The organism is Solibacillus sp. FSL W8-0474, from assembly GCF_038004065.1.
Taxonomy (GTDB): Bacteria; Bacillota; Bacilli; order Bacillales_A; family Planococcaceae; genus Solibacillus; species Solibacillus faecavium.
The window spans coordinates 2,764,016-2,821,686 of sequence record NZ_JBBOQJ010000001.1 but is presented as its reverse complement, the minus strand read 5'-3'; the positions used below and the strand labels follow the sequence as shown (position 1 = coordinate 2,821,686).

Here is a 57,671-nt window from a genome sequence, read left to right as displayed (position 1 = left end):
TTAGCGCAATCACAACGTGGTGATATCGAAGTCGTAAAGGCTGCTCGTATTATGGAACGAATTAAAGCTGTGACAATTCCGGTTGCGATGGATGGAGTCAATCGCCGAGAATAAAAAATAACAGAAAAATTTACTTTTTACCAGTTGCAATTGTTATAAATCGAGCGTATACTTTGTACGTAATTAAACAAAAAATGCATTGAAAAGGACAACAAGTTTAACGAACTGCTTTTAGAGAGGGGAGCCACGGCTGCAAGCTTCCTAGCACAAGCGTTTCACTTTACTACCTTTGAGCAGTGACGGGGCCAATCCGTCAACGTTTCTCAGTACGTTAACTGACCGAGAGCTTCTAATTCGTATTGACGAAGAAGGAAGAAGGGTGGCACCACGAGCATACAGCATCGTCCCTTTTATAGGGACGGTGCTTTTTATTTTGCCTTAATATGCAAATATTTTGACTGATAAAAAATATTGGGAGCAAATTAATTTATAGCTATAGATTAGTTGATTGTAGTGTAGGGCGGCGACTCCAGCGGGAAAAGCGTGACGCCTGAGACTACAGGCTCAGGCCACGCCCGCGGAAAGCGTCCGCCCGAAACGGAAATCAACGGATTGGGATGACGACACTTTGCTACTCTCTATTAAATGAAAACCTTATAAGGAGGACAATAACATGTCAGAAGTGATCAAATTAACTTTTCCGGATGGCGCAGTAAAGGAATTTGCCAAAGGAACATCTACATTAGACGTTGCAGGCTCTATTAGCCCAGGTCTAAAAAAATCAACATTAGCCGGTAAAATCAACGGTACACTTATCGATGCAAAAACAGGAATCGAACAAGATGGTGCAATCGAAATCATTACTAACAAATCAGATGAAGCGTTAGAAATTCTTCGTCACTCAACTGCTCACTTAACAGCGCAAGCAGTAAAACGTCTGTACCCAGATGCAAAATTAGGTATTGGTCCAGTAATTGATTCTGGCTTCTACTATGATATCGATTCACCAACTCCGATTACTGCTGAAGATTTACCAGCAATCGAAAAAGAAATGAAAAAAATCATTTCTGAAAACATCGAAATCGAGCGCAAAAATGTTTCTCGTGATGAAGCACAAAAAATTTACGAAGAAGTTGGCGACGAGTATAAATTAGAATTACTTGAAGCAATTCCTGCAGATGATCAAGTATCAATCTACTACCAAGGTGATTTCTTTGACCTTTGCCGTGGTGTACACGTACCATCTACAGGCAAATTAAAAGAGTTCAAACTATTATCATTAGCTGGTGCTTACTGGCGCGGTAACTCAGACAACAAAATGTTACAACGTATTTACGGTACTGCATTCTTCACAAAAGACGAGCTGAAACATCACCTTCAAATGCTTGAAGAGGCAAAAGAACGTGATCACCGTAAAATCGGTAAAGAATTGGATTTATTCATGACTAGCCAAACAGTTGGTCAAGGTTTACCGCTTTGGTTACCAAACGGTGCGACAATCCGCAGAACTATTGAACGCTACATCGTAGACAAAGAATTATCTTTAGGCTACAAGCACGTATATACACCAGTGCTTGGCTCGAAAAAGTTATATGAAACATCAGGACACTGGGAGCACTATCAAGACGGCATGTTCCCGCCAATGGAGATGGACAATGAAACACTTGTTTTACGTCCGATGAACTGTCCTCACCATATGATGGTATTCAAAAACGGTCTGCACTCTTACCGTCACTTACCAATCCGTATCGCGGAACTTGGTACAATGCACCGTTACGAAATGTCAGGTGCCGTATCTGGTTTACAACGTGTACGCGGAATGACTTTAAACGATGCGCACATTTTCGTACGCCCGGATCAAATTAAAGCTGAATTTAAAAAAGTAGTTGAATTAATCCTTGAAGTATACAAAGACTTCGAATTGAAAGATTTCTCATTCCGTCTTTCATACCGGGATCCGAACAACACAGAGAAGTATTTTGATGACGATCAAATGTGGGAAACTGCACAAGCAATGTTAAAAGAGGCAATGGATGAGCTAGGTTATGATTACTTCATCGCAGAAGATGAAGCAGCCTTCTATGGTCCGAAATTAGACGTTCAAGTAAAAACAGCAATTGGTAAAGAGGAAACTTTATCAACTGCACAACTTGACTTCTTATTGCCACAACGCTTCGACCTTTCTTACATTGGTGAAGACGGTCAGCCACAACGTCCAGTAGTTATTCACCGTGGTGTTGTATCGACAATGGAACGTTTTGTAGCATTCTTAATTGAAGAGTACAAAGGGGCATTCCCAACTTGGTTAGCACCAGTTCAGGCAACAATTATTCCTGTATCAAACAGTGTACATTATGACTACGCCCGTGAAGTTCAAGAAAAACTAGCTGCTGCTGGCGTACGTGTTGAAATGGATGATCGAGAAGAGAAATTAGGCTACAAAATCCGTGAATCTCAAATGAAGAAGATTCCTTATATGCTCGTACTTGGAGATAAGGAAGTAGAAGATAGTGCAGTAAACATTCGCCGCTACGGTTCGAAGGATTCTGAGACTATTAGCTTTGAGCAATTCCTTGCAGATATTACTGAAGAAATAAAAAAATAAGATAGCAAATTGGAGCTTGGAACAAAGGCTGTCTCCATAATAAAAGCAGTTCAAATTTTACCTGAGTAAATTTGAACTGCTTTATTTTTGTGCCTAGAGATTATCATTAGACACAGTCGATTTTTCAAAGTGGATTATAATTTTTTCTCAAAATCAATGTCATGATGCAATGATGTCGGTGGAACAACCGGGTTAGGGATTTTCCCCATTGGTGCAGGGTTATCTAAATAGACGAAATCTCCTGTCCCATCTGGTGATTTACCTTGAGCCCAAGGACCGTTTTTAGATTCAGTGCCTTCAGATAAATTCCATAGCTCATATGCATGTGGCTGTGCTTCCAATTCGCCTTCGGGTCTGAATGAAGCAGGTACGACCACGCCATTCTTTTCTTCCAACTCTTTAATAGCAGCCATCCATTGGTATTGATGGTAACGGTCACGTGCCAGCATTTTTCTAAATACAGTACGGACTCCCTCATCTTTCGTCATATGATACAATCTTGCTACTTGGAGTCGACCTTGCGATTCAGCATTTAAGTTTGCACGGAAATCAGCAAGTAAGTTTCCGCTTGCAATGATGTATCCAGCATTCCATGGTACGCCGTTTGAATCCTTTGGTGTAGCGCCTAATCCGCTGACAATTAAGTGCTGTGGGTTAATTCCACCCATAATTGCATCCATCATCGGGTCCTGTGCAACTTTTTGCTGATCCTCGGGTGTTGCCCCGTCCAGTAATTGACTAATCAAAGAACAAAGCATTTCAACATGGCCGATTTCCTCTGTACCAATATCCATTAATAAATCTTTATATTTTTCTTCACCACGACAGTTCCATCCTTGGAATAAATACTGCATCATAACACTCATTTCCCCAAACTGACCACCGAGCACTTCCTGAATCTGACGTGCTAGTACAGGATCGGGTCTTTCAACTTTTACCTCAAATTGTAATTCCTTTTGATGTCTAAACATTATATAGATTCCTCCTATCGGTAAATTTTGAATCTCTAACTAGATACCACGGAGAAAAAAAACAAAACACTAAAAATTAAAAAAATTTATAAACTTAAAAGATTATATTATAAAGCGTATTAAAAAGCTTGACGTTATTTTTAAAGCATGCTAAGATTGTTTAAGTTATGAATACAAAAGTTTGCAAGTAGAGGCTGCCCGCTTCTCACCTGATTAAGTGCTTTTATAAGTTACGAGCAGGTATTGGACACGTTGAATTGTTTTGCGCAGGACTGCGTATGCACATATAGCGGGCGGACATCTCAAATGTCCGTCCTTTTTGTTTGAATAAAACGAAAAGTACATATGGACATAACGCAGAGGTGTACCGTTCGACCGGGTTATACTTTACACCAACTCATGTATTCCGACAAACATTTGGAGGTGGATTAATATTAGCAAAGACATGTATGTAAACGAAGGCATTCGCGCACGCGAACTTCGTCTAATCGACCACAACGGTGATCAACTAGGTCTAAAAACGCGTACAGAAGCGATGGAGATTGCTGCTCGTGCTAACTTGGATCTTGTCCTTGTAGCCCCTCAAGCCAAACCACCAGTCGCTCGTGTTATGGACTATGGTAAATTTAAGTTTGATCAGCAAAAGAAAGACCGTGAAATTCGTAAAAATTCTAAAGTAATCGTTATGAAAGAGGTTCGCTTGAGCCCAACAATCGATGAACATGATTTTCAAACGAAATTACGTAATGCGATTAAGTTCCTTGAAAAAGGTGACAAAGTTAAAGCATCAATTCGCTTTAAAGGTCGTGCAATTACACACAAAGAAATCGGTCAACGTGTGTTAGATCGCTTTGCTGAAGCGTGTGCTGAAGTATCTACGGTTGAACAAAAACCGAAGATGGAAGGCCGCAGCATGTTCTTAGTTCTTCAACCAAAGAATGAGAAATAATACTTACTTATGTATAAACAAGTTTAGGAGGAAATCGACATGCCAAAAATGAAAACTCACCGTGGAGCTGCGAAACGTTTCAAAAAAACAGGTACTGGTAAATTAAAATTTGACCGTGCTTATGGCTCTCACTTATTCGCTAACAAATCAACTAAAGCAAAACGTCACTTACGTAAAGCGAAAGTTGCATCTTCAGGCGATTTCAAACGTATCCGTACATTATTAACTTACATGAAGTAATCTTTGACCGTTTTAAAGATTATTAAAAAAACTAAAAAACAACTACATTCGAAAGAATTAGCAGGAGGTAATTACTATGCCACGCGTTAAAGGCGGAACAGTAACACGCGCTCGTCGCAAAAAAGTTTTAAAATTAGCTAAAGGTTACTACGGTTCAAAACATACATTATACAAAGTAGCTAACCAAGCAGTAATGAAATCAGGTCAATATGCATACCGTGACCGTCGTCAAAAGAAACGTAATTTCCGTAAATTATGGATCACTCGTATCAATGCAGCTGCTCGCATGAACGGTTTATCTTACTCTCGTTTAATGCACGGCTTAAAAGTAGCAGGTATCGAAGTTAACCGTAAAATGTTAGCTGACTTAGCTGTAACTGATAGCGCAGCATTCACTCAATTAGCTGACGCAGCTAAAAAAGCAGTAGCTAAATAATTTTTGACCTTGTCAAAAATTATTTCTGCACCGAAAGCGTAAGCGATAGGTGCAAGATAATTAGCAATTACTTTTATAATTAGACTGGTAGGGAACTTTCCTTATCAGTCTTTTTTCAAATTGAGGAGGAACATGTTTATGGCATTGGCAGCACTTTCATATATAGTAGTCGTTTCACTCATTTTGTGCATCTATATGTATATTGATAAAGAACGTGCAAAGAAACAGGAATGGCGCATTTCAGAAAAAACATTGCTGACACTTGGATTATTAGGTGGAGCATGCGGTGGTGTGTTAGGAATGTATTTATTCCGGCACAAAACAAAGCATAATACATTCGCATTCGGCTTTCCATTAATGGCTGCAGTACATATTTTTCTACTAGTACAGCTATATAGTAGTATTTAATGAAACACAATAAGGAAATATTTTCCTTATTGTGTTTTTTGTTTTGGGGCATTTATTGTTTCTCATTATTCCTACATAATTGGTTTGTATTATAAATAGCTGTAATTTATAATATATTCAGAAAACTATTTTAAGGGGGTTTTTTTATGATAGTCTCAACAAATTTCATACAGTCACCAGTATTTGTAATTATGGTAGATGGGGAATAAATGAATGAGCAAATACAATGAACAGCTGTCGCATTTACAAGTGCCTAATGAAAAGGAAATTCCACTGGAGCTACAGGAAATTTTCGATGGTCATGTAGAAAAGCAATTAGAGCAAAATGGCTTCGTGAATAACTTATTTAAAGTACTTCCTTTAAACGCTGCGCAATATAAAGGATTTTTAGATTTTAAATATTCCTTGTTTAATGAAGAAACATGCTATTTATCAACAGCAGATAAAGAAATGATTGGACTTGTTGTGTCTTCAACAAACAATTGTAGCTACTGCTTAACAACGCATAGCGATATATTGCGTGGGCTGACTAAAAATCCAGGTTGGGTAGACCAGCTTACATATAATTATCGTTCTACAAAGCTGACGGATAAACAGCGAGCTTTATGTGATTATGCATACCGTACTACACGTTATCCGAATGAAATTACTACAAAAGAAGTAGATTTATTGCGTGAAGCTGGATTTAATGATCATGAAGTTTTAGAAGCGGCATTTACAGTAGGCTTCTTCAATTATACAAACCGCTGGGTAAGTACAATAGGTGCAATTGCAAATGAAGGTCATTACGGACATAATCGATAAAAAATGGGTGCTACAGTTTAATGTAGCACCCTGATTCGTTCAAAGTATTCAATCTTGCATTAATTGTTCAATTGGGTTTTTCCAGTTAATTTTCGCGTTAGGATAATTCATTAAAATTTCTTTTTCTAAATATAAAAAATCCTCTTTCGTGAAGCCTTGAAGTTTCATCGAATCATGGACGAAGACGAAAATGCTGACGACATCAAATGCATTTTCAGTCGTACCTAAATATTTTTCACCTTCAAATAATGCTCCTTTATACGTAATGAAAAAGTTTTTCCGAATGTTCTTTACATCATCATAAAAATAATAGTGTCCATTTTCATAGGCCTCATCTAATTTACGCTTCGGGTCAGTTAAATAGCGTACCCCTTTGTAAAATATGTAAATGATGAGAAGGATAATGGCAAACCGTATTAATATAGCCATAAAACTTCCTCCTTGCTAGCGGTGTTTCTCTGCTATACGATTAAGTAGTAGAAAAAGTTTCAATATTTTTAGCAAAAGAGGGATTTTATTATGGAATTTAGTCAATTATTTGAAATGCAGAAGCAACTTGACCGGTATATTGAAGAAACACAAAATATACAACATGACGTTTTTGATGAAAAAGGACTCGCGCTATTGGTTGAGCTTGGAGAGTTGGCAAATGAGACGCGCTGTTTTAAATTTTGGTCTACAAAAGGTCCGTCGGAGCGAAATGTTATTTTGGAGGAGTTTGTAGATTCAATTCATTTCATGCTATCACTTGGGTATATGCGTGATTTTAAACTGGATGAATGGCCCGTTGTAATGGAGAAAGCGGATTTAACAAAGTGCTTTATTACCGCAACACAAACGGTTCTTACCTTCCTGCAGCACCAAACAGAGGAAAACTATAAAGACATTTGGACGCAGTATAGCTTAATTGCCTACAATTTAGGTTTCACGGTAGAGGATATTATAGAGGCATATAAACTAAAAAATGAAAAAAACTATGAACGTCAACGTAATGGCTATTAAAACAGTTTTAATTAGTCAGCAATAAACTATTTCACATTTCGAAATATTGGCGCTATAATAGGTAAGAGTAACTATTAGGGGGATATCCACATGACAAAGCTAGATGCTACATTACAAATGTTTAAAGATTTAACAGATGCAAACGGAATTCCAGGAAACGAACGCGCTCCACGTGAAGTAATGAAAAAGTATATTGAGCCATTTGCAGATGAGATAGAAACTGATAACTTAGGTAGCTTAATTGCAAAAAAAGTGGGCGATGAAAATGGTCCAAAAATTATGGTTGCTGGCCACTTAGATGAAGTTGGCTTTATGGTAACTCGCATTGATGACAAAGGTTTTGTATTTTTCCAAACAGTGGGCGGCTGGTGGAGTCAAGTTATGCTTGCTCAACGTGTTACAATTACAACACGTAAAGGGGAAGAAATTATTGGGGTTATCGGTTCAAAACCACCACATATTTTACCGGCAGATGTCCGCAACAAAGTAGTGGATATTAAATCGATGTTCGTAGATATCGGTGCTACTTCCAAAGAAGAAGCGATGGAGTGGGGAGTACGTCCAGGGGATATGATTACGCCGTACTTTGAATTCCATGTCATGAAAAATGAAAAGCATCTTTTGGCTAAAGCATGGGACAACCGTATTGGCTGTGCCATTGCAATCGATGTTTTAAAAGCATTAAAAGACGAAAATCATCCAAACATCGTATACGGTGTAGGGAATGTACAAGAAGAAATCGGCTTGCGCGGTGCAAAAACATCAACATTTAAAGTACAGCCAGATATCGGTTTTTCAGTAGATGTAGGTGTTGCTGGAGATACGCCAGGTGTGACGTCAAAAGAATCTACTTCAAAAATGGGTGAAGGTCCACAAATTGTTGTATTTGATGCATCGATGGTTTCTCATACAGGATTACGCGGATTTGTACTTGATGTGGCAGAAGAAACGGGCATTCCATATCAATTCGAGGCAATGGCAGGCGGAGGCACGGATGCGGGCAGTATTCATATTACAGCAAACGGTGTTCCATCATTAGCAATCGGTGTTGCTACACGCTATATTCACTCGCATGCAGGTATTTTACATCGTGATGACTATGATAATGCCGTAAAACTAATCGTAGAAGTAATCAAGCGATTAGATCGTGAGACAGTAAATAAAATTACGTTTGAGTAGTAAAAGGGTGTATTCAGGAAGGGTTCAACCTTTCCTGAATACACCAATTTTTTTATTTTATATATAACTTATAATTATCCCTACCACTATTTTTAGCTTCGTATAATGCAATATCTGCGTTTTTAATTAAATCGGATTTAGTGATTTTTTGAGAAAAAGTCGCCATTGCAATCCCCATACTTGTAGTAACCGTTAATTTTTGTCCTTTGATTTTCCATGGTTGCTGCATTTTATGTTTAATTCTTTTCGCAATTTCAACGGCATTTTCGATATTCTGTATGTTGGGTAAAAGAATAACAAATTCATCACCACCCATTCTTGCCACAGTATCATGACTTCTAATAGATTGTTGGATTCGAGCTCCAAACTCCTTAATAACTGCATCGCCTATATCATGGCCGTAAGTATCATTAATTACTTTAAAATGATCTATGTCTAAAATAACTATTGCTAAACCATTGTTTTTGTTTAAAAACTGTTTTTTAGCTGATGCAAATCGTTTATTGAATAGAAGACGATTCGGAAGTTCCGTTAAAGCATCGTGATAAGCAAAATGTTTAAGTTTAGATTCGTACTCTTTCCTTAAAGTAATATCTCTTGTAAGTATGACTAAATGCTGCAACTCATTTTTATGATTAAAAACTGGTTTCCCAATGGATTCGCACCAGAGCATTTCTTCATTCGCATTTTTCTGTTTGAATTCAATAGTGAAGGCTTCCCCTGATTGTATTGATTTCTTAGCTACATCTTTTATGCGTTCCTGATCAGTAGGATGAATATTATGTACAAAATCTTTCCCGAGAAATTCGTTACTTTGATAGCCTAATACATTTTGATAGGAAGGGGAGACATAAATAATTTCACCATCCTTATTAACGAGTGTTATTAAATCATTGGCGTTTTCTGCAATAATTCGAAATCGATTTTCACTTTCCTCTAACTTTTCAATATTTTTCATCAAGTCTGTTACATCTTTTAAGATTCCGTAAAGTCCAATGACGACACCTTCCACGATAAGCGGTACAATTTTATAAAGGATATTTACATAGTCACCACTTTTATTTTTAATAATTATGTTGTAGCTTTTAGTTGTTCCTTTAATTGCATCATCAATAATTCTGTTTAATTCTATGTCTTGTAATTGTACTAGCATATTAAAGGATTTCCCGACTACTTCTTCAATTTTATAGCCAGTAATTTTCTCGCTTGCCTCATTTCCATCTGTAATATAACCCATATTATTTAGAATAAAAATGCCATCTGTATTATGAAAAAATAATGAATGGAAACGTTCATTGTTTTCTATAGCATTACTTGCCATTTCCTTCACAGAAGAAAGAGTTTCTTTTTCTTTTGTAATATCTCGTACAACTGCAACAATTCGATCGACTAAACCTTGTTTGTTTAATAGCGGTGTTAAAACCGTTTCAAAATAGTGCTTTTTTTGTCGTTCTTCGATAATTTCATAAGTATCTTCATACGTAAAACTTGTCCGACTTATAACAACTTTTCTAAGTTGTTTACATAAAAAATCTGCTTTATCTAATCGCTTCTCAACTTCCTTAAGACTTAAACCAATAATATCTTTTGTTAGACCAACACGTTCCTTCGCGGCTTTATTAATAAACTGAAACTGAAAATCATCATTATTAACGACTTCAAGAACAAAAATCATATCAGTGATACCGTCCATTAGAACTTCCTTAAAGAAATTATTCAAAATATAACATCTCCTAACTTATTAGCACCAATTTAATATTATTCTTTTCTAAAATAAGTCTGGACATCTTCATAGACAAATTCTGTACCTGGAATTTTTTCATTGTTTCTACGTAAAGTACTTAACTTGTTTATAACAGATGCTAATCGATCTTCTGCTAAGCGGTTTAAGGTAGTAGCTACTCCGTAAGAAAACAAACCGTTATCCTCTTCATTCACCCACTTCAAATCTCCGCTTAATTCAAATTCTTCATATAAAAGAGTAAATCTGATATGAAATTTCATATTAGTGTTGATTGGCAATTTTAAATTAGAGTGTATTTTTAGGCCACCCAAGCTGATATTATCAATAATAATAGGAGTATTACCTAATTGAACTTTATTTCCGTTCACTTCACCGATAGTCATTTGCCCCAGTAGCGGAACTGAAAATTCGAATCGGAAAAAACGTCTTCGTTCATTAATAAGTGGCTTTCGATTAGTTTTTTTAGGCTTTAAATAACCAATTGTTAAAAGTTTTTCGAATTCATTAATTTGAACAGGTTTAGAAAAAAGGTATCCTTGTATAACGTCACATTCTAATTGTTTGAGAAAACTAAGTTGATCAAATTCTTCGACACCTTCTGCGACTACCTTCATATCTAACAGTTTACTCAAATGTAAAGTAGCAGAGATAATCCCCCTATCAACACCATTTTCATGTGTAATATTTTGAATAAATAATTTATCGATTTTTAATGTGTCAGGTTTAAATTGACGTATAGATGCTAATGAAGCATAACCTGTACCATAATCATCTACTGCAAAACGTATACCCAGTTCTTTTAAACTTTGAATTATAGAATAGATTCCTATTTCATTATTTAATATCGTACTTTCGGTTATTTCAAACTCAAGAAAAGAAGGATCTATTTGATATTGTTCGATTTGTTCTTTAACAAATTGCAATAAGTCCGTTTTCAGAAACCGTGCTGGTGGTATATTAATTGCAATAGGTTTTATCGGTAAACCTTTTGCTTTCCATTCATAAAGATGAGAACACACTTTTTGAATAACCCAATCTGTGATGGGATTAATCATATGATTTTCTTCTGCAAGCGGGATAAACTCACCTGGAGAAATCATTCCCCACTCTTTATGATTCCAGCGAATCAATGCTTCAGCACCACAAATAAACTCTTGCTTTGAATCAACTTGAGGTTGGAAGTATAATTCAAATTCCTGATTTGAAATCGCTTTTCGCATATCTCGGTCTAAAACATATTTTTTATATGATGAAATATCAGCTAGGTGGGAAGAGAGTTGATATTTATTCTTTCCTTCCCGTTTTGCCTGATAGAGAGCTGTATGGGCATTTTCCAATAAAATATGCTTTTCTCGTCCTTCCTCAGGAAAAAAGGTGATGCCGATACTAGTAGAGACGTATAATTCGTAGTCTTGAATTATAAATGGCTCGCTAATTCTTTTTATAATTGTTCTTGCAAGGTTATATACGTCTTCTTTATCATGGAAATTTTTATAAATCATAATAAAATCGTTACTACTTAAACGAGCTAAATAACCATCTTTTGGAGTCAATTCTACAAACCGGTTAGCAATAAATTTTAATGCTTCATCGCCAATCGAATAGCCTAGTGAGTCATTAATGATATTAAACCGGTCTAGGTCTAATGAGAAAATAGCGAACGGTGTATCATCTTTACAAATGAGATCCATTTGTTGGAAAAGACTTTTTTGATAGGGGAGACCAGTGAGATCATCAAAATTTGCTAAATAAATTAACTTTTCTTTAATTTCCATTTCATTTGTAACATCAGTAACTAAGCCAAATATATTAGTGACTTGTCCGTGTTCATCTATCTTAGGAACAACTTCTTCTAGCAACCATTTTATTTTCCCGTTATTACTTTGAAATTGATAAATAGTTTTAAAGCCTTCTCCTACTTCTAGCTTCTTCATACACCTTTCTATTTTAGGTATGGAATTTGGATGAATCATGTCATACCAAGATTTTGGATTGATATACAATTCTGAAACTGGAATATCCAAAATTTTCTCCAATCCTTTCGAAACAAACAAAAATTTCCCACCTATTGTTTCACGCATCCATATCCCGGAGGATAAATTGTTATAAATATTTCTATAATTTTCATTTTGGTCAACTAATTGATTTTCGAGTTGTGTTTCATAGGTTACATCTTTAATTACACCGATGATTTTAGAAGGTTTACGATCTTCATAAAAAACTTCTGCTTGAACTTTTATATACATTAACTCTAATGTTTTGCCATGTACAATACGGAACTGATTTGTATAGTTTTTGCCATAAATCATAGCATCTCTAACTTTTTCATATGCATCTTCTTTATCGTGTGGATGAACTAATTTAAATGGATTTTCCATACTTATATAATTGTCAGGCTCTAGTCCGAAAATGTTGTAAAAATTTTCTGAGCAAAATAGTTTGTCCTCATTAATTTGATATTCCCAACTACCGACTGTTGCAATTTGCTGTGCATAATTCAAATGTTTTTCATTTAATGTTAATTGCTGCTTTAATCGGACTTTATCGGTAATGTTAGTAACAATTAAATAAACACCTTCAACTTCTTCTTTATTAATAATGGGTATAAAGGTAAGAGCAAGAAACATGCTCTTATCTTTTTTATTTTTCACCTCAATACTGCACTTTTCCGATTTTCCATTCAGAGTTTTGAGGAAAATAGAGGATAAAAGATCGTAGTTTTGTTCAGATAAAAAATCTTTAAGCTTATTTTTATGATTGATCGTTATTCCAAATAAAGAAGAAGCTTTTTTACTATCTAAAGTAACAATATCGGCATCTCTTGAAAATATAACAATTAAGTCGGGATGATAAATGGCAAGAGACGAATAATAATTTAGGAGATCATTTATACTATGGTTCTGGTTAAAACTAGTGTTAGGTATGCTATCCTTTTTAGTGAATATTTTCTTCAGTTTATTAACTTTTTTATTATTCCTCATAAAATCTCCTTAGTTCTTAATTTTTAGAATCATCAGAATATCATAACTATTAATAATTTGATATAAAAATCAAAGGTTACTTTACCTAATAAATTTCTATGTTATATTTACCCGTAGACATTATAAAATAACCATTTATATTGAATCATTTTTTTAGTTTTTATATAAATATAGTAATAAAATAAAAATTTATTAGGTATTTTGTATTATTTATTGGATATTCTTAAAAATAAAAACATTAAAAATAGACTATGTTTACTCGTGAGGTGGTAATTTAAATGATATAGAAATAACATTTTTTAGCCGAAAGAAATTTGGGCAATTGAATTAATTAAAGGGCGGTTATCTAATGTTGCCGTTCTAAAAGATTTAAATAGGTAACCTTATATATCTCTAATAGATTGGTCACATAAAGATGATACGTTAATCTATATAATTCGCGAGAAAGGTGCATGGCTGGATTTTGCATAAAGATGAAAACAAAAAGTAAAAGAAGGAACAGCATTTTCTGAGATTTGGACGAGGAAAGAGGTCACTCAAAATGTGCAGGAGAAGGAATTTATGAAAACATGAGTGATTGCAGTAGTTACCAGAAGATGAAACTCACTGTAAAGACAGTATTTATAAATAATCTATGTGTTATTATATACAGTGAATTTGATGAGGAAATTAAATTTTTAATGTATTACCCTAACACGTAGTAATTGAAGCAAAAGTAAAAAAACATTAATTTCTCCGAAAGGAAAAATTAATGTTTTTCTTTTGAACTCACTTTACAGTTACTTTACACTATGCAACTCCGTGAGTTTTGTTTCAATGGAATTGATTAAATCTTTAGTTGCTTGGGGTACGAAGGTTTCTAATACAGAATTAATCATTATGCCCATAAATCCACCTGCAGATAAATCTAAACTGCCAGTCACTTGCACAGAATCATTACTGTTTTCAGAAATCTTAAAGTAGCCACTGCCTTCAAAGTTATCAGAAAGCCCTTTTAAGTCGAAGTTTACTTCAGACAGCTCAGTAAATTCTTTCATATCAACCTGTAACTTAATCGTCTTTTTCGTAAAGCCTAAATCCGCTAAATAAATCCACGTAAACTGTGATTCATTTTGTACTTCATGGGCTATATAACCGGGCATTAATGGTGCCCAATTATTATAATCCTTTAAAAAGTCCCATGTAACTTGATTAGATATTGGTAAATCAACTGTATGTGTAGCATTTGGCATAATGATTCCTCCTTATTTTGTTTTAAGTGAATTTTCACAAAAAACAGTTCTTTAAAATATTATGCTTAAAAGTGAATGGGAATTCAATGGTAAATTAATAATTTTCTATCTGTGAACTAAAAATTGTCGTTCAAGTAATTTTTTTATCATAACTGTCTAACTACTGAATATGTATAATTATTGAATAATTTAATTAATTATAAAAATTTATATTAATTCGCTTGATTTTATATTTATGCATATGTATAATGAAAATCAATATAAAGCTTACAGAGGTGTGTTATATGAAATTATTGGAAGAGGTTCAATTAAAGCCTGTTGAAAGTCTGAAGGGAAAAGACTTATTAACGCTACTTGACTATACAAGTGAGGAAGTAAAGCAATTGCTTGAACTCGCTACACAACTAAAAATAATCACTAAAGCGGGAAAATGTCCACGTCTACTGGAAGGTAAGACGCTCGGTATGATTTTTGAAAAAAGCTCAACTCGTACTCGTGTATCCTTCGAAGTTGGTATGCAACAATTAGGTGGCTATGGGATGTATATGAATGCCCGGGATATGCAAATTGGACGCGGAGAGCCAATATCAGATACTGGAAAAGTTTTGTCCGGCTATTTGGATGGTATTATGATTCGCGCTAATTCCCATGCAATGGTTGAAGAGTTAGCCGAGTATGCTACTGTGCCAGTTATTAACGGTTTAACAGATATCGATCATCCTTGCCAAGCATTGGCGGACCTTGAAACAATCGCCGAAAATAAAGGTGAACTAAAAGGATTGAAAATAGCATACATTGGGGATGGCAATAATGTGGCGCATGCACTTATCGTTGCTGCTGCACATGTAGGAATGCATGTATCCGTTGCTACTCCTGTAGGATATGAATGTAATGAGAATATTATTGAAAAAGTGCAATACATTGCTTCCCAAAATGGTGGGACAGTATTTGTAACGCATGACCCAGTAGAAGCTGTAACTAATGCAGATGCCATATACACTGATGTATGGACTTCGATGGGGCAAGAAGAAGAAACGGAAAAACGATTAAAAGATTTTACTGGTTATCAAATTAATGACGCACTCGTTGCGCATGCTAAGCCAGATTATATGTTCTTGCATTGTTTACCGGCACATCGTGAGGAAGAAGTTGCGACATCAGTTATTGATGGACCAAATTCCTATATATTTGAGCAGGCGGAAAATCGTTTGCATGCTCAAAAAGCAGTTTTAGTATCTTTATTAGCATAAAGATCTAGGAGATGGTGTCCTGCGGGTTGCAGGCACATCTGCTTTCGTACAGATTTGCAAGCAGGTAGGGCGAGCAAATTATGTAGTAGTCCAATATGAATAACAACGGGAGACGCTGTGACGATTTATAGCAGGATTACAAGTGATGTTTGTATTCAAGATGGAATGCTTCATCGCTACATAGTAAAAGCAATCTGGGAGACGCCAGATTGCTTTTTGTTTTTTATTTAAAAATCACTGTATATACTAATAATGGGTCATACTAATTTTAATTAACAAATTGTTGGGCCAATTTTTGGGTGAATTCATTGCGCTCATTTTCATTTGCGCTTTTCCACCATGTTTCTAAAAATACTCCGAGTCCAGGTAACAAATGTTCCTCACCTCGTGCAATTGCATCATTAACAATATCCTGAAATTCTGCTGCATCTGAACCCATTACGTTTGCAGTGATAGCTTGCCGAATTTGAAAATCCATATAAATATGAAACCTCCTTTTCCCATACTTTGTACCAATTTATCAACTTTATACATTGCATTGCGGTATAGATTACGAAAAATTTATGATAGAATGTAACTTCGAGTACTGAAAAAGGACGGGAAATTATGAAAAGAATAGAATCTACACAAAACAGTCTAGTGAAGCATTGGAAGAAGCTTGTTACTCAGCGTAAAGAGCGGGAGAAAACAGAAGAATATATAGTAGAAGGCTTCCATTTAGTAGAGGAAGCTTTAAAGCACAAAGAGCAAATTGTTCAAATTATTGTTCGAGAAGGCGTTGATTTACCTTTATTATGGGCAATTGATGATGTGACAATAGTATACGTTAACGAAGCAGTTGCAAAGGAAATTGCAGAAACAGAAAAATCACAAGGTGTATTTGCACATTGTAAACAGCGCTCAATTTCAGAGGATGAACAATATGATTGGCGTAAAGTTCTCTTAGTCGATGCCGTTCAAGATCCAGGCAATATCGGGACAATGATCCGCACTGCTGATGCAGCAGGAATAGATGCTGTCATTTTGGGAAAAGGTTGTGTCGATCCATTTAATCCGAAATCATTGCGTTCTGCACAGGGTTCACATTTTCATATTCCTGTTATCCGAGGAGATTTAATGGAATGGATTGAAAATTTACAAGCAGATGGAGTTCGTGTATACGGTACTTCATTGGAAGAATCAATATCCTATAGAGATATTGAAAAAAGTGATGCATTTGCACTAATAGTAGGGAATGAAGGCAGCGGTATAAATCCGCAAATTTTGGCAAAGACAGACCAAAATGTTATTATTCCGATTCTAGGTGGTGCAGAATCATTGAACGTAGCAGTAGCTACTGGAATTTTATTATATGCATTTGTTAAATAATACAATAAAAAACACAGGGGTTCATAGTATTTCTGAACTGCACCCCAATTGTTAGACACATCTAACAATTGGAGGTGCAGTTTTTATATGGCGAAATATTCAGCAGAGGACAAACTGAAAGCCGTTTTACGATACCTAGAGGGGAAAGAGAGTTCTATCGAAATCGCCCGATCGATAGGAACAGACCATGCGGCAATTATAAAATGGACGAAACAATATAAATATAACGGAGCAGAAGCCTTTATAAAACGATATACAAATTACTCGGCGCAGTTTAAACTAGACGTACTAAATTACATGATTGAATACGGTACGTCCTTAAATGAAACAGCGGCTATCTTTGGTATAGCAGCACCATCAACCATACTTCAATGGCGAAAACAGTTTGAAACAAAAGGATTCGATGCCCTTCAATCAAAGAAAAAGGGGCGTCCATCCATGAAAAAAGAAACGAACAAACAATCAAAAATAGCACCAGTAGAAGGCTCACCTGAAGCGCTTCAAGCGGAAATCAATCGTCTACGTATGGAAAACGAGTATTTAAAAAAGTTGAACGCCTTAGTTCAAGCCAAGAAAAAATCACCAAAGAAGACAAAGTAAAGGTCATCTATGAATTAAGGCATAAATACTCGGTGAAGGCGCTTGTGGTATTCGCAGGAATCAAACGTAGCACATACTACAATTTAGTGAAGAAGATGAATCGACCAGACCCAGACGCTGATTTAAAGGCTGAAATTCAAGCGATTTATGACGAACATGAGGGTCGTTACGGCTACCGTCGCATTCGGGACGAGCTCGCGAATCGTGGGCAAAAAGTGAATCATAAGAAGGTTCAACGCATCATGAAGGTTCTAGGTTTGAAGTGCATCGTTCGCATGAAAAAATATAAATCGTATAAAGGCACAGTTGGTAAAATTGCGGATAATATTCTGGATCGCAACTTTAAAGCCGACGCCCCTAATGAGAAATGGGTAACGGATATTACAGAGTTTAAATTGTTTGGTGAGAAGCTGTATTTATCGCCTGTTTTAGACTTGTTTAACGGAGAAATTATTACATATACGATTGGCTCAAGACCAACGTATTCATTGGTTTCAGAGATGTTAGAGAAAGCTTTAGAAAGATTACCAAAGGAACACCAGCTATTGATGCATTCCGATCAAGGTTGGCATTATCAAATGAAACAATATCGCCATGCCCTAAAAGCAAAAGGCGTTGTGCAAAGCATGTCACGTAAAGGGAATTGTCATGATAACGCAGTGATGGAGAATTTCTTTGGGATTATGAAATCTGAATTCCTTTACTTAAAGGAATTCAAAAGTGTCGAGCATTTTAAAGTAGAACTAGAAAAATACATGAAATATTACAACACGAAACGAATCAAGGCAAAATTAAAACTGAGTCCGGTGCAATACCGAACTCAGTTCACCCAAGCTGCCTAGATGAAATAACCGTGTCTAACTTTTAGGGGTCACTTCATTCACCTATGAAACCCTTGTGTTTTTGGCATTTAAAGGCATTATTATGTAAATAAATCCAGTGAAATAGGGCAAATGTATTTTTCTGATTAGTCCCAAAAGAATTACTTCATTATGTTCATAGAAATGTCATTTTTGAAATCGAGCTGTTTATTCGCTCGCAATTGCGCGGTTTTACTGTATTTTTCGTTATTATTTTAAAATACCAATAAATAAAAGCGCGAAAATAGTAAGAATTAAGGGTTTTTTCCAATTTGATGTTTTGACACTTATTTGTTGTTTAACTAAAATCTAAGTAGGTTAGACAAGCGCTTGAAGTTGCCGCACGAAAAAATAAAATAATGCTTTCGAAAAAATTGTGCAAACTGTTAATTATGGACTTCAATCTAAATTTCCTACTTGGTAATGATGGATTGGGGGATTATCCATTATATTTAACACTATATGCATAGTGTTAAAAGTTGTAAGTGAATTTATTCAATTGAATTGCACTATTTTCACTATTTTATTTTCGCTCTCAGATGAAAGCGCTTAAGCAAGATCTAACAAGCTTTATTTAATTGGAAAGGAGTCCAACTATGAAAGTAAATATGAAGGGAACATTAATCTCTTTCATGGGACTAGGAGCTATTTTATTAGCAGGCTGTAACGACAAGTTAGCAGTACTTGATCCTAAAGGTCCTCAAGCTCAAAGACAAGCCGACGACACAATGTTATTAATTTATCTAATGTCAGGGATTGTTCTAGCAGTATTAGCAATTATGGTGTTTATGTTAGTTAAGTACCGCGCTTCAAAACAAAGTCCAGATTATGAGCCACCGCACATTCACGGTCACTGGCTTGTAGAGTCAATTATGATTGGTATTCCTGTAATTATCGTTATTTTCTTATCGTTCGTATCTGTAAAGAGTAACTATATTGTAGAAAATGTTCCTCAAGCATACGAAGATCAGGAGCCATTAGTAATTTATGCTTCATCATCCAACTGGAAATGGCATTTCAGCTACCCAGAGCAAGGAATTGAAACAGTAAACTACTTATACATTCCTGCTGGACGAGCAATTGAATTTAAACTTTATTCTTACGGTCCAATTACAAGTTTCTGGATTCCACAACTTGGTGGTCAGAAATACGCGATGGCAGACATGGTAACAACTTTACATTTAGCTGCTGATAACCCAGGCGAATTCTGGGGACGTAACGCGAACTTCTCAGGTCGTGGTACAGCAGAAAATATATTTGATGTAACGGCCTTAACGCAAGCAGAATTTGACGAGTGGGTAACAGAAGTTCATGAAACAGCTGCACCTCTAACAGAAGAAAAGTTTGAAGAATTATTGGAGCCAGGTCATCTTGGTAAGTCAACTTATACAGGTACTCATTTAGAGTTCTCACCAGCTCCTGAACACAACCACGATTCTTCAGATGAAGATGATGAAAAAGAAGAAGAGGATCACTCTTCACATTAATTTTGAAAGTAAGCACTTTTGAAAGGAGTAACTACTATGTCGGAATTTTTTGCACAGTTTGCAGTTCCACACCCAAGTACCTTGATTTATATCGCAATGGCTTCAATAGTTTTAGGAAGTATCGCGTTAGTAGCTGTTGTTACTTACTTTAAATTATGGGGTTACTTATGGCGTGAATGGATTACAACTGTTGACCATAAAAAAATCGGTATCATGTATTTAATCGTCGCTTTAGTAATGCTATTCCGCGGCGGTGTTGATGCTGTAATGATGCGTTTACAGTTAGCTGTTCCAGAAAACAGCTTCTTAGATGCACAACACTATAACGAAGTATTTACAACTCACGGGGTAGTAATGATTTTATTCATGGCAATGCCATTCATTACTTTCTTCTTTAACTATTTAGTACCATTACAAATCGGGGCACGTGACGTTGCGTTCCCACGTTTAAACAACTTAGCGTTCTGGTTATTCTTCATGGGTATGGGATTATTTAATATCTCATTCATTATCGGTGGATCACCTGATTCAGGATGGACTTCTTATTTCCCATTAGCGGGTAATGAGTTCAGTACATCCGTTGGTACAAACTACTACATGCTCTCGCTGCAAATCGCGGGTCTTGGTACGTTATTGACAGGTATTAACTTCATAACGACAATCTTTAAAATGCGTGCGCCTGGTATGACATTATTCAAAATGCCAATGTTCACTTGGTCAGCGCTTATCTCAAACTTAATTATCGTATTTGCATTCCCTGTACTAACTGTAGCTTTAGCTATGGGTACGATGGATCGTCTATTTGATACTAAGTTCTTTACTATCGGTGATGGTGGTATGGACATGCTTTGGGCCAACCTATTCTGGGTTTGGGGTCACCCTGAAGTATATATCCTAATTTTACCGGCATTCGGTATTTTCTCTGAAGTTATTTCGACATTCTCACGTCGTAATTTATATGGCTATAACTCAATGGTATGGTCTATGATCGTAATTTCAGTATTCTCGTTCGCTGTATGGACTCACCACTTCTTTACAATGGGTCAAGGTGCATTCACGAACTCGATTTTCTCAATTACAACAATGGCTATTGCCATCCCAACAGGGGTTAAGATTTTCAACTGGTTATTCACAATGTATAAAGGGAAAATTGAAATGACAACGCCGATGTTATATGCGATGCACTTCATTCCTTTATTTACACTAGGTGGGGTAACAGGTGTTATGCTTGCGATGTCAGCAGCTGACTACCAATACCACAATACTATGTTCTTAGTAGCTCACTTCCATAACGTAATCATTCCTGGTGTTGTTTATGCGATGTTAGCTGGTTTAACGTTCTACTGGCCGAAAATGTTTGGTTTCATGTTAAATGAACGTATTGGTAAAGCTACTGTTTGGGTAATGTCTACAGGTTTCGTACTTGCATTCATTCCAATGTATATTACTGGTTTAGACGGTCAAGCTCGTCGTATGTACACATATTCAGAATCAACAGGATTCAGCATGTTGAACATGGTATCATTCGTTGGTGCTGGTATTATGTCTGTTTCATTCTTAATGCTTGTATGGAATATTTGGTACAGTTTCAAAAACTCTCCACGCGACATTGGATCAGATCCATGGGATGCACGTGGTCTAGAGTGGGCGACACATACACCAATTCCACACTATAACTTTGCAATTACTCCAGACGTAACTGATTCAACTTCAGAAGCATTCTGGGATTCTAAGAAAAACGGCACGAAGTTATTCAAAGGTGAAATTAAAGATATTCATATGCCGAATAACTCAGGTCAAACATTTATTTTATCAGTATTCTTCTTCATCGGTGGTTTCGCTCTAGTATTCAGTATGTTTACTTTGGCAATCATCAGCTTAATCGGTATTTTAGCTTGTATGGGTTACCGTTCTATGGAGGACGACCATGGCTATCATATCCACAAACATGAAGTGGAAGAAACAGAAAAAAGCTATGACAAAAAAGGAGGTGCGAAATAATGGGTAAAGTAAATAACAATGTTCCTTTAGAGTATTCTACTGAAGAAAATAGCTTAAAAATCTTTGGTTTTTGGACTTTCCTAGGTGCGGAGATTATGTTATTCGGTACATTATTCGCATCATACTTCACACTAGTGGATCGTACAGGTAACGGTCCAACTGGTGCGGAAATTTTCGAAATTACTCCAGTATTAGCAGAGACATTCATCCTGTTAACATCAAGTTTTACAATTGGTCTAGCCATTCATGCGATGCGTCTTGGTAGTAAAAAAGCGACGTTGACATTTATGGGTATTACATTACTACTTGGTGCGGCATTCTTATCTGTCGAAATTTATGAATTTGTACACTATGCACATGTAGGTGCAGGTATTACTGTAAGTGCCTTCACTTCTATCTTATTGACAACTTTAGGAACACATGGTCTTCACGTAACATTCGGTTTATTCTGGGGTATCTTCCTTATGATTCAAATCGCTAAACGTGGTCTGACTTCAGTAACAGCGGGTAAAGCATTCGTATTCTCACTTTACTGGCACTTCCTAGATGTAGTTTGGATCTTCATCTTCAGTTTCATTTACTTGAAAGGAATGATGTAATCTATGGCAAAGTTCTTTCCAATAGGCCAAATTATGGGCTTCGTATTTTCACTGATTTTAACAGTGATTGCAATGCTTGTTTACTTCACAGATATGTCATTCACAACTGGAATGATCATCCTGCTAGTAACAGCATTCATTCAAGCAGGTTTACAGTTCATGGTATTCATGCATGCTGGTGAAACAGAAGACAAATGGGCTATCTACTCAAACATCATTTACGGTCTTGGTTTAATCGTACTTACTATTTTAGGTACATTATTAATTCTAATCTGGGATATGTAATCGTTAAAATTTCTCCAGCTAGTTGAAAAGTATTCAGTTATACATTAAACTAGTTGGAGAATATATTACGAAATGCTTTGACCGGGAAGAGTAGGTATACAACATTTGTTTTAGGGAATGCAAGCCATGACTGAAAGCTTGCTAACAAATTGTATAGCGAAGTTCACCCCGCGAGCAGCATCCGGGAGCCACTTGTGGTGAAAGGATTGCCGGCTAGACATAGTCGTTAGCTCCAATGAAGTGATTGCTTTAAAGCAATAACTAGGGTGGTACCGCGAAACTCGTCCTCGTCCCTTTCTTAGGGGACGAGGTTTTTTTATTTTCAAAAATAGTGATTATTATAGTGTATATGTAACTTTATTAAAGCCAACATTAGTTGCTTGGAGTGGAGGGCGATGAGTGTAGCTGACGGCTAAAGCCTTTCGCTACATGCAGAGCATCCTGTGGGAAAAGCGTGACGGTGCTTCTGCGGTGGCCGCAATAAATTGCCGCCATCCTCGGCGCAAAGAATTAGAGACAAACAAGTTTGACTCTAATTCTTGCCCGCGGAAAGCATTTTTCCGGAACGGAAAGCAACGGGTTCAGAGCAGGCACTATGTCGCTATTTCTAATGAGTAGGAATTTTGTGGTTTTTGGAGATACTTAGTTGATTGAAATGTAGGCGGCGACTCCTACGGGAACAGCACGAGCGGAAGCACCCGGACTGAGCGAAGCGAGGGAGAAGGCTGGAGCCGTGCCCGTGGAAAGCGTCCGCCGAAATGGAAATCAACGTATTGAAGAAGCTAACTTTATTCTCTAACTAAATAAGGAGGACTTTGTAAAATGGAACAACAATTAAAGCAATTAGAACAAGAAGCATTAGCCAAAATCACTGATGCGGCTGACTTAAAAGCAGTAAACGAAGTTCGTGTTGCGTACTTAGGTAAAAAAGGACCAATCACGGATCTTTTAAAAGGAATGGGGAAACTTTCTGCAGAAGAACGCCCGAAAATGGGTGCCCTTGTAAACACAGTACGCGAAAATGTAACAGCTGAGCTTGAGAAAAAAGTAGCTGCATTAGAAGAGGCAGCAATTTTAGCACAACTTGAAAACGAATCAATCGACGTAACATTACCAGGTGCAAAAGTACGTGCAGGAAACCGCCATCTTTTAACACGTGTTATTGAAGAAATTGAAGATTTATTCTTAGGAATGGGATACGAAATTGTAGAAGGTCCAGAAGTAGAAAAAGACTACTATAATTTTGAAGCGATGAACTTACCAAAAGGCCATCCAGCACGTGATATGCAGGATTCATTTTACATTTCAGAAGAAACATTATTACGTACACATACTTCACCAGTACAGGCACGTACAATGGAAGCCAAAAAAGGCGAGCCGATTCGCGTAATTTGTCCAGGTAAAGTATTCCGTCGTGATACAGACGATGCAACGCATTCTCACCAATTCATGCAAATTGAAGGCCTTGTAATTGGTGAAAATATTCGCATGTCTGATCTTAAAGGTACTTTAGATGCCCTTGCGAAAAGAATGTTCGGTGCAGAACGCGAAATTCGTTTACGTCCATCGTTCTTCCCATTCACAGAGCCTTCTGTAGAAGTGGACGTATCTTGTCATAAATGCTCAGGTAAAGGCTGTAACGTTTGTAAGCAAACAGGTTGGATCGAAATTTTAGGTGCTGGTATGGTTCATCCGAACGTACTTGAAATGGCTGGATATGATTCAACGGTAGTTTCAGGTTTCGCATTCGGAATCGGTGCCGAGCGTATCGCAATGTTAAAATACGGTGTGGATGATATTCGTCATTTCTATACAAATGACACGCGCTTCTTATCACAATTCCACCAGGCAGAAGTGTAAGAAGGAGGACAATATAAATGTTAGTTTCATTAAAATGGTTAAGTCAATATGTAGATATTTCTTCTTTAGAAGCAAACGAATTAGCAGAAAAAATTACGCGAGCGGGGATTGAGGTAGACGCAGTAATTGACCGTTCACTAGGAATGTCAAATGTTGTAGTCGGTCATGTTGTATCAAAAGAAAAGCATCCTGAAGCAGATAAATTAAATGTGTGCCAAGTAGACGTTGGGGAAGAAGAACTTCAACAAATCGTTTGTGGTGCTCCAAATGTAGATGCAGGTCAAAAAGTAATCGTAGCGCGTCCAGGTGCGAAATTACCTGGAGGCATTAAGATTAAAAAGGCAAAATTACGTGGTCAAGAATCAAACGGTATGATTTGTTCACTTCAAGAGTTAGGCATTGAAGGTCGCCTTGTGCCAAAAGCTTATGCTGAAGGGATTTATGTTTTACCTGCAGATTCAACTCCAGGTGCGGATGCATTAGAAGTTTTAGGTTTACGTGATACAGTACTTGAGCTTGGTTTAACACCTAATCGTTCGGATGCATTAAGTATGCTTGGTGTTGCTTATGAAGTAGCAGCAATTTTATCTCAAGATGTAAAATTACCGGAAATTAATTATACAGCTTCAGCTGAAAAAGCGGCAGATGTATTAAAATTAACAGTAGAAGATAAAGAAGCAAACCCAATGTACGCAGCGAAAGTTGTGAAAAATATTGAAGTAAAAGAATCTCCATTATGGCTTCAACATGCGCTTATGTCTGCGGGAGTACGTCCACATAATAATGTAGTCGATATTACAAACTATGTGTTAATGGAGTACGGTCAACCATTACATGCGTTCGACTATGACAAGTTAGCAACTGGTGAAATCGTTACACGTATGGCTCGTGACGGCGAAGTGATGACGACTCTTGATGATCAGGAACGTAAATTACAACCACATAACCTTGTTATTACAAATGGTCAAGAAGCTGAAGCAGTAGCAGGCGTTATGGGCGGTGCTAAATCAGAAGTATCAAATACTACAACGACAGTAGTAATCGAATCTGCATACTTCAACCCATCATCTGTACGTCGTACTTCAAAAGAAATTGGCTTACGTTCGGACTCTTCTGCACGTTTTGAAAAAGGTGTAGATCCGAACCGTGTCCTTCCTGCTGCGGAACGTGCAGCACAGTTACTTGCTGAATTAGCAGGGGGAGAAGTACTGGAAGGTACATTGCTAGTTGATGAGTTAGATAAGACACCAGCCCGTGTAGTTGTATCACCTGACTTCATTAATGGCCGCTTAGGTATGAAGATATCTTTAGAGGATATGCTGTCTATTTTAGAGCGCTTAAAATTTGATGTGGAAGCAGTTAATGGATTATTAATCATTGATGCTCCGACACGACGTCAGGATATTAAAATTCCGGAAGATATCGTGGAAGAAATAGCACGTATGTATGGCTACGATGAGATTCCTGTAAGCTTACCGGCGAGTGATCAAGTTGGCCGCTTAACGCCATATCAAGCAGGACGCCGTATTGTACGTAATGTTATGGAAGGAGCAGGTCTATACCAAGCAGTAACTTATTCTTTAACTTCTGCTGCTCATGCTCAAAAGTTTGCTCTAAAAGCTGAAGAGACGACAAAATTATTAATGCCTATGTCTGAAGAGCGCTCTACACTACGCCAAAGCTTAATTCCTCACTTAGTAGAGGCGGCAAGCTATAACGTAGCCCGCCAAGCAGAAACAGTGGCATTATATGAAATTGGTTCTGTATTCCTTGGTCAAACTGCGGAAGAACTTCCATTTGAAGAAGAGCACTTGGCACTTGTATTAACAGGTAAATGGATTGATAATACATGGCAAGGCGAGAAGAAAAACGTTGATTTCTTCGTTGCAAAAGGTATTGTAGAAGCGGTATTTGCAAAATTAGGCTTAACATCTCGCGTAGGCTATGCAAAAGCGCAAGTAGATGGCTTACATCCTGGTCGCACAGCTGATGTTTTATTAGATGGCGAAAAAGTGGGTGTCATTGCCCAGCTTCATCCGCAAGAACAAAAAGCATTTGATGTAAAAGAAACTTATGTGGCTGAATTAAACTTGAATGCCATTTTAAGTGCGACGCAAGAAGAGCTTGTTTATTCAATGATTCCGCGCTTCCCAGCAATGAGCCGTGATATCGCATTAGAACTGGATATAGCGACTCCAGCAGGTGAAATTGTAAGCATTATTAAAGATGCAGGCACTTCATTATTAAAAGATGTAAAAGTATTCGATGTATATGCAGGGGAAAAAATGACGGCTGGTAAAAAATCAGTGGCATTCTCATTAACATACTATGACCCAGAGCGTACATTAACAGACGAAGAAGTAGTTGCAGCGCACAATAAAGTATTAAAAGCATTAGCACAAGCTGGCGCGGAAGTACGATAATTTTATAAACATTTAAAACCCGAATGCGCAATTTTTTAGCATTCGGGTTTTATTTACGGTTGAATTTGTTTATCTGGCTTTGTCATTCCTACAATTGTGCCAAATAGACCACTAATTGTATGTACGATGCCAAAAGTGTAAAAATTTAAGAAGACATGGTTTGTATATTCATTTAAAACGGGAAACCCGTAGATGACAGAGCCAGGCGTAGTCGTATCGCCTCCAAGTGAAGTATAAACACTATCTTTAAAGTCAATTGAATAAAAGATCAAAACGACGAGTAGTGCAACCCCAAATATAAAATAGATCATACGCATTATATGATCTTTAGCATTGCGCGCACTTACAACAAAAAAACGATATGTAATAAATAAGCTTAATAATAAAAATGGTGCGACAAGCGCTAAACCAAGTGCACCAAGATTACCGCCATCTGCAACATCATCTGGTTTAACCGTAAAAAAGTGCTGAATAATCATTACACCAAATAAACTAATGCCCAAACTTATGAGCCAACTAAGACGTAGCATGTAAATCCTCCATTTCTATTATCACTATACATGGTACTCTATTTCGTTTCAATGTAGCATATAGGATTCTTTTATCCGATATATTCAGTATAATATAGTAGAATGATGTAAAGGGGGAGGAATTTTTATGCTTAAAAAAGAAGAAGCGGTACTGGTACTTATTGATATCCAGGGGAAATTGGCACAAATTGTTGATGAGAGTGAATTTATCATAAAAAATATTGCCAATGTAATACAGGGAGCAAAATTACTCGAGTTACCGATTTTATGGCTTGAGCAATACCCTAAGGGGCTCGGACCAACCGATGAACGTATTGCAGAGCATTTAGTTGATGAAAAACCAATCGAAAAAATTACATTTAGTGCATATGATACAGAAGAATTTGTTCAAGCTTTAGAACAAACAGGGCGCAAGAAGATTCTATTAGCTGGTATTGAAACACATATTTGTGTCTATCAAACTGCTGCGCATTTACTTGCTAATGGCTATGAGGTGGAAGTGTTGGCGGATTGTGTATCTTCACGTACTACAGCTAACAGTAAAATAGGTCTTCAGAAAATGGTACAACTTGGAGCTACTGTTACAAGCGTAGAAATGGCCTTATTTGAAATGCAGCAAGTAGCAAAAGGCGACGTATTTAAAGCAATCAGTAAATTAGTAAAATAATAGGGAGAAGGGCTAGCGACAGTAAATTATCGCTAGCTTTTTCATTATTTAAAAATCGACAGCTTCTTTAATGCAATGCATACAGGTATGGCAATAAGAAGTCCGACTGTATTTTGAACAAGGTTGCCTGGAATAGAAGCTAACGGAATAATCCAGTTTCCATACAACACACGCTCACAAATATAATAACCGCCCAACATAAAGGGAATTGAAATAAGTATCGCAATGATATTATAAATAAAACTCTCACCATTTTTTCCGTTAGATGTAGCAATTTTACCTACAATATATCCTTGAATTCCACGTGTAATAAAAGTGAAGGGTGCCCACAATGTCCAGCCGGATAGAATATCAAACAATGCCATTCCAAAAGCTCCTGCAATTGCTCCTTTTTTAGGACCAAATAATATCGCTACAGTAAACAGCATTGCCGACCCTAAATGAACGAGCCCACCGTTTGCTGCTATAGGCAATCGAATATTAATAAAAAATGTTGCGATAAAAACAAGTGAAATAAGTAAGCTCGTAATAATTAAATCTTTTGTTTTTTCGGATGAGGCTGAAACAGAACTTGTTGTTTGCATAGATAATTCTCCTTCTATTTGAAATTATCTATCATCTTAGCAATATATTGACACCTGCAAAAGGTTCAAAAATGAATAATTTGATAAGGTCAGATTAAAGAAAAAAGCCTTTGTTAAATGAATGAACATTTAACAAAGGCTAAGGCTATTTTAAAGTGGATTTTCTTTTTCCATAAAGGAAATAAATAACGAGTCCAATTATGAACCAGATACCACAAGCAGCCCAAGTTTGCATTGACAGCTGTGTAATGAGGAAAATACATAAAACTAGCGATACGATTGGCAAAACAGGATAAAATGGTACTTTAAATCCATTAGGCGGCAAGTTTTTGTTTTTTCTTAAGTTTAAAATACCGGCTGAAACGAAAATAAAGGCAATTAATGTTCCCATGTTTACTAATTCTGCTAATGTCGCCAATGGAACAAATCCAGCAAAAAAAGAAATGACAATTGTAAAAATCCATGTGTTTTTCACAGGGGTTTTACGTTTTGGACTTAACTGTGAAAATATTTTAGGCATTAAACCGTCCCGAGCAAATGCCATTAATAGACGAGTGCCGCCATACATCATTACTAATATAACGGTCATCATCCCGATCACTGCACCTAATGAGATAATGCCAGCTGCCCATTCCTGATTGATTACTTGCATGGCAAAGGAAACGGGATCTGTTACATTTAAATTTGAGTAAGGGACAATACCTGTTAATACTAATGAAACTACCACATACAACAATGTACAAATAAATAAGGAGCCGATAATACCAATAGGCATACTTCGCTGTGGATTTTTAACCTCTTCAGCTGCAGATGACACTGCGTCAAATCCTAAGTAAGCGAAAAACACGAGTGCTGCACCAGTAAATACACCGCTCATACCGAATGGTAAAAAAGGTGTCCAGTTTTCTGGCTTTACATAAAATACCCCGACAGCAATAAATAATAAAATAACCCCTATTTTTATCGCAACTAATAATGCATTAAATCTAGCGGACTCTTTCATACCTATTGTCAGTAAAATTCCGATTACAAAAATAATAAAAATTGCTGGTAAGTTAATATAAGTGCCTTCTTCCAGGTTGAATGGTCCGGTTAAAGCTAACGGAATGTGAATATTTAACCCTTCTAATAAGGAAATAAAGTAACCTGACCATCCAGTTGCTACTGCCGCTGTAGCGAGTCCATATTCCAGTAGCAACGACCACCCAACGAGCCAGGCGATGATTTCACCGAAAACGATATAACTATAAGAATAAGCGCTTCCTGTCACGGGGACAGTTGAAGAAAATTCTGAATAACAGAGCGCGGCTAATGCGCACACTATAGCTGCAATGACAAAGGAAAATATAATCCCTGGTCCTGCATGTAGAGCTGAAACTGTTCCAGGCAAGATAAATATACCTGTTCCGACAATTGCACCCACCCCGAGTAAAATTAAGTCAAATGCGCCTAATGTTTTTGGGAGTTGCAAATTATTGCTTTTATGCAAAAGGTCCTCAATGGGTTTTTTTCTAAATAATTTTTTCACTATTTCACCTATTTCTAATTTAACAATATCAAAATTTTATCATCATTAATCGGAATAATAAAGAAGTTTATCAAGTTGAAGCGTTAAAGTGAGATTTCCTTTCGAAAAGCAGAAAAATATGGTGTTAAAGAGAGACTGAAATGACAGAGATAAAAGTATTATTTGTTTATATTTAAAGTTTTATGTAAAATAAATACTATTTAAATAAAGAATATTGAAAAGTAAATTTGCGGTTATGAAAAAAACAGATATAATTTCGATAGAGTGAAGATATTGAAATTTACTCATCTTTTGAACCTAGCACAAAGGAGTGCAAATAATGGAGAAAAAAATCCAAATTAAACAGCCGAAGTATCAAGTGATTGCAGAGGATATAGCAGCAAAAATTGTTGAAAAAAAATATATTGTCGGAGAAAAAATTTATGCACGTTCATCATTAGCATCTCAATACAATGTATCTTCGGAAACAGCGAGAAGAGCGATTGCCGTTTTACAAGATTTAAATATCGTCGAAGCAACAAAAGGAAGCGGTGTTGTAATCGTTTCGTACGAAAATGCCGCCAATTACGTTCAGCGATTGCAGGGAGTAAAATCAATACGGGATTTACAAAAGCAATTAACAGATAGTATTGGCAAACAAATTGATGAATTAAATAACTTCCAGGATACGCTGGAGGAGATGGTTAATCGGACAAGCAGATATCAATCCATTAATCCTTTTGTTCCTTTTCAAATTGATATTACAGAGCAATGTCCTTATTTATCAAAAAATATTGGGGAAATTAACTTTTGGCAACAAACTGGAGCAACAATTATAGGCATCAAAAAGGATCATGAACTAATTGTTTCTCCTGGTCCGTACGCTACAATTTCTTCTGGAGACACTTTATTTTTTATTGGTAAAGATGAATGCTACTCAAATGTGAAACACTTTTTACAACTATAAAGTAACCATTTTCATTTAGCTTTAGTGAAGCTTGTCATATTTGTAATAAAAACAAACTACTACCGAAAACTTGTTCGGTGGTAGTTTTTTCTGTTTAATGTAAACTATTTCTTTCTGGAAATTCTCGAATGGATACTTCTTATTTGACAAAAGTAACAACGTTCATTAGTATTGAAGTTGTTGCCTGTAACAACCTGATAGAGTAAAAGAGTTGTTACTTGCGAGAAATTTATAATTATAGGAAGTGGATTATGGGGAAAATTAATATTGAACGAGTCACGAAAGTATTTGGGAAAAATACATCACAAGCATTGAAGTTAGTTAAGCAGGAAAAATCTAAAGAACAGATTTTAAAAGAAACAAATGCCACTGTAGGTGTATATGAAGCTAGTTTAACGATTGAAGAAGGTGAGATTTTCGTAATTATGGGGCTTTCAGGAAGTGGGAAGTCAACATTAATACGATTGTTAAATCGATTAATTCAACCAACAAGCGGTGATATATATATAGATAACCAGAACATTACAAACTTGAATAAAAAGAGCTTACAAATTGTTCGAAGAGAAAAAATGAGCATGGTGTTTCAAAACTTCGCATTATTCCCACAACGTACAATTTTGCAAAACGCAGAGTATGGCCTGGAAATCCGAGGCATTCCAAAAGAGGAAAGACGATTAAAAGCAGAAAAGGCTTTACAAAATGCAGGATTGCTCTCCTATAAAGATCAATATCCAGATCAATTATCAGGTGGTATGCAACAACGTGTAGGACTTGCACGTGCGTTAGCAAATGATACAGAAATTATTTTAATGGATGAAGCTTTTTCTGCTCTTGATCCGCTCATTCGAAAAGAAATGCAAGATGAGCTATTGGAATTACAAGCTAATTTACAAAAAACGATTGTCTTTATTACACATGATCTAAATGAAGCACTTCGTATTGGCGATCGTATTGCCATTATGAAGGATGGTAAGATCATTCAAGTAGGAACAGGGGAAGAAATTTTGACTAACCCTGCAAATGAATATGTCCGATCATTCCTGGAAGATGTAGATCGTTCGAAAGTATTGACGGCGGAAAATGCGATGATTCGTCCAATGACAATTCAAATTGATCATGAAGGGCCAAAAGTTGCGTTGCAGCGTATGAGAGAAGATAAAGTAAGTGTCCTGCTAGCAGTAGATAAAGCCCGAAAGTATTTAGGCTATATTACTGCAAATGATGCACTTGAGCTTGCGCAATCCGGTGAAAAATCATTGCAATCAATTCTACGCAATGATATGCCAATTGTTGAACCATCTACAGTCATACAGGATATTTTATCGGTTATTTCCGATTCTCCGACACCTGTTGCTGTAGTCGAAGAGGGGAAACTGCGCGGTGTACTTATCCGCGGTGTAGTACTAGATTCATTATCCTCTGAAAAAAACGGAGGTGTAGATCATGAGTAAACTATTAAATTTTGGAACTCCAATACCAGTAGCAGATAGAGTAGAAGACTTAATGGACATAGTTACGGATACACTTTCAGCTCAATTCCGTTTTATACAAAATAATGGTGCGGATTTAATGGATCTCGTCACATCAGGATTGACGTCTATACCACCATACGTATTTATTATTATCATTGCTATTTTAGCATTTTTTGCAACAGGTAAAAGATTTGGTTTAGCGATTTTCTCGATACTAGGTTTATTATTCATATTAAACCAAGAGCTATGGAATCAACTTATGAACACATTTACACTTGTACTGTTCTCAAGTTTAATCGCAATTATAATCGGTATACCACTTGGAATACTAATGTCTAAATCAAAAATTGTTGAACAAATACTTAAACCAATTTTAGACTTCATGCAAACAATGCCAGGATTTGTGTATTTAATTCCAGCGGTTGCATTTTTCGGAATTGGTGTCGTACCAGGTGTATTTGCCTCAGTCATCTTCGCATTACCGCCAACTGTACGCTTCACAAATTTAGGTATTCGCCAAGTTCCAAAGCACTTAATTGAGGCGGCGGACTCTTATGGTAGTACGTTTACACAAAAGTTATTAAAAGTAGAACTACCACTTTCCAGAGCTACTATAATGGCCGGTATTAACCAAACAGTACTATTATCTTTATCGATGGTTGTTATTGCATCAATGATTGGTGCACCGGGATTAGGCCGAGAAGTATTATCAGCATTACAACGTGCACAAATTGGGAACGGATTTGTTGCCGGTATTAGCTTAGTTATCTTTGCGATAATCGTAGACCGATTAACACAAAGTTTAAATAAAGATAAATCAAATGGGGGAAAATAAAATGAAAAAATTCAAATGGATGCCTGCAGCTACTGCAATGAGCGCAGCACTTTTATTAGGTGCATGTGGAGATGAAACAACAGATACAAAAGACACTTCTTCTTCAAAAGATGTAGGTTCAATCGATTTAGCCTATGTTGAGTGGGATTCAGAAGTTGCTTCTACGTATGTAGTAGCAGAAGTATTAGAAAGTGTCGGCTATGAAGTCGATATTACACCTTTAGATAATGCTATTATGTGGGAAGCTGTCTCAAAAGGTGAGTCAGATGCCATGGTATCTGGCTGGTTACCTGCAACACATGCTTCACAATATGAAAAATATGGTGCAGATATTGAAGATTTAGGGCCGAATTTACAAGGTGCAAAAATTGGTTTAGTTGTACCAAGCTATATGGAAGTTGCATCGATTACGGATCTGTCGACAGAAGCAGCATCTACAATTACTGGTATTGAAGCAGGTGCGGGAGTAGTTGCAGCTGCGGAAAGAGCGTTAGAAACTTATCCAAACCTAGAATCTTGGTCATTACAACCATCTTCTTCAGGTGCGATGACGGTTGCTTTAGAGCAAGCGATTAAAAATGAAGAAGAGATCGTTGTAACAGGCTGGAGCCCACACTGGAAATTTGCAAATTATGATTTAAAATATTTGGAAGATCCTGAACGTGTATTCGGTGGGGAAGAAAGTATTCACACGTTTGTTCGTCAAAACTTAGAACAAGATGCACCAGATGCATTTAAAATCTTAGATGCCTTTGAATGGACTACAGAAGATATTGAAGAAGTAATGCTGGATATTTATTCAGGGACTAAACCTAAAGATGCGGCCCAAAAATGGATTGAAAACAATGAGGACCGAGTGAATAAATGGACAGAAGGTATTGAAAAGTAATAAAAAATGAGGCTGGGACATAAGTAGAAATTTCTTTGTAAAAGGGAAATACTCTTATTAAGAAATTGATATTATATGAATTGATTGGAGTGAAGGGGCGACTCCTGGGGGAACAGCACGACGCCTGAGACTACAGGCTCAGGCCGTGCCCCCGGAAAGCGTCCCCGTAACGGAAATCAATTCTGGCAGAAGCAGAAAAACATCTATTTTTCTTTGGAAAAATAGATGTTTTTCGTTTTGTCCCAGGCTCTTCTTTTTATTTTGTATAGTTATCGAAGTAACCTTGAATATAAATCATTGGTGTTCCTTTATCGCCTGATCCTGAAGTTAAGTCAGACAATGAGCCGATAAGGTCAGTCAGCTTACGAGGTGTAGTACCTTGAGCAGCCATATTACCAGTTAAATCTTCTTCTTTATTATTAATATAATCTTTAATTGCTTCTTTTAATGCTTCACCATGTAAATTTGCAAAATCATTATCAGCTAAATACTTCAACTTGATCTCGTTCGGAGTACCGTCAAGGCCTGGCGTATAGGCAGGAGATACTACAGGGTCTGCAAGCTCCCAAATTTGACCTACTGGATCTTTAAATGCTCCATCACCGTAAATCATTACTTCTACAAGTTTGCCAGTAGCCGCTAAAATTTTTGCTTGGATGTCATCAACGATTGGTTGACAGTTATCCGGGAATAATTTTACGCTATCTTCCGTCGATTTGTTTGAACCAAGTAAGCCGTAGTTAGAGTTAAAGCCAGATCCGTTCACAGATTCCGCTAAAATATTGTCTAGACCGTAAATTTTTTCTGCACCGGCAGCTTTTAAAATACGTTTTGTACGGAAACGAGAGTGAATATCACATGTTAAAATACTCTTCGTATAATCTAATATCGTTTTTGCGTTGTTTGAGAAGATAACCTCTACTTCAGCGCCTTGTTCAACGATTAATTCTTTATAGTATTCGATGTAGTCCACACCTGTAAATGTATGTTTGTTATAACCGAAGTGACCTCGGAATTCAGCTTCTGTCAGCACATCTGTCCAAGGATTGATTCCTTTTTCATCAAGTTCATCTAATGTTACTAAATGGTTACCCACTTCATCAGAAGGGTAGCTTAGCATAAGAACGATTTTCTTTGTGCCTGCTGCAATCCCTTTTAAAATATTAGAGAAGCGATTACGCGAAAGAATTGGGAAAATAACACCTACAGTATCATCACCAAATTTGGCCTGCACGTCAGATGCAATATCAGAAATTTTTGCATAGTTACCTTGTGCACGAGCAACAACAGATTCTGTTACTGTCACGATATCACGATCTTCAATTTCATAGCCTTCAGTCTTTGCGGCATTTAACGCTGTATCGACAACGATTTGAACAATATCATCACCTTCATTAATAATCGGGCCACGAAGACCTCGTACAACCGTTCCTACTACACGTTCCAAAATAATCTCTCCTTCAAAAGCTGTAAGTTATATTTTAATTGTTTTTGCTTACCGTTAAGCAAAACTTAAGAAATCTCACAAGGTTTACTATAACTCGTTCATGTGATATAAGTAAAATTAATAATTCTAATATCAGATATAAGTGAGGGTTATATGATAATAAAGTTAGAAGCATATCGCATATTTAATGAAGTAAGTCGAAATAAGAGCTTTTCAAAGGCAGCGGCAGCTTTGTATATGACACAGCCAGCCGTTAGCCAATCCATTTCAAAACTTGAAAAAGAACTCGATATCGTTTTATTTAACAGAACACCAAAAGGGGTAACATTAACAGAAGAGGGCGAGCTATTACATGAATATGTTAATTCCGCACTTGGTATTTTAGATGCAGGGGAAGAAAAAATTGCAGAATTTAAAAACCTGCGTACCGGCGTTTTGCGTATTGGTGTAGGGGATACGATTTCAAGATATTTTTTACTTCCTTATTTAGAAGCATTCCATATTAAATATCCTGGCATTAAGCTAAAGGTTTTAAACGGTACAACAAGTGAAATATTAGCATTTATAAAATCAGGGGAAGCGGATTTAGGCATTTGTAACTTGCCAATTCAAGATTCACAGCTTCAAGTTATCCCTTGTAAGGAGATTCATGATATATTTGTGTGCGGACAAAAATATAAAAATTTAACGAAAAAGCCTATTACACTCGATATGCTCATGAAGCTTCCATTAATTTTTTTAGAAAAAAAAGCAAATTCGCGTATTTATGTGGAAAACTATTTAAAAGAAAAGGGATATACGATTTCACCTGAATTCGAATTAGGCTCACATGATCTAATGTTAGAATTTGCAAAAATTAATTTAGGTGTCGCAAGTGTAACGAAGGAGTTTGCGACCGATTACTTAGTAAAAGGGCTTTTATATGAAATTGAGCTCCAACAGCAAATTCCTAAGCGCAGTTTAGGGATTGTCCATTTAAAAAATGTTTCACTCTCAAAGGCAACGAAGAAGTTTATTGCCATTGTTGACCCAGGAATTATTCATAAATAGAAGAAAAAGAGGAATAAACATGACAACTAATTTTAAGGAATTTCCATTATCACAAGAATTACAGCGTGCGCTCAAGGATTTGGATTACAGCGCACCAACTGAAGTACAGCAAAAGGTATTACCCCATGCTTTAAAAGATAAAGATTTAATCGTAAAAGCACAAACAGGAAGCGGGAAAACGGCTGCATTTGCGATCCCGATTTGCGAAAATATCGATTGGATTGAAAATAAGCCACAAGCTCTTGTATTAACACCTACACGTGAATTGGCTGTCCAAGTAAAAGAAGAATTCACAAATATTGGACGCTACAAACGTATTAAAGCGACAGCATTGTACGGGAAGCAACCATTCCGTTATCAGCAAGATGAACTAAAACAAAAAACACATGTTGCAGTAGGAACGCCAGGACGCGTATTGGATCATATTGAAAAAGGGACATTAAAGCTTGATAAAATTCGCTATGTTGTCCTTGATGAAGCAGATGAAATGCTGAATATGGGCTTTATTGAACAAGTAGAAGCAATATTGGCACATGTCAAGCATCGAGAAGTAATGATGCTATTTTCTGCGACCGTGCCCGAAACAATAAAAAAACTGGCTGCCAATTATTTAAATGATCCGATTGATATTGAAGTACAGTCAGAGGAGGCTGCTCAAAAAATTGAGCATGCTGTTATAGAAGTACGCGAAGAAGAAAAAACAGCAGCTGTAGAGAAAATTGCGGTTGTCGAAAATCCGGATACATGCATTATTTTCTGTCGTACAAAAGATCGTGTTGATGAGCTTCATGATTATTTGTATGACCGCGAATATAGTGTCGATAAATTACATGGTGGAATGGACCAGTCAACTCGTTTACTTGTAATGAATGATTATAAGCGCGGCGATTTCCGTTATTTAGTTGCTACAGACGTTGCAGCCCGTGGTATTGATATTGAAAACATTTCACTTGTGCTGAACTATGATTTACCGATGGAAAAAGAGGCGTATGTTCACCGTACGGGTCGTACAGGACGTGCTGGATTACAAGGGAAAGCTGTCACATTTATCACTCCTTATGAGCATAAGTTTTTAGAAGCTATCGAGGAGTTTATTGGCTTTGCCATTCCAAAGGTGAACTTACCTACCCATGAAGAAGTCAATGCCAATACAGAAGCCTTTGATAAAAAAATGCAAAGTCGCCCCCAAAAGAAAAAGCAAAAAAATGCGAAAGTCGATGCAAACATTACGAAGCTGTATTTTAATGGTGGTAAGAAGAAAAAACTACGTGCGATTGATTTCGTCGGGACGATTGCAAAAATTCCGGGGATGAGTGCCGAAGATATCGGCATTATTACAATTTTAGATACTTCAACGTTTGTAGAAATTTTAAACGGTAAAGCTAATCTCGTATTAAAAGCGATGAAAACAACGCCAATAAAAGGTAAGCAATTAAAAGTGCATATATCGACGAGCGGTAAATAGTTTAAAAAAGTCGTATTGAACATTGTATAACGTTCAATACGACTTTTATTGTTATAAGCATGTTTAATTATTTTCCGCGTTTTTGATATAAAACCATAATAAATTTGCGAGCTCGACATTTTCCCCAGCATGCGGCGTATTTGCAAAAGCTTCACGAAATGGTTTTAGCAATGCTTCAATGACGGCAATACGTAATTCATCGCGCTGTAGCTCATCTAGAATACTTTCCGTGAATTGAGCTCCTACCCCATTTGCGGCATCCAATTTTAACTGGTCAAGAAACCCTTGCACTTTTTCAATTAAATCGCTCTTTGTTACCGATTGGTAAATTTTTTTCTCCACAACTAGTTGAAGAGCATCTTGAGTAATTAATATTTCGCCATTTTCCAGCATGGAAGGGTAAATTGCTTTAATATTGCGAAGTGCAATCCTTAAAATCTTCTTCGGATCAATCATATCCTTATAAAATAAGCGATGACAATACGTTAAATGATGCACCATCGCAAAAAACAAAATAGCGAGCTCAAGAGTATAAGGGCGTACTTTTTCGCCAAAAATATCGGTGAACCGATTAGATACCCATTCAATTTCCAGTAAGCGATAGCGCTCTAATAATTCCCTGAGCTCCTTATCGTTCGACTGAAAAATATTTTCGAACACGGATGCTAGATTTTGTTTCTTATTTATTTGCATAAGTACGAGTATTTGTTCCAACAATAAATTTTCATCTGTATTATCTTGGTTTAATAGCATTTCATGGCGTAACAAGCTCGCTTCATAACGGGTTTGCTCCATAATTGCTGTAAAACATTCTACTTTTGAAGAAAAATAATTATAGAAAGTCCCTTTGGAAATAAGTGCTTTGTCCAAAATATCTTGTATTGATGTTTCATGGAAGCCTTTTTCAATAAAAAGCTGTAATGCATTGTCGAGCACCTGTCTTTTTCGTTGATTCATGAGTTTCCTCCAAATAAATATATCCGATTCAGTGTGCATATAAAAAATAAATAGAAAAAAACATTTCTATATACGCTGATTTATACTCCTATTCTACTGACTGAAACGCGTATTAGCAATGTTTTTAGACTTAGAGTATAAAATTGTTGTATTTATTGGACTCCGAGTATAAAATAGTTCGAGTATAGAAATAGGAAGTTTGAACGTATAAAGAAGGGAAATAAAATTTATGGATAAAACACAAGATATAAAGACATTTAAAAAACCTCCATATTTAATGATTGCTGTATTATTTGTCGGGGCGTTTGTAGCATTTTTAAATAACACATTATTAAACGTAGCCTTACCATCTATTATGGTAGCGTTTGATATTCAAGATTATTCAACTGTTCAATGGTTAGCAACAGGCTATATGCTTGTAAGTGGGGTATTGGTTCCTGCTTCGGCATATTTAATTACAAAGTTCAGAACAAGACCTTTGTTCATTTTATCGATGGCGATTTTCGTTATTGGTACAGCATTGGCCTCATTTGCGCCTAGCTTCGCACTTTTACTAGCGGGTCGTATGATTCAAGCTGCTGGTGCAGCAACGATGGCACCAATTTTAATGAACGTAATGCTGATTAGTTTTCCGGTTGAAAAGCGCGGGCAGGCAATGGGGATGTTCGGGTTAGTTATGGTACTTGCACCAGCAATCGGACCAACACTGTCAGGGTGGATTGTGGAACATTACGACTGGAGCGTTCTGTTCAAAATGATTCTTCCAATTGCCGTTTTATCACTCTTACTGGCAGTTTGGAAACTGGAAGATGTCCTTCCAAATCGTGATGCTAAAATCGATATACTTTCTATTGTATTGTCTACAATCGGTTTTGGCGGATTATTATACGGCTTCAGTACAGCAAGTTCAGCTGGCTGGTCAGCAATAGAAGTATGGGGTACGATTGCTGCAGGGGCAATTGGTTTAGCATGGTTTATCGTACGTCAATTCAACTTAGAACAACCATTACTAGATTTACGAATTTACACATACCCTTCGTATGCATTGGCTTCTGTCGTATCAATGGTACTATCTGTAGCTATGTTCTCAGGGATGATTTTAACACCGGCTTATGTACAAAATGTTCGTGGAATCGAACCATTTGAAGCAGGATTAATGATGTTGCCTGGTGCAATTATGATGGGGATTATGTCACCAATTACCGGGAAGTTATTCGATCGATTCGGACCGCGTATTCTAGCCGTTATAGGATTAACTATTACAACATTGGCGACAGTAGGTTTAGGTTATTTGGATGTCGATTCATCATATTTATATATCATTTCGGTATATACAATTCGTATGTTTGGTATTTCAATGGTAATGATGCCGATTATGACAAACGGTTTAAATGCATTACCTAACCGTTTGAATCCACATGGTACAGCAATGAACAATACAGCTCAGCAAGTTGCTGGAGCGATTGGTACAGCTGTCCTAGTAACTGTCTTCAACTCTCATACAAAAACACGTGCAGCAGAAATTGCGGCTGATCTTAAAGCAAATGCTTCATCTGCTGTCCAACCGACAGCAGAGCAAATCGCGCAAGTTCAGGCACAGGTAATGCAACAAGCAATGCTTGACGGCATTACATTCAGTTTCTTCGTAGCAGCAGCTGTTACAGTAGTTGCTTTAGTGTTAGCATTATTTATTAAGCGTGTTGACGTGACGAAACGTGAGGACTATACAGGTCCAGTGCCACAAAAGAAATAATAAATAATCGGATCAATCGGCGGGAGTTTTTTGCTCCTGCCGTTTTTTATTTGATATAATTGGTAAAATTATATTTTATAAAAGAGGAGCATAAAAGTGATTGGACAAATAGGGCAAGTAATGTTGTATGTAGAGGATCAGGAACGTTCAAAAAAGTTTTGGACTGAAAAATTAGGCTTTACTGTAGTTTCTGATATTAATAGTGGAATGCGTATTATTACAATAGTGCCAAATGAAAATGCACAAACAAGCATTGTTTTACATGATAAAAAGAAGATTGCGGAAATGTCTCCCGAGTTAAATTTAACGACACCTTCTTTAATGTTTTATGCTGAAAATTTAGATGAGTTATATAGAGACTATCAAACTAAAGGAATTACAGTTGGAGAGTTTATGGAAATGCCTTTTGGTAAAGTATTTAACTTTGCCGATGATGAGGAAAATTACTTTGCTGTTATGGAGAAATAACGAAAAGAGCTGTGCCTATTGGCCGCAGCTCTTTTTCATTACTGTTTTCTTTTTTGAAGAAGTTTACGTGCTTTTTCTGTATTGGCGAAATGCCACTTTGTTATTGAACGAAGTGTCTCTTCTCCAAATTTTAGCCAAATTTTTGCTGCCATTTCGTCCACTTTACCACTTGCTCCTTTTTGAAGGGAAAAACCTGTAACCTTTGAGAGACGATCCATTTCCTTTAAAAAAGCATACCTTGCCAATATCGATGCTGTTGCAACAGCTACATGCAGGTTTTCTGCTTTTGTCGAGAACAAGACTTTTTCCCGGACAATTTCTTTCTCATTTTTAATATGATTGTAATAAATTCCGCGTTCTGCGAATTGATCTATTAAAATATATTCAGGCGTCTCGGGGGCTATTTTAGTTAGGACATGCTTGATAGCCTGATTGTGAAGCATTGCCTTTATTTTACCTTGTGAATACCCGCGCGCCTGGATTTCGTTATATTTGTCATTCCGAAGTGTCAATATGCTATGGGCACATACTTTCATTAAATCCGGTGCAATTTTGCGCATATAGTCATCTGTTAATTGTTTGGAATCTTTGACACCCAATTCCTTTACAAGTGCGATTTTGTCGGCAGGAACATATACTGCTGCCACCGTAACAGGTCCGAAATAATCGCCTGTTCCCGTTTCGTCTGAACCAATTACCGATAATGCTGCAAAATTATCCGGTAGCGTATCCCCTTTAGTGGAAACTTTTTTCGGAGTTTGGGAACTTACTTGCCCCCAACGTGCTGCTTCCCGTTCCGCACCAGCGCCTTGAAACATGACTTTACCGGATTTATAGGCGGTAATTGCGGTATCGGCAAGTTTTACTGCAAATAAAACTCCAGGAGCCTTTCGTTCGATGATTGCGTCTTTATAGAAATGTTTAATTGTTTGCTGTTGTTCAGCACTGCATAGTAGAACGATATTTGTCATAAGTAATCCTTTCAAAAAACATTCATTTTTAAGTAGTATAACTTTTGACGAAAGAAAGGGGAAATAACAAATTCATATAATGTTTCGATGAACATTAACGTCATGGTGTTGCGATAGTGAAATGGGAAATGATATGATGTACAATATGAAAATAGCATCGTTTTATAAAATAACAGCAATCGGGTTTGCTTTTAACCATTTCATTAAGTAAGAATTGAAAAAGTATTTTCGTACTGTTTACATATTCTTTCTGGAGGGATTATTTTGGCTGAGCAAGAGAAGAATCGCATTTCCGTAGAAATATATGGCAATACATATAAAATGGTAGGAACAGAATCATCGGGTCATATGCGTCTTGTTGCTTCAATAGTAGATGACAAAATGCGGGAAATCGGTGCACATAATCCATCATTGGATACAGCGAAACTTGCTGTACTTACAGCAGTTAATTCAGTTCATGATTATTTACTATTAAAAAAACAATTTGAAAAATTAGAAGAACAATTGAAACAATTGAAGGGTTGACATACATGTTAGATATATTTATTTTAGCTGTCTTTATCATTAGCCTTATAATTGGAGCGAAACGAGGGCTCGTTGTCCAATTAATAAATATCGGTAGTTTTATAATTGCCCTTGTTGTGGCCATAATTTATTATAAGCCGCTTGCAGAAAAATTTGTACTGTGGATACCGTATCCAGGGTTTACAGAAGGTGCAACGATGACATTAGTACTCGACTCACTTGATGTCGATCGTACATTTTATCGCGTATTTGCATTTGCCATCATTTTCTTTGCTGTAAAAATAGCGTTACAAATTGTTGGCTCAATGTTTGATTTTTTAACGTATTTACCTGTGCTGAGTTCTTTAAACTATTTATTGGGCGCAGTGCTTGGATTTGTTGAAATGTACCTTATTTTATTTATTGGATTATATGTCGTTGCATTACTGCCAATTGAATCCATCCAATCTATTATTGACGGATCTATTCTAGCTGGAATGATGTTGGAGCATACGCCAATTATTACGAGCATGTTTCAAAACTGGTGGTATATTTATAAAAACTAACTTTTTTAGCTAGTGTCCTACATTCAGTATGAAGTTCTTGAAGAAAATCAGCTGCTATATACATTAACAGCTGACTTACCTACGTCTAGGTGCCAAATGCACCGGGATGTAATGGATTGAAAATCATGCGAAAGCTTCTCTCGATTTTCGGGAGGAGCTTTTTTAAAGGGGAGGCAATTATTAATGAACAAAAAAATTATTATTCGTACTTTAGAAAAAATTGCGTTATATATGGAACTACAAGCAGAAAATCCATTTAAAGTATCTGCATTCCGCAAAGCGGCAGCTGCCCTTGAGGCGGACGAGCGTAGTCTAAGTGAAATTGATGATATTACTGCAATCAAAGGGATAGGAAAAGGTACTGCGTCAGTTATTACAGAACTGATGGAAACGGGTGAATCCAGTGTATTAAAGGAACTTGAAGAAGCAGTACCTAAAGGACTAGTACCGCTTATGAAATTACCGGGTTTAGGAGGAAAAAAACTTGCGAAACTTTATCAGGAGCTTCACATTGTCGATGCTGATACATTAAAGATAGCGTGTGAAACAGGAAAAGTACGTGAGTTGGCTGGGTTTGCGGCAAAAACTGAAGAAAAGATTCTAAAGGAACTTGAGAATTTTGGGACCCGGGCAGAACGGTTACCAATTTGGCAACTTGAGCCTGTAGTATTGGAAATTAATGAGCTTTTGGCAAGCCTGCCTGAAGTCGAGCTATTTTCAGTGGCAGGAAGTTTCCGACGAGTTGCGGAAACAAGTAAAGATATAGATTTTATCGTGGCTACTAACGAATATGAAATTGTTCGTGAGGCTATTCTAAAACACCTGGCAATATTAGAGACAGTTGCTGCTGGTGATACAAAAGTATCTGTGATTTTAGACCGGGAAGACCCGGTAAGTGTAGATTTCCGGCTAGTAAAACGAGAAGAGTATGCAACAGCACTTCATCACTTTACAGGTTCGAAAGATCATAATGTCCGCATGCGTCAATTGGCTAAATCAATGGGAAAAAAAATTAGTGAGTACGGTGTAGAACAAGAGGATGGTACGATCGAAACTTTTGAAACAGAAGAAGCGTTTTTTGCCCATTTTAATTTACCATTTATCCCACCAACAGTACGGGAAAGCGGGAAGGAACTTGATCGCTTGGATGAACTTCAGGACTTAGTTGCATTAGATAATATTGTCGCGGATCTGCATATGCATACAACTTGGTCTGATGGTGCGCATTCTGTCAGTGAGATGGGGCATGCTTTAATTGAAAAGGGCTATTCATATGCTGTCATTACCGATCATTCACAATATTTAAAAGTAGCAAATGGTTTAACTCCAGAACGATTAGAATTACAGAAGCTTGATATTTATGCATTTAACGAAGCAAATCCTGACTTCCGACTATACCGTGGAACAGAAATGGATATTTTACCAGATGGCACTCTTGATTTTGGTGACGATGTATTAAAAGATTTAGATTTTGTTATTGCTTCCATTCACTCGAGTTTTACACAATCGCAGGATAAAATTATGGCGCGTTTAAAAACAGCTATTGAAAATCCATATGTCCATATGATTGCACATCCGACTGGGCGAATCGTAGGGCAGCGCGGAGGCTACGATCCGGATGTTCCCCTTTTAATTGAGTGGGCAGCAGAAAATGGGAAAATATTAGAATTAAATGCAAGTCCTTATCGTTTAGATTTAAGTATCGAGTTTTTACAGTTAGCGATGGAAAAGAATGTTCCAATCGCAATCAATACAGATGCACATGCAATTGACCAATTGCGCTACATGGATATTGGTGTTAAATATGCACAAAAAGCATGGTTAAAGAGAGAATTAATCGTTAATACATGGTCTAAAGAAAAATTCGAAGCATTTATTAAAAAAAATAAAGAAAAGTAATAGGAGGTGTTCTCATGATCGAACAACGAGCATTGAAAACACTAGAATTTCATAAAGTGCGTGAGCAAGTAGCGGTATTTTGTACAAACTCTATAGGGAAACAAGCGATTGATGAGCTCGTACCAGAAACGGACTATGATACAGTTGTAGAACTATTAGAGGAAATGGATGAAGGCTTAGCCATTTTACGAGTAAAAGGCAATGTACCGATGGGTGGAATTTTTGATGTACGTCCCCATGCACGTCGTTCTCAAATTGGCGGTATGCTAAGTCCGATGGAGTTGATGGAAATCGCAAGTACAATTCGTGCAAGTCGAATTTTACGTAATTTCATTGAAGATATTGAATCTGAGAATGCGATTAACATTCCTCATTTTATCGAACGGAAAGAACAAATGCCTGTATTGACGGCATTACAGCATGAAATTAATGATTGTATTGATGATAACGGGACAGTCCTTGATTCTGCAAGTGCTACACTACGTTCGATTAGACAGTCATTGCGATCAGAAGAGTCTAAAGTACGTCAAAAGCTGGAAAGTCTCACACGTGGGTCGAATGCAACGAAAATGCTGTCAGACGCGATTATTACGATTCGTAATGATCGATTCGTAATCCCAGTCAAACAAGAGTATCGCTCACATTATGGTGGTATTGTCCACGATCAGTCTGCTTCTGGTCAAACATTGTTTATTGAGCCTGATGCAGTGATTCAAGCGAACAACGAAGTGCAACGTCTAAAAGTAAAAGAAAAGGCAGAAATCGAGCGCATTTTATCTGAGCTTACATTAAAGGTACAGGAAGTCGGTCATGAGATATTTGTTCTCGTACAATTACTTGGAGAAATCGATGTGATTTTAGCAAAAGGGAAATATGGACAAGCGAATAAATGTACAATGCCAAAGATGAATAATGAAGGCTATACACGACTAATACGTTCCCGTCATCCGCTTTTACCTATTGAAGAAGCAGTTGCCAATACGATTGAATTTGGGCGTGATGTTACAGCAATTGTAATAACTGGACCAAATACAGGTGGTAAAACGGTTACTTTGAAAACAGTGGGACTTTGTACGATTATGGCACAATGCGGCTTGCCAGTCCCGGCTCTTGACGGTTCGGAGCTAGCTGTATTTGAGCAAATTTTTGCAGATATAGGTGATGAGCAATCGATTGAGCAGTCCTTGTCAACATTCTCTTCTCATATGGTAAATATAGTAGATATTTTAAGTAAGTTTAATGAGAAGTCTTTAATTTTATTTGATGAGCTTGGAGCAGGTACAGATCCTCAAGAAGGTGCAGCGCTGGCCATTGCTATTTTAGATGAAACAGTAAATCGTGGAGCACGTGTTATGGCAACGTCACACTACCCAGAGTTAAAAGCATACGGATATAACCGACCGTTAGTTGTCAATGCAAGTGTAGAATTCGACGTAGAAACACTTAGCCCAACTTACCGATTGTTAATCGGTGTACCAGGTCGTTCAAACGCATTTGAAATTTCTAAGCGTCTAGGCTTGAAAACAAATATCATTGACCATGCGAAATCATTCACAGGTACAGATCGTCATGAAGTGGAGTCAATGATTGCATCGCTTGAAGAGAGCCGTTTGCGCTCAGAGCGTGAAGCAGACGAAGCACATGTTTTACTCGAAGAAGCTCAACAGATTCGTGCAGAACTGGAAGAACGCCTTCGAATTTATGATGAGAAAAAAGAGAACTTAGAGAAAAAGGCAAAAGAAAAGGCGCGTAAAATTATTGATGAAGCGAAAAGAGAAGCTGAATCAGTAATTGAAGATTTAAGAAAAATGAAAGAAAATGCAGCATTAACTGTAAAAGAGCATGAGTTAATTGACGCAAAAAAACGATTAGACAATGCCGCGCCAGTCGAAAACAAAGTACTGCAAAAGGCAGTTGCGGCCCGAGAACGTAAGCAAAACCTTCAAGTAGGCGACGAAGTAAAAGTATTAAGCTACGGACAAAAAGGGACAATTCTTCAAAAGGCTGGCAATGAGTGGGTTGTTCAAATTGGTATTTTAAAAATGAAATTACCTGAATCTGATTTAGAATATATGAAACCTGAAAAAGAGCAGGTTACCCGCCCAATGATGAATGTGAAAAATCGCAATAGTGTCGTAAAGTTGGAACTTGATTTACGTGGAGAGCGATATGAAGAAGCGCTCATTCGCACAGAAAAGTATCTGGATGATGCTTTATTAGCCAATTATCCACGCGTCTCGATTATCCACGGAAAAGGAACTGGGGCATTACGACAAGGAATTCAAAGTTTCCTGAAAAATCATAAGCGTGTTAAATCGTTCCGTTACGGTGAAGCAGGCGAAGGTGGTTTTGGTGTAACAGTCGTGGAACTAAAATAATAGTTGCTCCTTTTTAATTATCCGCTAAAATTAGTAATAGGAAGAAAATTTAAAGGGGGTAAAATGGATTGCTAGGTTCAAATTTTTGGCACCATCCTCTCGTAGAAACGGCAGGTTATTTTAGTGTCGTAGTCCTTTGCTTATTCGTATCGATGATCTTATTTGAAGTTGTAACAAAGTATAAAAATTGGGATGAAATAAAAAAGGGGAATGTTGCAGTCGCGCTAGCTACCGGTGGGAAAATATTAGGTGTTTGCAATATTTTCAGATATTCGATTAACCAGCATACATCCTTTATTGAAATGCTAGGCTGGGGTTTGTTTGGTTTTATACTGCTGATTTTTGCTTATTTTTTATTTGAATTTTTAACACCGAAGTTTAATGTTGACGAAGAAATAGCGGCAGATAATCGCTCGGTAGGTTTTATTTCATTTACGATTTCACTTGGCTTATCATTTGTTATAGGAGCAAGTATATCTTAGGAGTTTAAATATGGAAACTTTATCAAAAATACTAATAGCCGTCTGTATAATATTTCTCGTAGTCGGTATTTACTACATGATGACCCTTTAGGCTTAGGAGCAAATGAACTAACATAACTGTTAGTTTGTTTGCTTTTTTTGTTGGATTTTTTACTGGAATATTATGTTATTCATAAAAATGATTAATCAATACTATAATTAATACAATCGTTGAAATAAAAATTTGAATATTAAAAATTTTACTGAAAAAGTATATTTCTATACTAAATGAGGGATCGATGGTTAATCTGCTACGATAATACTATAAAACCAAAAATAAATAATGAGAAAATAAACGTATAAACGAGAATAAAATGTAGAAATCTATGAAAATAGTTTGAAAGAATTTCCTTTTTTACTTATAATAATAAAAACAAGTAAAGCTTTAGCAAAGGGGAGAAGTTTTATGACAGAAAAAGTTTGGTTTTCGAGCTATCCGGAAGAAGTTCCGCATACACTGGAACTGCCTGAATTTCCAGTGCATCAATTTTTGACGCAGGCATATGAGTCTTTACCTAACAAAGTTGCTATTCACTTTATGGGGCGCGAGGTTACGTATAAAGAGTTATATGAATCAGCGATGAAGTTTGCGAATTATTTACGTTCTCTAGGGGTGGAGAAAGGTGATCGTGTAGCAATCATGTTACCGAATTGTCCGCAGGCTGTAATTGCTTATTATGGTACGATGTATGCAGGTGGAATCGTTGTTCAGACAAATCCTCTTTATACAGAACGAGAGTTGCAGTATCAAATGGCGGATTCTGGCGCGAAAGTTATTTTAGTAATGGATATTCTGTATCCACGTGTCATGAAGATAATGAATGAAACAAGTATTGAAAATGTTATTGTTTCAGGAATAAAAGATTACTTACCGTTCCCAAAAAATTTGATCTATCCGTTTATTCAAAAGAAGCAATATGGCTTTAGCGTAAAAGTTGAACATAGTGGCACAAATCACTTATTCACGGAAGTTATGAAAATGGCTAAGATGGATAAGATCGAGCTAGATTTTGATTTTGAAAATGACTTGGCATTATTGCAATATACAGGGGGCACAACAGGCTATCCAAAAGGCGTTATGCTTACACATAAAAACCTGATTGCCAATACGATGATGTGTGATGCATGGATGTACAAATGTAAAAAAGGTGAAGAATCGATTCTAGGTATCCTGCCTTTCTTCCATGTCTATGGTATGACGACAGTACTCATTTTATCAGTAATGCAGCAAGGCAAGATGGTATTATTGCCGAAGTTTGATGCTGAACAGGCTTTAAAAACAATTGATAAGCAAAAGCCAACGCTATTCCCGGGTGCACCAACGATGTATATTGGTTTATTGAATCATCCCGATTTAGCAAAGTATGATTTGTCGTCCATAAAAGCTTGTTTAAGTGGTTCGGCACCACTGCCATTAGAAGTGCAAGAGAAATTTGAAGCATTGACTGGTGGACGCTTAGTAGAAGGATATGGTTTAACTGAAACATCTCCGGTTACGCATGCCAATCCAATTTGGGAGAATCGTATAAATGGTTCTATCGGTTTACCGTGGCCAAATACTGATTCTGTCATTTTACGTTCTGGTGAAGCAGAAATTTTACCGGTAGGAGAAATTGGTGAGATTGCCGTTAAAGGACCTCAAGTAATGAAAGGCTATTGGAATCGCCCAGAAGAAACTGCGATGACATTTTCTGATGGTTGGTTCTTAACAGGTGATTTAGGCTATATGGATGATAAAGGTTATTTCTATGTTGTAGATCGTAAAAAAGATATGATTATTGCTGGTGGTTTCAATATTTATCCACGTGAAGTAGAAGAAGTCCTTTATGAGCATGAAGCTATTCAGGAATGTGTTGTAGCAGGTATTCCTGACCCGTATCGCGGGGAAACAGTTAAAGCTTATATTGTCTTAAAAGAAGGTAAGTCAGTTACAGATAAAGAGCTAAATGAATTTTGCCGTAAAAATTTAGCAGCCTATAAAGTACCTCGTTTTTACGAATTCCGTACTGAACTGCCTAAAACAGCTGTAGGCAAAATTTTACGCCGTACACTTATTGATGAAGAAAAACAGAAAATGACACAGCAAGAAGCAAAATAATTAATTGTAGAGCAAACTGTTGACAGAATGTAGAACAAATTATAATATGAAAACATGAATGAATGGTCATTCATGTTTTCATATTTTTTTGGTGGTGATCAGCTTGAAACGAAACAAACCCAAATACATGCAAATAGTAGATGCTGCAGTCATAGCAATCGCAGAAAACGGCTATCATCAAGCCCAAGTTTCAAAAATTGCAAAACAGGCTGGAGTAGCTGATGGTACAATCTATTTATACTTTAAGAATAAAGAAGATATTTTAATTTCTGTATTTCAGGAAAAAATGGGTATATTCGTAGACAATTTACAGGCTATAATAAAAAGTGGAGATACTGCTTCTGATAAGTTATGTAAGATGATTGAGAATCATTTACACGTTTTATCAAGCAATCGACATCTGGCAACTGTAACTCAACTTGAGTTAAGGCAATCGAATAAAGAAATTAGACTGAAAATTAATGCTATTCTAAAAGAATACTTGATTTTACTAGATCAAATTTTAATTGAAGGTATGCTTAACGGTGAATTTAATCAAGCAATGGATGTTCGTATTGCAAGACAAATGGTATTTGGGACAATCGATGAAATTACAACGACATGGGTAATGAATGAAAATCGTTACAACTTATTGGAACAAGCTCCAAAAATACAGCAATTATTGTTAAATGCATTAAAAGCATAAAGGGGATGTAGAGAAATGGAGTTTCTAAGTTGGAAAGTAGAAGAAGGGGTAGCTATTGCTACTATTTCAAGACCACCAGCCAATGCACTTTCACAAGGCTTAATCCAAGATGTTAATGCACTATTAGATGCTGTTGAAAATGATGAAACTGTACGCGTAATTGTCATCCATGGTGAGGGACGATTCTTCTCTGCCGGCGCTGATATTAAAGAATTTACAAATGTACAGACAGGTGAAGAGTTTACGGGATTGGCAAAAAAAGGTCAGGACGTCTTTGAACGTGTTGAAACTTTCAGTAAACCTGTAATTGCCGCCATTCACGGTGCAGCATTAGGTGGAGGTTTAGAACTTGCGATGGGATGCCATATGCGTTTCGTAACTGAATCTGCAAAACTTGGACTTCCTGAATTATCGCTTGGCCTAATTCCTGGCTTTGCAGGAACACAGCGTTTACCTCGCTATGTAGGGGTTGCGAAAGCTGCTGAAATGATGTTCACGAGCGATCCGATTTCTGGAAAGGAAGCTGTAGAATGGGGATTAGCAAATCGTGCTTTCTCTGATGAAGAGCTTCTGACAGAAACTTTAAAAATTGCAAAGAAAATTGCAAAGAAATCACCAATTGCATTAAAGGCAGCTATTCAAATGCTTAATTATTCAAAACCATCGTCCTACTATGATGGTGTAAATGCAGAAGCGAACAGCTTTGGGGATGTATTCGTTTCAGAAGATGCAAAAGAAGGTATCCATGCATTTATTGAAAAACGTGAACCAGTATTTACAGGAAAGTAAACAAATGTATCCGCCCCGTTTTTACGGGATTAAATTAAAAGCTTTTAGGAGGTCTAGATTATGAATATTTTCGTATTAGTAAAACGTACTTTTGACACAGAAGAAAAAATCGTCGTATCAGGCGGTAAAATTCAAGAAGATGGTGCTGAGTTCATCATCAACCCATATGATGAGTATGCAATTGAAGAAGCAATTCAAAAGCGTGACGCATTAGGCGGTAAAGTAACAGTTGTGACAATCGGTGGCGAAGATGCAGAAAAGCAATTACGTACAGCTTTAGCAATGGGTGCTGACGAAGCGGTATTAATTAATACAGAAGATGATTTAGATGAGCTTGACCAGTATTCTTCAGCTTATATTCTATCGGAATATTTAAAAGATAAAGAAGCAGATTTAATTTTAGCTGGTAACGTTGCAATTGATGGTGGTTCAGGGCAAGTAGGTCCTCGTCTTGCAGATTTACTTGGAATTAATTACGTAACAACTGTTACAAACTTAGAAATTGATGGGACAAATGTTAAAATTGTCCGAGATATTGAAGGTGACTCTGAAGTATTAGAAACATCTTTACCATTATTAGTAACAGCTCAACAAGGGTTAAATGAGCCACGTTACCCATCTTTACCAGGCATTATGAAAGCGAAGAAAAAGCCGCTTGAAGAGTTGGAGTTAGATGATTTAGATATCGATGAAGACGATGTTGAAGTAAAAGTAGAAACAGTTGAAATTTACTTGCCGCCACAAAAAGCAGCTGGTCGTGTATTAGAAGGGGATCTTTCAGCGCAGGTAAAAGAATTAGTAAACTTACTTCATAGTGAAGCAAAAGTAATCTAATAGAATATCAACTTGAGAAACGAAAATTTTTACGAAGATGGTAATGGAGGGATATTTTATGACAAAGAAAGTTTTAGTGTTAGGTGAGGTTCGAGAAGGGAGCTTACGTAACGTTACATTTGAAGCAATCGCAGCAGGTTCACAAATCGCTGACGGTGGAGAAGTAGTAGGATTATTAGTAGGGGATTCAGTAACGGATTTAGCTCAAGAGCTAGTTGCCTATGGTGCAAGCCGCGTAATTACAGTTGAGCATCCACACTTAAAAAATTATACATCAGACGGCTACAGCCAAGCTATTTTAGCGGTTGTTGAACAAGAAAGCCCAGAAGCAATTGTCTTCGGTCATACATCTTTAGGTAAAGACTTATCACCAAAAATTGCCTCTCGCTTACAATCCGGTTTAATTTCGGATGTAACAGATATTGAAGGGTCTGGCGATGATACAGTATTCATCCGTCCAATCTATTCTGGTAAAGCATTTGAGAAAGTAAAAATTAAAGACGGCGTAATCTTTGCGACAATCCGTCCGAACAACATCGCACCTTTAGAGAAAGATGGTTCTCGTTCTGGTGAAATATCTTCGGTATCCGTTGATATTACAAATTTACGTACAATCATTAAGGAAGTTGTGCGTAAATCAACTGAAGGTGTTGACCTTTCAGAAGCAAAAGTAGTAGTAGCTGGTGGCCGTGGGGTAAAATCTGAAGAAGGATTCGAGCCATTAAAAGAGCTTGCTAATTTACTAGGAGGTGCAGTAGGTGCCTCTCGTGGTGCATGTGACGCGGAATATTGTGATTACTCATTACAAATCGGTCAAACTGGTAAAGTTGTAACACCGGACCTTTATATTGCAGCTGGTATTTCCGGTGCTATCCAACATATGGCTGGTATGTCGAATTCAAAAGTAATCGTTGCCATTAACAAAGATCCGGAAGCAAACATTTTCAAAGTAGCGGACTATGGTATTGTAGGCGATTTATTTGAAGTAGTACCAATGTTAATCGAAGAGTTTAAAGCGCTTAAAGTAAACGCATAATGTATAAGCTTCCCTCTTTTTGAGGGGAGCTTTTTATGTGAAAAATCCGAAAAACTACGTAGAAATGTCATACATTTATATTCCCAAGCATTTTACTACTTTTTAAATGGCAAAACATGTTATACTACAACCAGATGTTATTTAAGGAGGCTATTTTATTATGGCAATTGTACACGGTACAGATCAAACTTTCCCACAGGAAATTTCAAACGGCACAGTTTTAGTAGACTTTTGGGCAGCATGGTGCGGACCATGTAAAATGATTGCTCCAGTTCTTGAAGAATTAGATGCAGAAATCGGTAACGAAGTAAAAATCGTAAAAGTTGACGTAGATAACAACCAAGGCACTGCTGCTGATTATCAAATCATGTCAATCCCATCATTATTATTATTTGTTGATGGTGAATTAAAAGCAAAAACTGCTGGCTTCATGCCAAAAGAAGCTTTAATCGACTTTATTAACGACAACAAATAATTAAATTGCAAAGCCGTATGCCTAATAAGGTGTACGGCTTTTTTCTTATGGGACTATCAGTTAAAATAAAGTGAATGACATATCCAATAGGTGAGAATATGAATGCAAATATTAAAGCAAAGCTAGAAATATTACCGAATGAATCCGGCTGCTATATTATGAAAGACCGTCAAGGGACGATTATATATGTCGGCAAGGCAAAAGTGTTAAAAAACCGAGTGCGTTCGTATTTTACGGGAAGTCATGATGGTAAAACAGCCAGATTAGTCAGTGAAATAGAGGACTTTGAATATATTGTAACTTCAAGTGATCTCGAAGCGCTTATACTCGAACTGAATTTGATCAAATTACATGATCCGAAATATAATGTAAAGCTAACAGATGATAAAACATACCCTTATATAAAAATAACGAATGAACGTTACCCTCGAATAATAACGACAAGGAAAGTAAAAAAGGATAAGGCAAAATATTTTGGACCTTATCCAAACGCGTATGCAGCCAATGAAACGCGGAAATTGCTTGATCGTTTATATCCACTTCGTAAATGTACACATCTGCCAAATCAAGTATGCCTGTATTATCATTTAGGGCAATGCTTAGCACCTTGTGTAAAAGAAATTGAAAAACAAGTATATGATGAAATGATTGGTGAAATTTCAAAGTTTTTAAACGGTGGTGTCGAAGAAATTCAGAAAGATCTTCAGCGAAAAATGCTCGATGCAGCCGAAAAGCTGGAATTTGAACGGGCGAAGGAATTCCGGGATTTAATTGCACATATCGAGCAGGTTATGCAAAAGCAAAAAATCGTATCGGATGATTTAAGCAATCGGGATGTATTTGGCTATGCAGTCGAAAAAGGGTGGATGTGTGTACAAGTATTTTTTGTGCGGCAAGGAAAATTAATTGAACGAGATGTATCGATTTTCCCTATATATAACGAGGCAGAAGAAGAATTTTTAACATTTGTCGGACGGTTTTACGAGCAACCACATCATTTACTGCCGAAAGAGATTTTTGTACCAAAGACGATTGATGGTACGATTTTGCAAAAGCTTTTAAACGTAAAGGTGCAGACACCAAAGCGCGGTACAAAAAAAGAGCTGGTCGATTTAGCTATGAAAAATGCCAATATTGCAATACACGGAAAATTCCAGTTAATTGAGCGTCAGGAAGAACGTACAGTAGGAGCTTGTGAAGCACTTGCCGAAGCTATGCAAATTCCATTACCACTTCGTATCGAAGCATTTGATAATAGTCATATGCATGGTGCTGATCCTGTTTCTGCAATGGTTGTGTTTGTAGACGGGAAGCCTGCAAAAAAGGAATACCGGAAATATAAAACACGAGAAGCCGCAAAACATGATGACTATGGGGCGATGCAAGAAGTCATTCGGCGCCGTTATACACGGGTATTACGAGAAAGCTTGCCATTACCGGACTTAATCCTAATCGATGGAGGAAAAGGACAAATGGAGGTTGCAAGAGAAGTAATAGAAGATGAGCTAGGATTAATGATTCCAATAGCAGGTCTTGCAAAAGACGATAAGCATAACACATCCCAACTGTTATTTGGCGCTCCACCAGAAGTTGTACCTTTAAAACGGACAAGTGATGGTTTTTACTTATTGCAACGTATACAAGATGAGGTACACCGATTTGCCATTACATTTCTGCGTCAGCAACATCAGACGAATGCAATTACATCCGTACTTGATGGCATTCCGGGTATAGGACCGAAACGTAAACAGCAACTTATGAAGCATTTTGGATCGGTAAAAAAAATTCGGGAAGCAACAGAGTTACAATTGCAAGAAGCCGGTGTTCCCGCCAAATTGGCAGAAGTAATTTATCGTCACTTTCACGAAGCATCATTGAATAAAGAATAATGTTATGTTACTATAAAAGACAATTCAATAGTTAATAAACGATAGAGGTGCAGTATTTAAGAGTAAATTGCTCGAGGAAGAACAATTCCGGCGACAGCATTTGAAAGGAGATTCTGCCGAAGTGAAATACGTATTGTTCACGTATTTTGCTGGTTTTGCATTTAAGAAATGTAAGATTGTCAGAACTTTATGTTCTGGAGAGCTATCCTGAAAAACATATAAACCTTTATTTGTATTGACGGCGACTTTCCATGAACATATGGAAGGTCGCTTTTTTGATGGAAAAATATAAGGGGTGGAAGACATTGCAGACAGTTGTAGTAAAGTTTGGTGGACCAATGTTGGCAACAACAGAAAAAATAGTACAGGTAGCAAAAAAGGTGATAAAAGAGCAAGGTCGTGGCATAAACTTAGTCGTTGTCGTTTCTTCGATGACGTCCATTCGTCAAAATTTACGGCAATTTGCCGCGGAAATTACTCATGAACCGTCGAAGCGTGAAATGGATGCATTAATCTCTACGGGAGCGCAGATAACAAGCGCCCTTCTTGCTTTAGCAATTCAGGAGCATGGGGGAAAAGCAGTGTCACTTGCCGGTTGGCAGGCAGGTATTCAAACAAATGAAAAATATGGAAATGCCCGAATTGATTCTATAGATAATAAGCGTTTTGAAAAACATTTTGATCTAGGAGAGATCGTTGTTGTCTCAGGATTCCAAGGAATAACAGACACACACAACATTTCGACTTTAGGGAAAGGCGGTTCTGAAACTTCCGCCGTTGCATTAGCCATTGCTTTAAATGCGGAACGTGTTGATATTTATTCAACGGTAGAAGGCATTTATACTGCAGATCCGCAGCTTGTGGAAGATGCTACGAAATTATCTGTAATTTCATATGATGAAATGTTGGAGTTTTCCAATTTAGGTACTAAAATTTTGCATCCTCGAGCAGTTGAGCTTGCAAAAAATTACAATATGCCAATCGTTGTACGCTCAGCTACCGAGGACGTAGAAGGTACATTAATAAAAGGGGATGTAGACATGGAAAAAAATTTACTTGTGCGCGGGGTGGCATATGAATCTGATATTATTCGTTTAACGATCGGATATGATTCATATGAAACAGCGTCATTAGCCGAAGTATTTAGTGTT

52 protein-coding genes, 1 riboswitch and 1 other annotated feature (2 of these 54 running past the window's edge) are annotated in these 57,671 nt (G+C 36.9%); of the genes, 40 read left to right on the top strand and 12 right to left on the bottom strand.

The genetic code is table 11. The features are described 5' to 3' along the window. On the top strand, positions 1–114 hold the 3' portion of the coding sequence (dnaI, locus tag NYE67_RS14260; RefSeq protein WP_340728792.1) for a primosomal protein DnaI. It extends 828 nt beyond the left edge of the window; the window shows 114 of its 942 coding nt (coding positions 829–942); its start codon lies off the left edge, out of view; it ends in the stop codon at positions 112–114. Between the two features lie 559 nt (positions 115–673). Continuing rightward, entirely contained in the window at positions 674–2,605 is a 1,932-nt protein-coding gene (gene thrS, locus NYE67_RS14255; protein WP_340730308.1) for a threonine--tRNA ligase, read from the top strand. Between the two features lie 134 nt (positions 2,606–2,739). On the opposite strand, the gene NYE67_RS14250 is transcribed toward thrS, so the two are convergent. Continuing rightward, positions 2,740–3,576 (bottom strand): manganese catalase family protein, encoded by an 837-nt coding sequence (locus tag NYE67_RS14250; RefSeq protein ID WP_340728650.1) that lies wholly within the window; start codon positions 3,574–3,576, stop codon positions 2,740–2,742. 445 nt (positions 3,577–4,021) lie between these two features. On the opposite strand from NYE67_RS14250, the gene infC reads away from it, so the two are divergent. From infC to NYE67_RS14225, 5 genes are all read left to right on the top strand, one after another. Further along, complete coding sequence (gene infC / locus NYE67_RS14245) at positions 4,022–4,525, top strand: translation initiation factor IF-3 (protein ID WP_191700545.1); 504 nt, start codon at positions 4,022–4,024, stop codon at positions 4,523–4,525. Positions 4,526–4,564: 39 nt separating this feature from the next. Further along, positions 4,565–4,765, top strand: a complete 201-nt coding sequence (rpmI, locus tag NYE67_RS14240; protein WP_036156293.1) for a 50S ribosomal protein L35 — start codon at positions 4,565–4,567, stop codon at positions 4,763–4,765. Between the two features lie 76 nt (positions 4,766–4,841). Then, on the top strand, positions 4,842–5,201 hold the full coding sequence (gene rplT, locus NYE67_RS14235) for a 50S ribosomal protein L20 (protein ID WP_191700544.1): 360 nt from the start codon (positions 4,842–4,844) through the stop codon (positions 5,199–5,201). Positions 5,202–5,339: 138 nt separating this feature from the next. Then, positions 5,340–5,609, top strand: a complete 270-nt coding sequence (locus tag NYE67_RS14230) for a DUF1294 domain-containing protein (RefSeq protein WP_340728649.1) — start codon at positions 5,340–5,342, stop codon at positions 5,607–5,609. A gap of 213 nt (positions 5,610–5,822) precedes the next feature. After that, positions 5,823–6,413, top strand: a complete 591-nt coding sequence (locus NYE67_RS14225) for a peroxidase-related enzyme (RefSeq protein ID WP_340730307.1) — start codon at positions 5,823–5,825, stop codon at positions 6,411–6,413. 48 nt (positions 6,414–6,461) lie between these two features. Here the strand turns inward: NYE67_RS14225 and NYE67_RS14220 are convergent, their stop codons facing one another. Beyond that, positions 6,462–6,842 (bottom strand): sigma-w pathway protein ysdB, encoded by a 381-nt coding sequence (locus NYE67_RS14220; RefSeq protein ID WP_340728647.1) that lies wholly within the window; start codon positions 6,840–6,842, stop codon positions 6,462–6,464. Between the two features lie 90 nt (positions 6,843–6,932). Here NYE67_RS14220 and NYE67_RS14215 point away from each other — a divergent pair, with 90 nt between their 5' ends. After that, positions 6,933–7,415, top strand: coding sequence for a dUTP diphosphatase (locus NYE67_RS14215; protein WP_191700540.1), 483 nt, complete (start codon positions 6,933–6,935; stop codon positions 7,413–7,415). A 90-nt stretch (positions 7,416–7,505) separates the two neighbouring features. Then, entirely contained in the window at positions 7,506–8,594 is a 1,089-nt protein-coding gene (locus NYE67_RS14210) for a M42 family metallopeptidase (protein WP_340730306.1), read from the top strand. Positions 8,595–8,646: 52 nt separating this feature from the next. Here NYE67_RS14210 and NYE67_RS14205 read toward each other — a convergent pair whose 3' ends face one another. The 3 genes from NYE67_RS14205 to NYE67_RS14195 all read right to left on the bottom strand — a co-directional run bounded on the left by NYE67_RS14205 (position 8,647) and on the right by NYE67_RS14195 (position 14,551). Beyond that, on the bottom strand, positions 8,647–10,314 hold the full coding sequence (locus NYE67_RS14205; RefSeq protein ID WP_340730305.1) for a sensor domain-containing protein: 1,668 nt from the start codon (positions 10,312–10,314) through the stop codon (positions 8,647–8,649). A 38-nt stretch (positions 10,315–10,352) separates the two neighbouring features. Beyond that, a complete protein-coding gene (locus NYE67_RS14200; RefSeq protein WP_340730304.1) occupies positions 10,353–13,319 on the bottom strand; it encodes a bifunctional diguanylate cyclase/phosphodiesterase in 2,967 nt (988 codons plus the stop codon). A 779-nt stretch (positions 13,320–14,098) separates the two neighbouring features. Beyond that, positions 14,099–14,551: a CoxG family protein gene (locus tag NYE67_RS14195; protein ID WP_340728643.1), complete on the bottom strand. Its 453-nt coding sequence runs from the start codon at positions 14,549–14,551 to the stop codon at positions 14,099–14,101. 284 nt (positions 14,552–14,835) lie between these two features. On the opposite strand from NYE67_RS14195, the gene argF reads away from it, so the two are divergent. Beyond that, a complete protein-coding gene (argF, locus tag NYE67_RS14190; RefSeq protein ID WP_340728642.1) occupies positions 14,836–15,801 on the top strand; it encodes an ornithine carbamoyltransferase in 966 nt (321 codons plus the stop codon). Positions 15,802–16,069: 268 nt separating this feature from the next. On the opposite strand, the gene sspI is transcribed toward argF, so the two are convergent. Next, entirely contained in the window at positions 16,070–16,279 is a 210-nt protein-coding gene (sspI, locus tag NYE67_RS14185) for a small acid-soluble spore protein SspI (RefSeq protein ID WP_340728641.1), read from the bottom strand. A 128-nt stretch (positions 16,280–16,407) separates the two neighbouring features. On the opposite strand from sspI, the gene NYE67_RS14180 reads away from it, so the two are divergent. The 8 genes from NYE67_RS14180 to pheT all read left to right on the top strand — a co-directional run bounded on the left by NYE67_RS14180 (position 16,408) and on the right by pheT (position 27,284). Next, the gene (locus NYE67_RS14180; RefSeq protein WP_340728640.1) at positions 16,408–17,169 is read left to right on the top strand and encodes a TrmH family RNA methyltransferase; all 762 of its coding nucleotides are present in this window, start codon (positions 16,408–16,410) and stop codon (positions 17,167–17,169) included. An 87-nt stretch (positions 17,170–17,256) separates the two neighbouring features. Continuing rightward, positions 17,257–18,611 (top strand): IS3 family transposase gene (locus tag NYE67_RS14175; protein WP_340729482.1). Its coding sequence is split into 2 segments (ribosomal slippage): positions 17,257–17,710 and positions 17,710–18,611, totalling 1,356 coding nucleotides; the frame shifts between segments, so codons are not numbered across the junction. Positions 18,612–19,225: 614 nt separating this feature from the next. Then, entirely contained in the window at positions 19,226–20,116 is an 891-nt protein-coding gene (gene qoxA / locus NYE67_RS14170) for a cytochrome aa3 quinol oxidase subunit II (protein WP_340728639.1), read from the top strand. Positions 20,117–20,152: 36 nt separating this feature from the next. Continuing rightward, entirely contained in the window at positions 20,153–22,117 is a 1,965-nt protein-coding gene (qoxB, locus tag NYE67_RS14165; protein WP_340728638.1) for a cytochrome aa3 quinol oxidase subunit I, read from the top strand. Next, entirely contained in the window at positions 22,117–22,716 is a 600-nt protein-coding gene (locus NYE67_RS14160; protein ID WP_191700528.1) for a cytochrome (ubi)quinol oxidase subunit III, read from the top strand. Before qoxB ends, NYE67_RS14160 begins: the two co-directional genes overlap by 1 nt. Positions 22,717–22,719: 3 nt before the next feature. After that, the gene (gene qoxD, locus NYE67_RS14155) at positions 22,720–23,001 is read left to right on the top strand and encodes a cytochrome aa3 quinol oxidase subunit IV (protein WP_340728637.1); all 282 of its coding nucleotides are present in this window, start codon (positions 22,720–22,722) and stop codon (positions 22,999–23,001) included. 68 nt (positions 23,002–23,069) lie between these two features. Further along, positions 23,070–23,299 (top strand) — a binding site (T-box leader). Between the two features lie 524 nt (positions 23,300–23,823). Further along, the gene (gene pheS / locus NYE67_RS14150) at positions 23,824–24,861 is read left to right on the top strand and encodes a phenylalanine--tRNA ligase subunit alpha (protein ID WP_340728636.1); all 1,038 of its coding nucleotides are present in this window, start codon (positions 23,824–23,826) and stop codon (positions 24,859–24,861) included. A 17-nt stretch (positions 24,862–24,878) separates the two neighbouring features. Beyond that, on the top strand, positions 24,879–27,284 hold the full coding sequence (gene pheT / locus NYE67_RS14145) for a phenylalanine--tRNA ligase subunit beta (RefSeq protein WP_340728635.1): 2,406 nt from the start codon (positions 24,879–24,881) through the stop codon (positions 27,282–27,284). Positions 27,285–27,337: 53 nt separating this feature from the next. Here the strand turns inward: pheT and NYE67_RS14140 are convergent, their stop codons facing one another. After that, complete coding sequence (locus tag NYE67_RS14140; protein ID WP_340730303.1) at positions 27,338–27,814, bottom strand: nucleoside-diphosphate sugar epimerase; 477 nt, start codon at positions 27,812–27,814, stop codon at positions 27,338–27,340. A gap of 127 nt (positions 27,815–27,941) precedes the next feature. On the opposite strand from NYE67_RS14140, the gene NYE67_RS14135 reads away from it, so the two are divergent. Next, positions 27,942–28,481 (top strand): hydrolase, encoded by a 540-nt coding sequence (locus tag NYE67_RS14135; RefSeq protein ID WP_340728633.1) that lies wholly within the window; start codon positions 27,942–27,944, stop codon positions 28,479–28,481. A gap of 44 nt (positions 28,482–28,525) precedes the next feature. Here the strand turns inward: NYE67_RS14135 and NYE67_RS14130 are convergent, their stop codons facing one another. Both NYE67_RS14130 and NYE67_RS14125 read right to left on the bottom strand, forming a co-directional pair. Further along, positions 28,526–29,065: an ECF transporter S component gene (locus NYE67_RS14130; RefSeq protein WP_340728632.1), complete on the bottom strand. Its 540-nt coding sequence runs from the start codon at positions 29,063–29,065 to the stop codon at positions 28,526–28,528. Positions 29,066–29,210: 145 nt separating this feature from the next. After that, on the bottom strand, positions 29,211–30,593 hold the full coding sequence (locus tag NYE67_RS14125) for an amino acid permease (RefSeq protein ID WP_340730302.1): 1,383 nt from the start codon (positions 30,591–30,593) through the stop codon (positions 29,211–29,213). Positions 30,594–30,912: 319 nt separating this feature from the next. Here NYE67_RS14125 and NYE67_RS14120 point away from each other — a divergent pair, with 319 nt between their 5' ends. The 4 genes from NYE67_RS14120 (at position 30,913) to NYE67_RS14105 (ending at position 34,735) form a co-directional block, all read left to right on the top strand. Then, positions 30,913–31,539, top strand: coding sequence for a TrkA C-terminal domain-containing protein (locus NYE67_RS14120; protein WP_191700521.1), 627 nt, complete (start codon positions 30,913–30,915; stop codon positions 31,537–31,539). 251 nt (positions 31,540–31,790) lie between these two features. Beyond that, positions 31,791–32,990, top strand: a complete 1,200-nt coding sequence (locus NYE67_RS14115) for a quaternary amine ABC transporter ATP-binding protein (RefSeq protein ID WP_340728630.1) — start codon at positions 31,791–31,793, stop codon at positions 32,988–32,990. Continuing rightward, positions 32,983–33,846 (top strand): ABC transporter permease, encoded by an 864-nt coding sequence (locus NYE67_RS14110; protein WP_340728629.1) that lies wholly within the window; start codon positions 32,983–32,985, stop codon positions 33,844–33,846. The genes NYE67_RS14115 and NYE67_RS14110 overlap by 8 nt, the downstream gene beginning before the upstream one ends. Before the next feature lies 1 nt (position 33,847). Continuing rightward, a complete protein-coding gene (locus tag NYE67_RS14105; RefSeq protein ID WP_340728628.1) occupies positions 33,848–34,735 on the top strand; it encodes a glycine betaine ABC transporter substrate-binding protein in 888 nt (295 codons plus the stop codon). Positions 34,736–34,991: 256 nt separating this feature from the next. Here NYE67_RS14105 and NYE67_RS14100 read toward each other — a convergent pair whose 3' ends face one another. After that, positions 34,992–36,182 (bottom strand): coenzyme F420-0:L-glutamate ligase, encoded by a 1,191-nt coding sequence (locus tag NYE67_RS14100; protein ID WP_340728627.1) that lies wholly within the window; start codon positions 36,180–36,182, stop codon positions 34,992–34,994. Between the two features lie 153 nt (positions 36,183–36,335). On the opposite strand from NYE67_RS14100, the gene NYE67_RS14095 reads away from it, so the two are divergent. Further along, on the top strand, positions 36,336–37,232 hold the full coding sequence (locus NYE67_RS14095; protein WP_340730301.1) for a LysR family transcriptional regulator: 897 nt from the start codon (positions 36,336–36,338) through the stop codon (positions 37,230–37,232). Positions 37,233–37,251: 19 nt separating this feature from the next. Then, on the top strand, positions 37,252–38,697 hold the full coding sequence (locus NYE67_RS14090) for a DEAD/DEAH box helicase (protein ID WP_340730300.1): 1,446 nt from the start codon (positions 37,252–37,254) through the stop codon (positions 38,695–38,697). 63 nt (positions 38,698–38,760) lie between these two features. Here the strand turns inward: NYE67_RS14090 and NYE67_RS14085 are convergent, their stop codons facing one another. Continuing rightward, positions 38,761–39,654: a TetR/AcrR family transcriptional regulator gene (locus NYE67_RS14085; protein WP_340728623.1), complete on the bottom strand. Its 894-nt coding sequence runs from the start codon at positions 39,652–39,654 to the stop codon at positions 38,761–38,763. 229 nt (positions 39,655–39,883) lie between these two features. Between NYE67_RS14085 and NYE67_RS14080 the strand changes: the two genes are divergently transcribed. Both NYE67_RS14080 and NYE67_RS14075 read left to right on the top strand, forming a co-directional pair. Continuing rightward, positions 39,884–41,407 carry a DHA2 family efflux MFS transporter permease subunit gene (locus NYE67_RS14080; RefSeq protein ID WP_191700513.1) on the top strand — a complete coding sequence of 508 codons (1,524 nt, stop codon included), beginning with the start codon at positions 39,884–39,886 and terminating at the stop codon, positions 41,405–41,407. A gap of 96 nt (positions 41,408–41,503) precedes the next feature. Next, the gene (locus NYE67_RS14075; protein WP_340728622.1) at positions 41,504–41,875 is read left to right on the top strand and encodes a VOC family protein; all 372 of its coding nucleotides are present in this window, start codon (positions 41,504–41,506) and stop codon (positions 41,873–41,875) included. A 38-nt stretch (positions 41,876–41,913) separates the two neighbouring features. On the opposite strand, the gene rnhC is transcribed toward NYE67_RS14075, so the two are convergent. After that, a complete protein-coding gene (gene rnhC / locus NYE67_RS14070; RefSeq protein ID WP_340728621.1) occupies positions 41,914–42,846 on the bottom strand; it encodes a ribonuclease HIII in 933 nt (310 codons plus the stop codon). A 264-nt stretch (positions 42,847–43,110) separates the two neighbouring features. Here rnhC and zapA point away from each other — a divergent pair, with 264 nt between their 5' ends. The 13 genes from zapA to NYE67_RS14005 all read left to right on the top strand — a co-directional run. Further along, positions 43,111–43,371 (top strand): cell division protein ZapA, encoded by a 261-nt coding sequence (zapA, locus tag NYE67_RS14065; RefSeq protein ID WP_191700510.1) that lies wholly within the window; start codon positions 43,111–43,113, stop codon positions 43,369–43,371. Positions 43,372–43,376: 5 nt separating this feature from the next. Then, positions 43,377–43,916, top strand: coding sequence for a CvpA family protein (locus NYE67_RS14060; RefSeq protein WP_191700509.1), 540 nt, complete (start codon positions 43,377–43,379; stop codon positions 43,914–43,916). A gap of 183 nt (positions 43,917–44,099) precedes the next feature. After that, entirely contained in the window at positions 44,100–45,815 is a 1,716-nt protein-coding gene (polX, locus tag NYE67_RS14055; protein ID WP_340730299.1) for a DNA polymerase/3'-5' exonuclease PolX, read from the top strand. Positions 45,816–45,829: 14 nt separating this feature from the next. Then, a complete protein-coding gene (locus NYE67_RS14050; protein ID WP_340728619.1) occupies positions 45,830–48,193 on the top strand; it encodes an endonuclease MutS2 in 2,364 nt (787 codons plus the stop codon). A gap of 68 nt (positions 48,194–48,261) precedes the next feature. Further along, positions 48,262–48,675: a DUF350 domain-containing protein gene (locus NYE67_RS14045; RefSeq protein WP_191700506.1), complete on the top strand. Its 414-nt coding sequence runs from the start codon at positions 48,262–48,264 to the stop codon at positions 48,673–48,675. A 445-nt stretch (positions 48,676–49,120) separates the two neighbouring features. Further along, on the top strand, positions 49,121–50,812 hold the full coding sequence (locus NYE67_RS14040; protein ID WP_340728618.1) for a long-chain-fatty-acid--CoA ligase: 1,692 nt from the start codon (positions 49,121–49,123) through the stop codon (positions 50,810–50,812). Between the two features lie 103 nt (positions 50,813–50,915). Next, entirely contained in the window at positions 50,916–51,497 is a 582-nt protein-coding gene (locus tag NYE67_RS14035) for a TetR/AcrR family transcriptional regulator (protein WP_340728617.1), read from the top strand. A 15-nt stretch (positions 51,498–51,512) separates the two neighbouring features. Continuing rightward, positions 51,513–52,286 carry an enoyl-CoA hydratase gene (locus NYE67_RS14030; protein WP_191700503.1) on the top strand — a complete coding sequence of 258 codons (774 nt, stop codon included), beginning with the start codon at positions 51,513–51,515 and terminating at the stop codon, positions 52,284–52,286. A gap of 60 nt (positions 52,287–52,346) precedes the next feature. After that, the gene (locus tag NYE67_RS14025; RefSeq protein ID WP_340728616.1) at positions 52,347–53,120 is read left to right on the top strand and encodes an electron transfer flavoprotein subunit beta/FixA family protein; all 774 of its coding nucleotides are present in this window, start codon (positions 52,347–52,349) and stop codon (positions 53,118–53,120) included. A 58-nt stretch (positions 53,121–53,178) separates the two neighbouring features. After that, complete coding sequence (locus NYE67_RS14020) at positions 53,179–54,156, top strand: electron transfer flavoprotein subunit alpha/FixB family protein (protein WP_340728615.1); 978 nt, start codon at positions 53,179–53,181, stop codon at positions 54,154–54,156. A gap of 160 nt (positions 54,157–54,316) precedes the next feature. Next, positions 54,317–54,631: a thioredoxin gene (gene trxA / locus NYE67_RS14015; protein ID WP_191700500.1), complete on the top strand. Its 315-nt coding sequence runs from the start codon at positions 54,317–54,319 to the stop codon at positions 54,629–54,631. A 98-nt stretch (positions 54,632–54,729) separates the two neighbouring features. Then, the gene (gene uvrC / locus NYE67_RS14010; RefSeq protein ID WP_340728791.1) at positions 54,730–56,520 is read left to right on the top strand and encodes an excinuclease ABC subunit UvrC; all 1,791 of its coding nucleotides are present in this window, start codon (positions 54,730–54,732) and stop codon (positions 56,518–56,520) included. A 34-nt stretch (positions 56,521–56,554) separates the two neighbouring features. After that, a riboswitch (Lysine riboswitch) is annotated at positions 56,555–56,733 on the top strand. Between the two features lie 92 nt (positions 56,734–56,825). Further along, a protein-coding gene (locus NYE67_RS14005; RefSeq protein ID WP_340730916.1) for an aspartate kinase crosses the window boundary here: on the top strand, positions 56,826–57,671 show its 5' portion. The gene runs 387 nt beyond the window's last position; only the first 846 of its 1,233 coding nucleotides appear in the window; its start codon is at positions 56,826–56,828; its stop codon lies off the right edge, out of view.

Coding starts and splice junctions, on each gene's coding strand:
- rplT (WP_191700544.1), top strand. CDS start 4,842: ATGCCACGCGTTAAAGGCGGAACAGTAACACGCGCTCGTCGCAAAAAA.
- NYE67_RS14060 (WP_191700509.1), top strand. CDS start 43,377: ATGTTAGATATATTTATTTTAGCTGTCTTTATCATTAGCCTTATAATT.
- NYE67_RS14200 (WP_340730304.1), bottom strand. CDS start 13,319: ATGAGGAATAATAAAAAAGTTAATAAACTGAAGAAAATATTCACTAAA.
- NYE67_RS14215 (WP_191700540.1), top strand. CDS start 6,933: ATGGAATTTAGTCAATTATTTGAAATGCAGAAGCAACTTGACCGGTAT.
- qoxB (WP_340728638.1), top strand. CDS start 20,153: ATGTCGGAATTTTTTGCACAGTTTGCAGTTCCACACCCAAGTACCTTG.
- NYE67_RS14030 (WP_191700503.1), top strand. CDS start 51,513: ATGGAGTTTCTAAGTTGGAAAGTAGAAGAAGGGGTAGCTATTGCTACT.
- NYE67_RS14250 (WP_340728650.1), bottom strand. CDS start 3,576: ATGTTTAGACATCAAAAGGAATTACAATTTGAGGTAAAAGTTGAAAGA.
- trxA (WP_191700500.1), top strand. CDS start 54,317: ATGGCAATTGTACACGGTACAGATCAAACTTTCCCACAGGAAATTTCA.
- NYE67_RS14025 (WP_340728616.1), top strand. CDS start 52,347: ATGAATATTTTCGTATTAGTAAAACGTACTTTTGACACAGAAGAAAAA.
- NYE67_RS14050 (WP_340728619.1), top strand. CDS start 45,830: ATGATCGAACAACGAGCATTGAAAACACTAGAATTTCATAAAGTGCGT.
- polX (WP_340730299.1), top strand. CDS start 44,100: ATGAACAAAAAAATTATTATTCGTACTTTAGAAAAAATTGCGTTATAT.
- NYE67_RS14230 (WP_340728649.1), top strand. CDS start 5,340: ATGGCATTGGCAGCACTTTCATATATAGTAGTCGTTTCACTCATTTTG.
- NYE67_RS14080 (WP_191700513.1), top strand. CDS start 39,884: ATGGATAAAACACAAGATATAAAGACATTTAAAAAACCTCCATATTTA.
- NYE67_RS14085 (WP_340728623.1), bottom strand. CDS start 39,654: ATGAATCAACGAAAAAGACAGGTGCTCGACAATGCATTACAGCTTTTT.
- NYE67_RS14020 (WP_340728615.1), top strand. CDS start 53,179: ATGACAAAGAAAGTTTTAGTGTTAGGTGAGGTTCGAGAAGGGAGCTTA.
- infC (WP_191700545.1), top strand. CDS start 4,022: ATGTATGTAAACGAAGGCATTCGCGCACGCGAACTTCGTCTAATCGAC.
- uvrC (WP_340728791.1), top strand. CDS start 54,730: ATGAATGCAAATATTAAAGCAAAGCTAGAAATATTACCGAATGAATCC.
- NYE67_RS14105 (WP_340728628.1), top strand. CDS start 33,848: ATGAAAAAATTCAAATGGATGCCTGCAGCTACTGCAATGAGCGCAGCA.
- NYE67_RS14195 (WP_340728643.1), bottom strand. CDS start 14,551: ATGCCAAATGCTACACATACAGTTGATTTACCAATATCTAATCAAGTT.
- argF (WP_340728642.1), top strand. CDS start 14,836: ATGAAATTATTGGAAGAGGTTCAATTAAAGCCTGTTGAAAGTCTGAAG.
- NYE67_RS14225 (WP_340730307.1), top strand. CDS start 5,823: ATGAGCAAATACAATGAACAGCTGTCGCATTTACAAGTGCCTAATGAA.
- NYE67_RS14120 (WP_191700521.1), top strand. CDS start 30,913: ATGGAGAAAAAAATCCAAATTAAACAGCCGAAGTATCAAGTGATTGCA.
- NYE67_RS14180 (WP_340728640.1), top strand. CDS start 16,408: ATGAAAAGAATAGAATCTACACAAAACAGTCTAGTGAAGCATTGGAAG.
- thrS (WP_340730308.1), top strand. CDS start 674: ATGTCAGAAGTGATCAAATTAACTTTTCCGGATGGCGCAGTAAAGGAA.
- NYE67_RS14135 (WP_340728633.1), top strand. CDS start 27,942: ATGCTTAAAAAAGAAGAAGCGGTACTGGTACTTATTGATATCCAGGGG.
- NYE67_RS14210 (WP_340730306.1), top strand. CDS start 7,506: ATGACAAAGCTAGATGCTACATTACAAATGTTTAAAGATTTAACAGAT.
- NYE67_RS14040 (WP_340728618.1), top strand. CDS start 49,121: ATGACAGAAAAAGTTTGGTTTTCGAGCTATCCGGAAGAAGTTCCGCAT.
- rpmI (WP_036156293.1), top strand. CDS start 4,565: ATGCCAAAAATGAAAACTCACCGTGGAGCTGCGAAACGTTTCAAAAAA.
- rnhC (WP_340728621.1), bottom strand. CDS start 42,846: ATGACAAATATCGTTCTACTATGCAGTGCTGAACAACAGCAAACAATT.
- NYE67_RS14220 (WP_340728647.1), bottom strand. CDS start 6,842: ATGGCTATATTAATACGGTTTGCCATTATCCTTCTCATCATTTACATA.
- NYE67_RS14140 (WP_340730303.1), bottom strand. CDS start 27,814: ATGCTACGTCTTAGTTGGCTCATAAGTTTGGGCATTAGTTTATTTGGT.
- NYE67_RS14095 (WP_340730301.1), top strand. CDS start 36,336: ATGATAATAAAGTTAGAAGCATATCGCATATTTAATGAAGTAAGTCGA.
- sspI (WP_340728641.1), bottom strand. CDS start 16,279: ATGGATTTTCAAATTCGGCAAGCTATCACTGCAAACGTAATGGGTTCA.
- NYE67_RS14110 (WP_340728629.1), top strand. CDS start 32,983: ATGAGTAAACTATTAAATTTTGGAACTCCAATACCAGTAGCAGATAGA.
- NYE67_RS14115 (WP_340728630.1), top strand. CDS start 31,791: ATGGGGAAAATTAATATTGAACGAGTCACGAAAGTATTTGGGAAAAAT.
- NYE67_RS14090 (WP_340730300.1), top strand. CDS start 37,252: ATGACAACTAATTTTAAGGAATTTCCATTATCACAAGAATTACAGCGT.
- pheT (WP_340728635.1), top strand. CDS start 24,879: ATGTTAGTTTCATTAAAATGGTTAAGTCAATATGTAGATATTTCTTCT.
- pheS (WP_340728636.1), top strand. CDS start 23,824: ATGGAACAACAATTAAAGCAATTAGAACAAGAAGCATTAGCCAAAATC.
- NYE67_RS14130 (WP_340728632.1), bottom strand. CDS start 29,065: ATGCAAACAACAAGTTCTGTTTCAGCCTCATCCGAAAAAACAAAAGAT.
- qoxD (WP_340728637.1), top strand. CDS start 22,720: ATGGCAAAGTTCTTTCCAATAGGCCAAATTATGGGCTTCGTATTTTCA.
- qoxA (WP_340728639.1), top strand. CDS start 19,226: ATGAAAGTAAATATGAAGGGAACATTAATCTCTTTCATGGGACTAGGA.
- NYE67_RS14160 (WP_191700528.1), top strand. CDS start 22,117: ATGGGTAAAGTAAATAACAATGTTCCTTTAGAGTATTCTACTGAAGAA.